The organism is Arenibacter palladensis (assembly GCF_900129275.1).
Lineage (GTDB): Bacteria > Bacteroidota > Bacteroidia > Flavobacteriales > Flavobacteriaceae > Arenibacter > Arenibacter palladensis.
Genome location: NZ_FQUX01000010.1, coordinates 1 through 57,671, shown reverse-complemented (window position 1 = coordinate 57,671; position 57,671 = coordinate 1). Strand labels below are relative to the sequence as shown.

Genomic DNA, 57,671 nt, shown 5'->3' with positions numbered 1-57,671 from the left:
ACTGATATTAGATTAAAAATGGACTAATTGGAAGCTGTTACGGAAATATCTTTCAACTCTATTTTTGACAGTAATTTCAATTTCTTTTTTTCATAAAGAACATCCACGTCGTAGAATGCACTGTCCCCTAAAGAGGCGGCATAATTTTCATAATCAACAAAACGTATACCACCATGGTAACGCTCATTATATGCTGCCCTAAAGCGGATTCCACCCCCATCCACATAAAACTTGTACGCTAGGTAATCCGGCTTAAAGGTCTCTTTATTAAACCAGTACAGGTAAATGTCTTCGTAATCCTTTCCTCCGTCTTTCTGATCAAAAGTTACTTTTACCTTATAATACTCCTTGTCCCTTACCGTAACTTCCCCCAACAACTCCTTATTGACAGCAGGATCGTTCAGACCGTATGGCAAGTATGCAAAGTAATGCACGGAATTCACAGAATTAGCGTATAAATTGGCAATGGAATCCGTTAGAGGCACCAAACTATCGTTAATAAATCTATTAAAACCTTTGCTACCTTTTACATCCAATACCTTTGTGGAGTCGGTTAACCTAATCCTTTTTAATATTCTTTTTCCCTCTTGCCATTCCGAGGCATATTCATAATCCCTGAATTTATAGTATACATCATTGGTTCTATACTGCTCCCCTCCACTTACCAAAATGGACTTATCCACTATTTCTTGAGCGGAAAGGGTGGTTCGCGCTTGTTCCTTGCACGAAAAAAAAAGTAAAACAAGGGTTATAAGGGTTACTACTTTCATTCAATAACTTTTCACATTAATCGCAATGTTGCCACATACATTACAAAAAAACATAATTATATTCAAAAAAATTGGCAGGATCTATACTTCTGCACTAATTGCCAATCGGATAATTGTTTCTATTTTTGTCAAACATATGCAGAAAAAAATAAGTATAAAGAACAAAAGGGCCCGATTCGATTACGAGTTGCTGGATACCTATACGGCAGGTATTGTATTGTCCGGTACCGAAATTAAATCTATTCGGGAAAGCAAGGCTTCCATCTCGGAAAGCTTTTGTGAATTTAATGATCTGGGAGAGTTGTTTGTTATTAATATGCAGGTAGACGAATATTCCCATGGGACACATTATAACCACAAACCGAAAGCAGAGCGAAAACTTTTGCTCAACCGTGGTGAACTGAAAAAACTGGAAAAAGAAGTAAAAAACTCAGGTCTAACCATAATTCCCTTAAATCTTTTTTTGAACGATAGGGGTTTGGCCAAGATGAACATCGCTTTGGCAAGAGGTAAAAAACTATATGACAAGCGAGAGACTATCAAGGATCGTGACAACAAGAAAAACCTGGATAGAATCAAGAAAAGCTTCAACAATTAGGACTTCCTCTAATTTTTATCCTCTAATAAAGGTACAAATCTAAAGGATCCCAATTCCTTTTTCTCAAATTCTTTGGCAGACTTTCTAACAAACAGCGTCATGATTTGCTCGTCCGTACCCACAGGAATAACCAACCTACCACCTACCTTAAGTTGGGCCAGCAAAGGATTTGGCACAAAAGGCGCCCCAGCAGTTACTATAATACTATCAAATGGCGCCTCTTCCGGCAATCCTTTATACCCATCTCCAAATATTACTTTTTTGGGCCTGTAACCCATTTTTTTAAAAAAAAGATTGGTCTTTTTAAAGAGCTCCAACTGTCGCTCAATGGTATATACCCTTGCCTTTAATTTTAGCAATACTGCGGTTTGATAACCACTTCCAGTTCCTATTTCCAAAATCTTATGATTGGGCTGCACTTGTAAAAGTTCGGATTGAAAAGCTACGGTATATGGTTGGGAAATAGTTTGGTCCGCACCAATCGGAAAAGCCTTATCCTGGTACGCATGGTCTTCAAAACTACTATCTAAAAATAGGTGTCTTGGAACTGCCCGGATGGCCTCTAGAACGGAATTGTCCATAATTCCCTTCTCGGAAAGGATGTCCGCCAATTTGTTGCGCATCCCCCTATGTTTTAATGTATCTTTCAATTGTTTGGTTTTGGTGGGTAAAGTTAAAAAACGAAAATCTTAAAATAAAGAAATCATAAAATTTACCCGCTGCAATCTAATCTATTCTTTCCTGCGGGGGTAAATTTAACCTAGATTTCTTTAATTATAAAAACCCTCATTGAATTATCTTCAACAATTATTTGCATCCCATTTTCCAACATTGCATTGTTGACAAAAAAGATGGTCCTTAAAACTTAAGTTTTGTTTTTTAAGACCCTAAACTTGCAAACTATCCTTATTTTTGAGGAAAATAAATACTTATGCTTAATGTTGGCGTCCTAGGAGCAGGACATTTAGGAAAAATTCATCTTAGATTACTGAATGAGTCCCAAAAATACAATCTGGTCGGTTTTTACGATCCCGATGTCATTAACGGCAAAAAAGTGGAAGCCGAATTCGGCTATACTTTTTTCGACAACATAAATAAACTAATAGATGCTGTAGATGTAGTGGACATAGTTACCCCTACCCTTTCCCATTTCGATTGCGCCAAAAAGGCCATGGAAAAAGGAAAACATGTTTTTATTGAAAAGCCTATTACCAATACCCTGCAAGAAGCCGAAGAATTGTTGCTCTTGGAAAAAAAACATCAAGTAAAGGGACAGGTAGGCCATGTGGAAAGATTCAATCCCGCTTTTATGGCCGTCAAGGAAAATATTAATAATCCCATGTTCATTGAGACCCATAGGTTGGCAGAATTTAATCCAAGGGGGACCGATGTACCTGTTGTTTTGGATTTGATGATCCATGATATTGATGCCATCCTTAGTGTGGTACAATCCAAGGTTAAACAAATTAATGCCAGTGGGGTTTCGGTTATTAGCAACTCACCGGATATTGCCAATGCCAGAATAGAATTTGAAAACGGCTGCGTGGCCAACCTAACGGCAAGTAGAATTTCCCTGAAAAATATGCGGAAGTCTCGCTTTTTCCAAAAAGACGCCTATATCGCTGTGGATTTTCTGGAGAAAAAAGTTGAAGTGGTCAAAATGAAAGACGCCCCCGAAAAACCAGGCGATTTTGACATGATACTTCAAAATGCCGAAGGAATAAAGAAACAGATCTATTTTGAAAATCCAGATATAGCTGTCAACAATGCTATACTGGACGAGCTAGAGACCTTTGCTGATGCCATAAACAACAACACCGTCCCCGTGGTAACCCTGGAACAAGGTACACAGGCCTTGAAGGTTGCCTTGGAAGTCATTGCGTCCTTCCAAAGGAAATAGGCGATAGTTTTTATATTTTTTCCTTGTAAACAAAGGCATAAACTATTAGAATAAAATTCCAAGTAAACGCATTCATATGAAAAATATAGCAGTCATAGGAGCAGGAACAATGGGTAATGGTATTGCCCACGTAATTGCTCAAAATGGATACAAGACCAACCTAATCGATATCTCACAGGAAGCCCTGGACAAGGGCCTTATCACCATTGAAAAAAATCTCGACAGAATGGTGGCCAAGGAACTTATCACGGAAAAGGACAAGAAATCCGCTTTGGGAAACATTACACCCTACACCAACCTGGCAGACGGAATCAAAAAGGTCGACTTGGTAATTGAGGCGGCAACGGAAAACACGGCCCTTAAATTAAAAATCTTTGGGGAATTGGATGCATTGTGCCAACCTACCACCATTTTGGCGACCAACACCTCCTCCATTTCCATTACCCAGATTGCAGCGGCCACCAAAAGAGCGGATAAGGTTATTGGAATGCACTTTATGAATCCCGTACCCATTATGCAATTGGTAGAGATAATTAGAGGCTATAACACTTCTGATGAAGTTATGGAAACCATTATGAATCTTTCCACAAGACTCGGAAAAACACCAACGGAAGTCAATGACTACCCTGGTTTTGTTGCCAATCGAATATTGATGCCCATGATCAATGAAGCTATAGAAACTCTGTACAATAGAGTTGCCGGGGTTAACGAGATCGACACGGTTATGAAATTAGGGATGGCCCACCCCATGGGCCCATTACAACTGGCGGATTTTATTGGACTGGATGTTTGTTTGTCTATTTTAAACGTAATGTACGACGGATTTAAGAACCCAAAGTATGCGCCTTGCCCTTTACTGGTAAATATGGTAAACGCCGGAAAATTAGGGGTTAAATCAGGGGAAGGATTTTACGATTATTCCGAATCCCGAAAGGCCGAAAAGGTTTCCAAACAATTTAAATAGTAGTCCATTGCACACGTCTACTTCTATTATAACTTTGATGATGCACAAGAACCTTGTTTTGATTAAAAAAAGAAAATTAAATGTCCATTAAAGATAATTTAAAAGCAATCAAGGAATCGCTTCCTTCGCACGTTCAGCTTGTGGCGGTTTCCAAAACCAAACCTATAGCCGATATAGAGGAAGCCTACGCTGCCGGGCAAAGGGTTTTTGGTGAAAATAAAATCCAGGAAATGACGGCGAAGCAAGAAGTTCTTCCCAAGGATATTGAGTGGCATATGATAGGACATATACAACGCAACAAGGTAAAGTATATGGCAGAATACGTGGCCTTAATCCATGGAGTTGACAGCCTAAAACTATTGAAGGAAATAAACAAACAAGCCAAAAAACACAATAGGGTTATTCCCTGCCTATTGCAAATCCACATTGCAGAGGAAGACACCAAGTTTGGTTTTGACGAAAACGACCTCAGCGAATTGATTGCCTCAGATGATATTAAGCAACTTACCAACGTAAAAATAGTTGGACTAATGGGCATGGCCACGTTTACAGATAACAGCCAGCAAATTAGGAGGGAATTTAAACAACTTAAAAGCTTGTTTGAAAAAACCAAATTAACCTTTCCCGACCTTTCGCAATTATCCATGGGTATGAGCGGCGATTATAAGATTGCTATAGAGGAAGGCAGCACTATGATACGAGTGGGAAGTAGCATTTTTGGTTCCAGAAATTAGCAAGCTACCTTGCTGTTTCTTTGGCCGGAGAATATGTATCTTTGTTTAGTAATCTGAATTAGAAATTTTACATGTACGTCATATTAGATATTGAAACCACAGGAGGAAAATACAATGAAGAGGGGGTTACAGAAATTGCTATCCACAAATTTGACGGGCATAAAGTAGTAGACCAGTTCATAAGCTTGGTAAACCCTGAAAAGGAAATCCAACCCTTTGTGGTTAATCTTACCGGCATCAACAACAACATGCTTCGCACTGCTCCAAAATTCTACGAAGTAGCCAAACGCATCGTGGAAATAACGGAAGATGCAGTAATTGTGGCCCATAATGCCCAATTCGACTATAGGATTTTAAGAACCGAATTTAGGAGGTTGGGGTTTAATTTTGAACGCAAGACCCTCTGTACCGTTGAACTGGCCAAACAATTATTGCCGGATGCCGAATCTTACAGTCTGGGCAAGTTGGTGCGGTCCTTAGGAATTCCAGTAAGTGATCGCCATAGAGCCAACGGCGATGCACTTGCCACCTTACAACTATTTAAACTTCTACTTTCAAAAGACCTGGATAAAAGCATTTTTAAGAGCGTTTTAAGAACCGAGACCCAAGGGGAACTATCACCAAGACAACTGGACATGGTAGATGAATTACCTTCGGAAACAGGGGTCTACTACATGCATAATAAGGATGGTGATATTATTTTGTTGGGAAAAAGTAGCAACATTAAAAAAAGGGTCAATCAGCATTTTACCAACAATAGTACAAAGGCCAGAAGAATTCAGAAAGAAACCAAAAGGGTCTCTTATGAAAAAACAGGTAATGAATTGGCTGCCTTATTAAAAGAGAATGCGGAATTATTGAGGAACAGACCTAAGTACAATACCCACTATAAGAAAAGACTGTTTTCCCATGCAATTTACCAATCCAAGAACCAGAACGGCTATATTGCATTGACCGCAGAGGCAATAAATCCTAAAAAAAGGGCAGTAACAACCTTTAACAGCCTACAGGGCGCAGAGAATTTTTTGCACAGCATAAGGGAAGAATTTCAATTATGCAATAAAATAAATGGACTATCACAGGCAAAACTGCATTGTTCCCATTATGAGGACAATAGCTGCCTTGGCGGATGTATAAATCAAGAGTCTGTAGAAGACTATAATGGAAGGGTAATCCAAGCCATTGACAAGTATAGTTTGTCCAATAAGAGTATTCTTATCATGGATAAAGGAAGGGAAATTGCGGAGCGTTGTGGAATTGAGATCAAAGATGGTGTTTTTAAAGGCTTTGGCTATTTTAATTTAAACCATCAAATAAATAATATTCATATCTTGGAATCCATAATAACCCCTATGGAAGGAAATGAGAACACGACCCACATCATTTCATCCTATCTCAGAAAAAAAAAGGTGTTGAAAATCATAGAACTAAAATAGTAGACTTTGAAAATTAAGAAAGATTGGAAACAAAAGATCCATGAAGTAATCTACGGGACCCATACCCCTGCAGGAAGACTTTTTGATATCATACTACTTGCGGTAATCGTCTATAGTGTCATCATTGTAATGTTGGAGAGCATTCCTTCGTTAGATGAAAAACACCATAAATTTCTCAACTATTCCGAATGGGTGGTGACCATTTTATTTTCTATAGAATACATTTTGAGGATAATTTCCATCAACCGACCTAAAAAATATATATTTAGCTTTTTTGGAATAGTCGATTTTTTATCCACTATTCCAAAATACCTTTCCCTATTCTTTGTAGGTTCCCAATATCTAACTGCGTTTAGAATTTTAAGACTATTAAGGGTATTCCGAATATTAAAACTAGTACGTTTTGTAGGGGAGTCGAACAATCTAGTGAGATCCATCCATGCCAGTAGAACCAAAATATTTGTTTTTGTTTTCTTTATCATCATTATATCGGTTTTATTGGGAACGGTGATGTACATTGTTGAAGGCCCTACCCATGGATTCACCAGTATACCCCATAGTGTTTATTGGACCATTGTTACCCTAACCACGGTAGGTTATGGGGATATCTCCCCGGAAACCCCTTTGGGGCAGTTTATTGCCACCGTGATCATGATTATTGGTTATGGTGTAATAGCGGTGCCCACCGGCATCGTTTCTGCTGAATATGCGGCTGGCTTGACCAACAAAAAAAATATCCCCCCTGGGAGAACCTGTCCTGATTGTGGCACTGAAATTATGCGCATTGATGCCCATTACTGTAGGGAATGTGGACATAGATTAAGTGATGATTAATGAATAAAAAAAATCTTATTTCCATTGTAGGACCCACTGCGATAGGTAAGACAACCTTGGCCATTGCCATAGCCAAACATTATAATACAGAGATTATTTCTGCCGATTCCCGACAGTTTTACAAAGAAATGTCTATTGGGACCGCGGTACCCTCCACGGAAGAATTGGCAAGTGTTCCACATCATTTTATTCAACACAAAAGCATTTTTGAAGAATATACCGTAGGGGATTTTGAAAGGGAAGCCATAGAAAAACTGGCAATACTTTTTGAAGATAACGACATTGTAGTTATGGTAGGCGGAAGTGGCCTATACGTTGACGCTATTAAGGACGGACTGGATAATTTCCCCCCAATAGATCCTGAAATCCGGGAAACACTGAACCAAACCTTGAAAACCGAAGGCATTTTAAGCCTTCAGGAGAGGCTCAAAATTCTGGATATGGATTATTACCGTCAGGTAGACCTTAATAATCCACATAGGCTCATAAGAGCCCTGGAGGTGTGTATTGGCTCAGGTCTCCCCTACACCTCTTTCCTAAAACAAAAAAAACCCGAAAGGAATTTCAATACCATTACCATAGCCATAAATGCCGAAAGGGAGATCATCTACGACCGCATAAACCAAAGAGTGGATATAATGATGGAACAGGGCCTTTTGGAAGAGGTATTGTCCCTAAAGGAACAACAGTCCCTTAATGCATTGCAAACCGTAGGTTACAGAGAATTATTTAATTACTTTAAAGGGGAATTTGACCTGGATACTGCCATTGCCGAGATAAAGAAAAACACCAGAAGGTTTGCAAAAAGGCAATTGACATGGTTGCGGAAAAAAGAGGATATTATTTGGGTCGATTATAACTACGACTTAAACAGGGTTTTGAAGAGAATAGAACAAGAACGCAATAGATAATGACTTCAACCAATAAAAACATTCTATTTGTAATCGGGGTTTCCGGTACAGGCAAATCTACCATAGCGAAGTTGTTGGCAGAAAAACTGAAATTACCTTTTTTTGATGGTGACGATTATCACTCGGAGGCCAACATTAAAAAAATGTCCAATAAAATCCCTTTGACGGACGAGGACCGTTACGATTGGCTGGTAACCCTAAACAAATTGGCCGTGAACAATAAAGAAACGGGAGCTGTGATTGTCTGCTCTGCCTTGAAGGAATCCTACAGAAAAATACTTGAAAATAAAATTGAAGAAAAGGTGGTTTGGATTTCCTTGGAAAGTTCTTTTGAATTGTTATTGGAACGCCTGCAAAAACGAAAAGGACATTTTATGCCTGCCGAATTATTACGGTCCCAACTGGACACTTTTGAACCTCCTACCAAGGCCATAAAAATATCGATAGAACCCAGTCCCCAAGAAATTGTGGACCAAATATTAAGGGAATACGGGAACTAAGCCATAAGTTATCCTTTGAACACGCTTTCACAGCACTAACGAAGTTGCCCCAAGAGTTCTGATTTAAAACCAGAGACCACATCCTTTTGTTCGGGGTTCGTTCCGTCAACACATTTCAATAAACCTACGGCATTTAAATTGAGTAGATTACAAATAAAAAGCACCAAGAAAAATCTTGGTGCCCTAATAATTTTGCAAATATGGTGCTTACTCAGTTTTAACCACCAATCTAAATCCTTCTCCATGGATATTCAATATCTCCACGTTTTCATCCTTTTTAAGATACTTACGCAATTTGGCAATGTAAACATCCATACTTCGGGAAGTAAAATAATTATCATCCCTCCAGATTTTGGTCAAGGCCAACTCCCTTGGCATTAAATCGTTCTCGTGCAATGCCAAAAGCCTGAGCAACTCATTTTCCTTCGGAGAGAGTTTAATGGCTTCCTCATCCTTATATTTCAAGAACCTAAGCTTGGAATTCAATTGAAAACCACCAATTGTAAATTCAAATTGTTTACTGTCCGCTAACGAACTGGAAGACTTTCTTTGAATTATAGCTTTAAGTTTCATCAATAGTACTTCCGAATCGAATGGCTTGTTCAAATAATCATCCGCACCTGCCTTATATCCTTTAAGGACATCTTCTTTCATAGTCTTGGCCGTAAGAAAAACGATAGGCACGTTCTCGTTCTTTTCACGAATTTCCTTGGCAAGTGTAAAGCCATCCTTATAAGGCATCATTACATCCAAGATACAGACGTCAAAATTGTCCTTCTTAAATTTTTCAAAACCTTCCATTCCGTTTTTCGCCAATGTAACGTCAAAATCGTTCATTGCCAAGTAATCTTTAAGTACAATTCCAAAATTTGGATCGTCCTCTACTAGTAATATTTTCTTATCTACTGTTTCCATTATTGTTTTAAATTAAAGGCAGTTTTATATAAAAAGTGCTTCCTTTTCCTTTTTCACTTTCTGCATAAACCTCACCTTGATGATCATCAACTATTTTTTTTACGTAAGCAAGCCCTAAGCCATGCCCCTTAACATTATGTATATCTCCTGTATGTTCCCTATAGAACTTTTCAAAAACCTTTTTCAATACCGCTTTGCTCATTCCTGCTCCCTGATCCTGTATTTTTATAATGATATAATTACCGACCACTTCCGTAAAAACATCAATCTTGGGCGCTTCTGGCGAATATTTCACAGCATTGTCCAATATATTTACTATTACATTGGTAAAATGCATCTCATTGGCCAATACCTCTGAGCGTTCCGCCTTTAAATGTGGCTTGATGTATCCTCCCCTATCTGCTACTATAAGATCTACATGGGTAATGGCATCCTCTATTATGTCGTGCACATCTGCCCTATCCTTACTAATATCCAACTGGTTTTTTTCCAACTTAGATATTCGCAATACGTTTTCTACCTGCGCATGCATTCTTTTATTTTCGTCCCTTATCATTTGCAAATAGCGTAGTACCTTCTCCTTGTCATTAATAATCTTAGGATTCTTTATTGCTTCAACAGCCAAATTAATCGTAGCAATCGGTGTTTTAAACTCATGCGTCATATTATTGATAAAGTCCGATTTAATCTCTGAAATCTGCTTTTGTTTTATCAATTGATAGATGGCACTTGAATAGGCCACCACGATAACCAAGGTAAAGGTCAGGGACAAAATTGCCATTCCAAGAATGGACTGGATAAGGAACCTTTTCTTTTTAGGGAAGGTCAGCAAAAGGGAAAAATTGGTATTTCCTTCACTATCCTTAAACAAAGGGGCCTTATAAAGTGTGGTCTCCGAAAATTTAAACTTTTTGGATTTCACCTTAGTAGGCAGTCCTTTGCTGTAAACTCCATACTCGTAGTCTATATCTATCCCGCGATTATTTAATTCCCTACTAAGCATCAATTCCACCTCCTGCTTGGATACCCGCTTATGTATAGGCCTATTTTTGGCCTGCTCCCTAAATACATCGTCCAAAGCAAACTTATCCAGATCTGTCATAGATCCGATTTTCTCGAGCTTTTGGACAGGGGTCAAGGAATATTGCCTACCGTCCAAACCAAAATCCTCTTTGAAAATTTCAGTTTTCCTGGTACTGGTAATATTTCTAAACGTTGTGGTGTCCAAGCCTATATCAAAGAACGTAGATGCCATCGTGTAATCCTCTTCTAAAATACCATGGCTATAAAGCTTTATTTCATTGGAATTGATATCACGATCAAAAAAGAAAAAATTCTTAAGATGGGTAGCCTTTGGCTTTCCTATACTATCACTAAGCTTGTAAAACTCGTTTAGATAATCCTGTACCTCCCGTTTTTCAATGTTCTCTACAACCCTACTCAAAATTTGGTTGACCGTATTTGAAAATTGTTCTTCCTTGTCCGCTACTGACTTATTTATCCAATAACTCTGAACAAAGATGATTCCTATTAGGGAAAGGCTCATTAAGACTACCAAAAGACCAAATAACCTCTTATTCATTTATCAACAAAATTAGAAATTTAACATTTAGCGAATTGCACGTTTAACCTAACCTTAACAAAAATGTTAAAATTTCGCGCTTAAGCCCTTATTTTAAGTAATTTATGGTGAATTCGGGAAACTTCCCTTTCCGTAGCCTCCAATCCAATATTTTCAATTATGAAGTCTGAAAGCTTCTCTTTTTCCTGGTCCGGCCATTGATTATCTATACGTTGCATTACCGCATCTGCACTAATTCCGTCCCTATCAACCACCCTTTGTATTCTAATATTCCTTGGTGCGGTAACCAATATTATTTTATCATAAAATTCCTGGTTCCCATTTTCAAAAATAATGGCAGCTTCCTGAATTACATAAGGGGCTTTCTGACGTTTGCACCAACTTTTAAAATCATGCCTCACGGCAGGATGGACTATATTGTTCAGTTCCTTCAATAATTTCTTATCGTTGAACACCAATTTGGCTATATAATCCTTATTTAGCTGTCCATTCTTATAACTATCCCTGCCCAATAATGCCTCAATATCATTTTTAATCTTTTCAGAACTGGCCATTAATTTCTTTGCCTCTAGATCAGAATTATACATCGGTACCCCTAATTTTTGGAACATGGATCCCACAGTGGATTTTCCACTACCAATACCCCCTGTCAAACCCACGATCATCATTGCCTCTTTAGTATAAATTCTACTTTATTCTCCCTCAACTGTACCACATTCACACTATCTGGCTTTTTTGTCAATTTCAAATCCAGAACATTTTCATTTTTGTCCCTTAGATTGGAATAGTCTGCGGTAACCACAAAATCCGTCACCGACAATTCCTTGATTGAACTTAATCGCCCCCTGCACAAAACCGAAACTATTTCCGGAAACGTTCTTATCCCTACTCCTTCAGGCACATTGACAACCTCCACAGGTACCTTAAAAACCTTTTCCGAAAATTTAAATATTTTGGCCGATAATGTTACGTTATGATCGGAGTATTTAGTGTTTTTTAGATTGGCCGGAAGATTCAATTTTAATTTCTTTGAAATATCGTTGGTCGTATGTGGCAGCATCAAGGTTTGGGTGGTAATTCCGGTTAAAGTATCTATCTCTATTTTTGGCCCCATTACGGTTATGGAATCGGGCGTCAAGCTATAGTTCTTATCCATTAAATAGTTTTGTTCCAAATCTATGGTCACTTTAGGAATTACCGGGACCTTTTTTTTGTAAAGCCTTTGAAAATTGAAAAACAAGGTATCCTTGTCCATATCCTCAACCCTTATAAATTTTGAAAGCTGATTTTCTATTTGATTTCTATAAGTTGATGGGGAAACAAAAAATTTGGAACCTTTTTTTTCCAATTCGGATAGGTCCACCGCAACAGTTTTATTTTTAAAACCAAACATCAAAAATTGAAACCCACTGGCCCTTAGCCTTACCTTAATGTTACTTTTGGAAACGCTGTTTAGCAATAAGCTGTCCGGGGTACTGCCATAATGAATATCAAAAGTGGCATTATTGGTATATTGTTCCCCCAAATTGCTAATAAACCAAGCTAGACTGGAACATAATAGAAAGACCAGAAACAGTTTAACCTTTCTTTTATTTAGTCCTTTTTTAATTTTTTCTATCAACTTATTACATAGTTTTAAAGAAAAGCTTAGGAAATAACTCCTCCGGTTTCTTATTGCTTAAAGCTATCAGGATCGAATTTTTAAAGAATCCAAAACCGTATCCTACAAATTGGATGACTACTGCTACCAACGATAGCGCAGCTACCTTAATATTTTTATTGGCCATCAAGGAATGCACAAAAAGTAAACCAAAATAGAGGGCATAAATAGATATTGGCCATAAAATCCCTAAAACCAACAAGGCAATTGCCACAATGAATCCGAAACAGAACAAAGTGGGGAACCAATAAGTAATTTTGGCACTGTCCGGATGCCAATGGTTTAAAATGGGCCTTACCATTCCAAATTTATTGACCTGGGTATAGAACTTATTCCAATCTATTCGCCGCTTATGGTATACATAGGCATCTTCGATCAATTTGGTTTCAAATCCCGCTTCCCAAATTCTAAAGGTAAGGTCCGGATCTTCACCTGGATGTATATTGCCATATCCAAGGGTTTTTTCAAACGCTTCTTTGGATATTCCCATATTAAAGCTCCTAGGTTGAAATTTACCTACAGCCCTTTTATTTCCCCGAATACCCCCAGTGGTAAAAACAGAGGTCATGGCATAGTTAATAGCCTTCTGTACACTGGTGAAGGAAGAATGGGCAGCATCCGGCCCCCCATAACAATCCACATATTCATTTGCCAGAGACTTTTCCACCACGGACAAATATTGGCTTGGGATTATACAATCGGAATCCAATACTATAAAGTAATTACCACGTGCACGCTTCATCCCATAATTTCGGGAATCTCCAGGGCCGGAGTTCTTCTTCTTTAAATATGATATGGACAATTTATCCTTGTACTTTTCCACAATATCCTCTGAACTTTCCGACGATCCATCTTCCACGACAACCACCTCAAAAGGTTTATTATAATCCTGCAATGAAAGGCTTTCCAGCAATTCATCGATCTCATTGGGTCTGTTGTAAACCGGCACTATAAAAGAAAAGAATAAATCCATTGAGGTTTAGTATAAAATAAAGACCTGTCACAAACGTGTTGGCTTGACTTTAGCCTTGTTTCAACTGTATTAAGCTAAAATGAATAATATGTAACCATGGTGTTTGGCCAAAAAATAAGGTTGGTTCAAAGGCATTCTATCCTTTTACCCAAGGTATGTTATTCAGAAAATCTATCGATTACTTCCTGACTAACACCTGTATTGGAAAAACCACCATCATGAAACAAATTTTGCATGGTAACCTTCCTGGTCAAATCCGAAAAAAGGGTTACGGTATAGTCTGCACAATCCTGAGCCGTTGCATTTCCCAAGGGCGACATTTTTTCCGCGTAGGAAATAAAACTGTTAAACCCTTTAACACCTTGTCCCGCAGTTGTAGCTGTTGGGGATTGGGATATGGTATTCACCCTTACCTTCTTCTCCTTGCCAAAAAAGTATCCAAAACTACGGGCAACGGATTCCAAATACGCCTTATTGTCGGCCATATCATTATAATCCGGAAAGGTTCGCTGAGCGGCCATGTAGGTCAAAGCCACTATGCTCCCCCATTCGTTCATGGCATCGGCCTTGTACAGGCTCTGCATTACCTTGTGAAAAGATAGTGCGGATACATCCCAGCCTTTGGTGGTAAAATCATATTTCTCATCCGTATAGGCCCTGCCTTTACGAACGTTGACGGACATCCCAATGGCGTGGAGAACAAAATCTATTTTTCCTCCCAGAATCTCCATGGACTGGGTAACCAAATTATCCAAGTCTTCCACGCTTGTGGCATCTGCAGGAATAATCTTGGAACCAGTCTTTTTGGCAAGTTCATCTATCTGGCCCATTCGCATGGCTATGGGCGCATTGGTAAGGACAAAGGTACCGCCTTCCGCATGTATAGTTTCGGCAGTTTTCCAAGCAATGGAATTGGCATCCAATGCCCCAAAAATAATTCCCTTCTTTCCTTTTAGTAAATTAAACGACATAGTCTATTTTCTTTGTGAATTTTAGATCGTCAAAGATATTAAAAATTAGTGGGTAGACCGCAGAAAGAACGGAGTAGAAAAGTTAGCAGCCCTATTGCCATGGCTTCATATTACAAAGGCGATAGGCACAAAGGGGTTAATATTGTAGCACCTTAAAATAGCCAAAAACACCGGTAGGAGAAATTCAAGATTTCACTATCCTTTCCAAAAACGGTTAATCCAGTAGCTGCCTGGCATGAGCCAAAGCTGAATCGGACAAGGTTTTTCCTCCCAACATTTCTGCCAGCTCTACCACCCTTTCTTCCGAAGAAAGCCCTTTCATTTTGGTATTGGTACCCATCAGTTCTTCCTCCTTGTAAACCTTAAAATGATGTACTCCTTTGGCTGCCACCTGTGGAAGGTGGGTGATAGAAAATATCTGCATCGTATTGCTCATATCCTTCATAATATCTCCCATTTTATTGGAAATCTCACCGGATACACCCGTATCTATCTCATCGAACATCATAGTAGGCAGCTGTTCGTACCTGGCCAAAATAGCCTTTATGGTCAACATTATCCTGGACAGTTCACCGCCTGAGGCCACCTTCTTAAGGTCTCCATAAGCCGACCCCTTGTTCGCCGAAAACAAAAAGCTGAGATCGTCCTTTCCAGTAGGTTTAAACTCTTTGGATGTCGCAATTTCAATTTTAAAGGTTGCACTGGCCATGCCTAAGTCGGTCAAAGTTTCCTCCAATTGTTTTTTCAGCTTTGGAATAACCGCTTTTCTTCTCTTACTTATATTGGAAGCTTCGGAATTCAAAGCAATTTCCAGTTGATGCAACTCCTTCTTTTTACGGTCTATATCGGCAACAACATTCTCGGTTGCACTTACCTTCCCATCCAAGGCATTCCTTATTTCCAACAATTCCGGAATTGTCTGTACCTTATGCTTCTTTAAAAGATCATAAAGCAATTGAAGTTTGGCATTTACCTGTTCCAACATTTGTGGATCTGCCTCTACCTTATCATTTAGAATATTGAGTTCGTTGGAAATATCATCCAATTCAATAAATACTGATTTTATGCGCTCGTTTATATCTGAGTATTGGTGTCCAAAACTAGCCAACTTGCTGGATACCTGTTTCAGCTCTGTAAGCAAGTTTACCAGCCCTATCTGCTCATCATTCAACAGCTGCTGACCATGTGACAATTGTTCCAGAATAATCTCCACATTGTTCAGCTGTTCATACTGCTCCTCCAATTCCTCCAATATCCCCTCTTTTAAAGGAGCCGAATTTAATTCATTCAACAAAAAACTATTATACTCGTGTTCCTTGGTGGCACTATTTTGAAAATCGACAAGCTTTTGCAATTCTTTCTGAGTAGATTGATATAACAGCAACTTGGAGGAATAGGTTGAAAGCACTTGCCCATTATCGGACAGGGCATCTATGACCTTTAGTTGAAAATCATTATCCGCTAGTCGCAAGGTTTGATGCTGCGAATGCACATCTATCAATTGATCTCCCAATTGGGACAAAATATCCAAGGTTACCGGGGAGTCATTGATAAAGGCCCGGGACTTACCGCTGGGCAATATCTCCCTTCTTATGATGGTCTTTGCCTCATAATCCAGGTCATTTTCCTCAAAAAATGCTTCCAGGCCATATTTGGAGATTTCAAATTCCGCCTCTACGATGCACTTATCCTCCTTCTCCCTTAAGGAAGAGAGGTCCGCCCTTTTTCCCAATACCAAGGACAACCCACCTAATAAAATGGATTTACCGGCACCTGTTTCACCTGTTATTACCGTAAAACCATTGGTAAACTTAACGTTTAAATGGTCTATTAATGCGTAATTCTTTATGGAAAGATTTGTCAGCAATGTTTATTATCTAAGATTGCCGTAAAGATAATTTATATTGCTTTGGAAAAAAATGTGTGGTAAAAAAATTCTATTTACCAAAAAATCGTTGTAGTACCAAACAACATTATCTAGGGGAAGCCGATCAAAATTTTATGTCGTTCCAAGTAGACGAATAAAGTGGGGCTATTTTGTTCAAGGTTTGTTTAAGCTGTACTATATCCACTTTGGGACCATCGGAGAATACATTTTGAATTTCTTCCGACTTTGCATCAAAAAAAGTTTGAATCAAAAAAGCATTGGGGTGCCTACCCCCCAAGGTCTCCAACAAACGCATGGTCCCTGCAACCACTTGCTTTCCAGTGCTGTTGTTATCCGCTAGGACATCCAACCCCTTTCTATGGTAATTGTACATAGCTATTCTGTACTCTCTGTATGAATTGGACAAAAGGTTGTCTACCAACTCAAACCTACTTCTTTGTCCGGATGTCTGTGTCCATCCAGAATAACCGGCACTTTGGGCCAAAGTCACAACTTGTTGTGCCTTTTTATAAAAATCGGTACCGCCCTCCAAAGAAAAAGTGTCCGCATCCAAGCCAAGAATAATATAGGCATAGTAAGATACGACCCCCACTAAATTGGAAGTAATGTTGTTTTCGTTCAAGATCAAGGGCTGAAACTCTATATAATCAAAACTAAGCTGATTATCCTTATAATTAAAGACAGGACTTTCATAGGAGGTATTAAAAACAGGTCTTGAGGACTGAATCTGAATATTCCCTTTAAACCTACTGGATTCATACTCCGTAATGGTTATGAACATTTGGGCATTCACCCTTTCATTTTCCTTGTATACACGATTGGACCACCTGTTTTTATTTACAAAATCGTTTAAGGAACGCTCTAAGGTCTTGAAAATTTGTTGATTGGTCTGCCCAACCTGATCCGAATTAATAGTAACCACACAATTCAATTCCTGAGCTCCCGAGCTAATAGAAATTATAAAACAAATTAGGGCTATATATAGATTACGCATGGATCCTGTTCTTGATTTCATTCAAAATATCCAAAGCCACCTCTGCCTTGGTTTTTAACTCAAACGTTTTAATATCCAAATTCTTATCTATGAACGATATTTTATTGGTCAATTTTCCAAAGCCTGCACCGCTATCGTTCAAAGAATTTAAGACAATGGCATCCAAATTTTTTCGCTTTAATTTTCCTATGGCGTTATCCACTTCATTTTCGGTTTCCAGTGCAAAACCAACCAGATATTGCTCCTTCTTCATTTCTCCCAACGAGAAAAGGATGTCCTTGTTCTTCACCAAAGTAATGGTAAATTCATCGGAGGTTTTCTTTATTTTCTGATCGGACACTAATTTAGGCCTATAATCGGCTACCGCAGCAGCACAAATAACGATATCCATATCCGGGTACAAGGCCACGGTTGCCTTATACATTTCATCGGCCGAAGTTACTTTAATAAGTTCTATTTGGGAATGTTGCACGGTTAAATGGGACGGACCGGATACCAAGAACACCTTGGCCCCCAGATTAGCCGCATTTCTGGCCAATTCATAACCCATTAGTCCTGATGAGTGATTTCCTATAAACCTAACAGGATCAATGGCCTCATAGGTGGGACCGGCCGTAATCAAAACTTTTTTGCCATTAAGAGGCAGCCCCTTGGCAAGGTGATCATTTAGAAAATCAACAATATCCTCGGGTTCGGCCATGCGGCCCTCCCCTATCAATCCACTGGCCAACTCTCCTGAGGTTGCCGGAATCATAATATTCCCAAAAGATATCAACTTTTTGAAGGTTGCTGCAGTAGAAGGATGTTTATACATATCCAAGTCCATTGCCGGCGCAAAGTACACAGGGCATTTAGCCGATAGGTATGTGGCCATCAATAAATTATCGCAGGTGCCATTTGCCATTTTGGACAAGGTATTGGCAGTGGCCGGAGCAATAAGGACTATATCTGCCCAAAGGCCCAATTCTACATGATTGTTCCAGGAAACGCTCCCGTTTTCTTCATCCACAAATGAGGAGAGCACGGCATTCTTGGACAGGGTAGCCAGGGTTAAGGGGGAAACAAAAGAGCTGGCGCTTTCCGTTAAAACAACTTTAACGTTAGCGCCAGCTTTAATAAGTAAACGAACTAAAAAGGTGGTTTTATAAGCAGCTATACCCCCAGTAATGCCCAAAAGTATATTCTTACCGCCCAACATCCTTTTAAGCGTCTTTCTCTGTATTCCTGTGATAAATTTTATCGTCCAACCACTCTTTTACAGCCAATGCATGCGGCTTTGGTAATTTTTCGTAGAATTTGGAAACCTCGATCTGCTCCTTGTTTTCAAAAACTTCCTCCAAACTATCACTGTAAGTGGCAAACTCTTCCAACTTCTCCAAAAGCTCTTTTTTAATTTCAGAATTAATCTGAACAGCTCTCTTGGCGGTTATGGAAATAGCCTCATAGATATTCCCAGTCTTGGCATCAAAATCATTTTTATTGATCGTCACCGTAGAAACAGGAGCCTTCGAGTTTTTTAAATCGTTCATATTCATATCAAATCGTATTTTTATTTGGAATAAATTTCTAATTCTTTTTCAACTTTTTCCAAAGTCTTATTGGCTTCCTTAAGATACTTGGACTCCGGAAAAGATTTTTTCAATGCCAGATAGGCGGCCTTGGCGTCATTCAATCTATCTTTTTTAAGATAATCGAAACTGTTAAGCGCCAAATTGGTTGATGCATCAAACTTATAAAATAGGGCATCTTCGCGATAAACGGATCCCGGGTTGTCTGAAATAAAATTGTCAAACGCAGTAACCGCAGGTGTTAAAAAGGTATAATCGAATTCCCCGATAGTGTTGAACTGTTTCGCTATCTCATAGGATTTGCGCTCTTTCTTTGTGGTTAATTCCCTTGCCATTATGTTGGCCTCAACCAAAAATTCTGAATCCGGGTAGGTGTTGATGAAATTTTGAAGCTTTATCAAGGCCTTGTCCGTATCGGTTTGATCCAAAGAATATTTGGGAGAAAGCTCATAATAACTCTTAGCTCCATAAAACCCAGCCTCTACAGCCTTATCACTTTTAGGATACGATTTCAGGAACCTTTCGAACTGGTAACCTGCCATATTGTAGTCCTTGGTCTGGAAATAAGAATCCGCAAGAAAGTACATAACACGTTCCCCTTGTGGCTTACCTATATATTTTGGAGCAATCTGTTCCAACAAGCGGTTGGCCCTTTTAAAATCACCGGCATCATAGAATTTTTCCGCCAAATCATATTTGGCCTTAACATCTTCGTTTTTAAGTACCTTTTGATACTCACTACAAGAGCCAAGGATGGCGATCAATAATAAAAAGGAAAATAGACGCTTCATTTTTAAAAACATTTTGCAAAATTAAGGATTCTAAACGGATATAAAAAACATTTTTATCGCGCTAAAATAGCCCGCCTCTTTACCAACCACAACATTTTTGTGCAAGTTTTAACTTTGTTGACAAAAAATCCTGTAACAGATGGTTTTATTTTACTAAACCATTGTCTTAAGCAAGGTGTTCAAAAAACTCTTGATCGTCTTTTTTAGCGTTGCAGTGGCTTCTACCAATGGCAACCTTACAACTGCCGTCCCTAGGCCAACGGCCTCCAGCAAGGCTTTAATACCTGCAGGGTTGCCTTCTTTGAAAATTAAATCCATCCCGTCCTGAATGGCATAGTGCAACGCAAAGGCTTCTTTAACCTGGCCCGCCAATCCAAATCGTATCATTTGGGAAAATTCCGAAGGTAGTCCTTGTCCCAAAACAGATATTACTCCTGAACCACCGGCCAATACCGTGGAAAGTGCGGTAAAATCATCTCCAGAAATTACCATAAAATTAGCAGGTTTATCCTTAATGGTACGCATAATTTGCACCATATCGCCACAAGCCTCCTTAATACCAACAATATTATTAAAGTCGTTCGCCAATCTCAATACCGTTTCGGGCAACATATTGCTCCCCGTCCTACCCGGTACATTATACAAAATAATAGGCTTGGGCGAGGCCAATGAAATAGCTTTAAAATGCTGATATATTCCCTCTTGGGTTGGTCTATTATAATATGGTGAAACCGATAAAATTGCTACAAAATCCGTTAGATCGGTATCCTGTAGTTCTTCAACAACGGCCGCAGTATTGTTACTACCCACGCCCAAAACCAATGGAAGTCTACCGGCATTGGCATCCACAATGGTATCTATAACCAGCTGTTTTTCTTTTTTGGACAGCACTACAGACTCTCCGGTAGTTCCTAAAACCACCAAATAATCCACTCCACCATCCACACAATAATTTACGATTTTTGCCAAAGCTATCGTATCTATAGAAAAATCCTCCTTAAAAGGAGTCACCAGGGCAACACCCGTTCCAACTAACTGTTCCATTATTTAATCTCATTTAAAACCCTTAAATATTTCCGTAACTCCTTCTTAAAAGTTTGGAAATCCTTGATGGGAGTATTCAATATCAAATCATTTAAATTTTTATCCACACTTCCAAAACCCACCTTTAACCTGGCTTTGGTCTTTAACGTCATTAACTGTAATAATAATTTTTCATCCGTATAATAATTAACCAAAAGGTCATATTCCCTGTTTAAAAACTCCAAGGCATAGCTGTTTTCAATATTTGCTTTCCAACCCAAATCCTTGTCGGAAAAAACTGGAGTTGAATAAGGGGAATTTTTATCGTAATATTTCTTGTACCCAATTATTTTCACGGAATTGGGCCTTAAGGAAAATTCATCCACAAACTCATAAAAAGCATTGGCATTTTCAAACTCGTCCAAATCAACAATACAACCCACAGAACTTATGCCCTTCTCCCTATTAATGGTTTCGGGCGGGGTGGTCAAGCCCCGTTGTAAAAACTTTTTACCTGCCCTAAATTTAATTTTTTCCTTAAGCGTTTTTAAAAACATGTATTTTTACATTTTCAAGATTGTAAATGTAAATAATATCACCTCAATATTTATACGAAGGTAAGAAGTATATGGATTTAAAAAACAAACATTTTGTTATAATTGCAACATTACTGCTCGCGCAGAGTTGCAAGGAATCCGTTCCCAAGCTCAGAAATATTGAGGGTCAAAGGATTCAGATCAATTACGCTGCTACACCAAAAGACTCCGTAGAAAACGTCATTGCCCCATATCGCAACAGAATCAATGAGGTATTGGACAGTGTTTTGGCCTACGCCCCAAAAGCGATATCCAAAACAGAGGGTACATTGAATTCTCCCGCCGGCAATTTAATGGCAGACATTGTAATGCAGGAAGTAAATCCTGTTTTTGCCGCCAGAACCGGGAAACAAATAGATTTTGTACTTCTTAACTTTGGCAGTATCCGATCCGTAATTTCACAAGGGGACATTACCGAACGTACGGCCTATGAAGTCATGCCTTTTGAAAACTCGATAGTTATTGCCGAATTGGACGGCAAGGCAATTAGGGCAATGGTATCGTTCTTAACAAAGTCCAGCGTTGCCCACCCTATTTCCGGGATTCAGATAATCGTGGATAAAAATAAAAGTTTGCAAGCGGTAAACATTCAGGGGAAACCATTTGACGAAAACAGGACTTATTATGTTGCCACCTCGGATTATTTGATCACTGGTGGTGATAAAATGGATTTTTTAAAAGAATACCTTACTTTGACGGATTCAGATTATCTAATCAGAAATACACTGATTGATTATTTTAAGAAAATAGACACCCTTAGTGCGGTTACGGATGACCGGTTTTTGCAAATTAATTAATTATGGAACGTAGAAAATTTATATCGGGTACAGCAGCCTCTGCCGCATTTATTGGCATAGGTGGGCTATCCATGAATTCTTGCCAAAATTCCGGGAAAAAGCACATTACTATCTTGCATACCAACGATGTACATAGCCATATAGACCCCTTTCCCAACAACCATTCCGCCTATCCCAACTTGGGCGGCCTGGCAAGAAGGGCAACTTTGGTGGATCAAATTAGAAAAGAAAACCCTAATACCCTGTTATTTGACGCAGGGGATATCTTTCAGGGGACACCCTACTTCAATTTTTATGGGGGAGAATTGGAATTTAAACTAATGAGCATGTTAAAATATGATGCCGCTACCATTGGCAATCACGATTTTGACAATGGCCTTAATGGCCTGTATGCCCAACTGCCCTATGCCTCCTTTGATTTTTTATCTGCCAATTACGACTTTACCAATACCCTAATGGACAGTCATGTACAACCATATAAAATATATATGGTAGATGGAATTAAGATTGGGGTTTTTGGATTGGGAATAGAGCTCGCGGGTCTGGTGTCCAAAAAGCTGTACCAAGAAACAGTTTATCTAGACCCCATAGAAATTGCACAAGATGTGAGCCGGACCTTAAAAGATGAGGAAAAATGTGATTTAATTATTTGTCTGTCCCATTTAGGATATCAATATCAAAACCCTCAAAAACCCGATGACTTAAAGTTAGCGGCAAGAACAGAGAACATTGACCTAATTATTGGCGGGCATACACATACATTTTTGGATAGGCCCACCATAGTTAACAATAGAAAAAACAAACAAATATTAGTAAACCAAGTAGGCTGCTTCGGTATTAATTTAGGTAGAATCGATTTTTATTTCGACGAAGGCAAGCAAAACGGTGCTGATGGAGTATCCATTAAGGTATAACCCCATATTATGATTCAGGAAAAAGATAAATCTATAGTTTCAAAAAAAATTATCAAGGTATTGGGAGATGATTTTGTGGAACATATGGATGATATAGCTGTTGAGGAGCCATTACAAATCAGTATCAGTATTTTAGAACCAGAATCCCCCATTACCAATAAAAATATTTCCATTACTATGAGAACGCCAGGTCATGATCAGGACTTGGCCATTGGATTTCTTTTTACCGAGGGCATTATTCAAGCTTCAGATCAAATTAAAGGGATCATCCTTGGTGAAAACAGTATAAATGTCCAACTAAATAATTCCGAAAATATAGATCTTGGTAAACTGGAACGACATTTCTACACTAGTAGTAGCTGCGGTGTTTGCGGCAAAGCCAGTATAGATGCCATAAAAACTATCTGTCGCTTACCTCCTTCCCTGGCTGATTTTCAGGTCGATAAAAATCTTATTAAATCCTTTCCCGGCATTCTAAAGCAAGAGCAAAATATTTTTAACAATACCGGAGGGATACATGCAGCTGCATTGTTCAATGTTAATGGCGAATTGATTACCATACGCGAGGATGTTGGAAGACATAACGCTTTGGACAAAATAATTGGCCATTTAGTTACCCAGGACCTTTTGCCCTTGGATCAGCATTTATTGTTTCTGAGCGGTCGCGCCAGCTTCGAATTGATACAAAAAGCAGCCATGGCAGGTATTCATTTTATTATGGCAGTGGGAGCTCCCTCCAGTTTGGCCGTGGAAATGGCCTTGGAACATGATATTACCTTAATAGGATTTCTAAACGAAACCAGATATAACATCTACACTGGCCCGAAACGGATTAAAATTTAGGAATCTAAACTTTGAAGCTGATAGTCGAATACCTAACTTTATAGAATTAGGTTTAAAATATTGTTTGAATGAAAATTAGGATACAAGGAAATTCGGTTCGTTATAGACTTACCCGTTCGGAGGTTGAATCTTTGAAGAAAGACGGCCACTACAAGCAACAGACCGCTTTTAATGGCAAGAATTTTGTCTATGCCGTTGCTGCCAAGGAAAACATAACCGGCCTGCAAGCCGAGTTTAAAGAAGACACCATTACGCTATATCTACCTAAGAATGAAAGTTTAACATGGCCAGATATTGATCGGGTAGGCTATGAAAACAAGATGGTTCTAAACGACGGACAGGTGCTTAGTTTATTATTGGAAAAGGATTTTGTTTGCTTGGATGAGCGTGTAGAGGACCAATCGGATAATTACCCCAACCCCAAGGCAACAACCGAAAAATAATGGCAGACGACCCTGAAAAATCATATCCCGAACCTACATCACCGGCAAAATTAACCGGTCTTAAAACTTCAAGTCCCAAAAAGGTGGCTGCTGGTATTCCTGCGGTTATCTCCTCTGCAAAACATGTATTTGGGGAAATGGGACTCGGTCGAGGATTAAAAGCACTTGCCAACCTCAACCAAAAGGGTGGAATTGATTGTCCTGGCTGTGCCTGGCCAGATCCGGATGATGAGCGAAGCGCTATAGCCGAATATTGCGAAAATGGCGCCAAGGCCATTGCCGAAGAAGCCACTACCAAAAAACTGGATGCCGCCTTTTTCGCTAAAAATAGTGTTTCCCAACTTTCCATGCTTTCAGATTATGAAATAGGAAAAAAAGGTAGGTTGGCGCAGCCTATGTACTTGCCGGAAGGCTCAGATCACTATCAAGAAATAAGTTGGGAAGGGGCTTTCTCCAAAATCGCAAAACATCTAAACAGGTTAAAAAGTCCAGACGAGGCTATATTTTACACCTCGGGAAGGACAAGCAATGAGGCTGCCTTCCTATACCAGCTTTTTGTTCGGGAATACGGCACCAACAATATGCCGGACTGTAGCAATATGTGTCATGAAAGTAGTGGCGTTGCCCTTACTGATACCTTGGGCATAGGCAAAGGCTCTGTAAAACTAGAAGATTTTTACGAAACTGAGGTTATCCTGATCCTGGGGCAAAATCCGGGCACCAATCACCCTAGAATGCTCAGTGCCCTCAAAAAAGCCAAAGAAAATGGCGCTACCATAATCTCAATTAATCCGATCATTGAAACCGGATTGTTAAATTTCAACAATCCCCAGGAAATAAAAGGTGCCCTTGGAATAAGGTCGAAATTAACGGATCTATACCTTCAGGTAAAAATAAATGGGGATATGGCACTCCTTCAGGCCTTGGTAAAACTTATGATGATCGAGGAGGATAAACGTCCTGGGGCTGTTTGTGATTTGGATTTTATAAAAGAAAAAACCCAAGGTTTTGAAGATTACCTAACGCACATAAGAACACTAGACCTAAACAATTTAATTGCCGAATGCGGTATTCCCCTGCAAACGTTACAAAGAGTAGCCAATATTCTGTGCAACACCAATAAGATTATTGCATGCTGGGCTATGGGCCTTACCCAACATAAGAATTCGGTAAATACCATCAAAGAGGTCGTAAACCTTTTACTCTTAAAAGGAAGTATCGGAAAACCAGGTGCCGGTACCTGCCCGGTACGTGGTCACAGTAATGTGCAGGGAGACCGAACTATGGGTATTTACGAAAAGCCCTCACAATCATTTTTGGACCGGCTGGAGAAATTATTCCGTTTCAACCCACCGCGCAAACATGGATTTGATACCGTAGAAAGTATTAAAGCCATGCATTCCGGCAAGGCCCGGGTGTTTTTTGCCATGGGCGGTAATTTTCTTTCCGCAACCCCAGATACCCTATTTACGGCAGAGGCACTTCAAAAATGCGACCTAACCGTACAGGTGTCCACCAAGCTTAACCGCAGTCACCTTATTCATGGTAAGGAGGCCATAATTTTACCCTGCTTGGGCAGAACGGACGAAGACCATATTAATAGCGAATTACAGTTTGTAAGTGTTGAAAATTCCATGGGGGTTGTTCACAGCTCCAAGGGAGGTCTTAAGCCCATATCGTCCAAGATGCTAAGCGAACCTGCCATTGTTTGCCAATTGGCCATGGCCACCCTAAAAAATTCCAAAGTAGACTGGCCAAAATATATGCAACATTACGACCATATCAGGAACAGTATCGAGGAATGCATTCCCGGATTTGAAAACTACAACCAAAGGGTAAGACAGCCTTCCGGCTTTTATTTGCCCAACGGGGCAAGGGACAATTCCTATAATACCACAAGTGGGAAGGCCAATTTCAGTATATCCTATAGTGAGGCCATTGTATTGGACGAAGGTGAGCTTTTAATGATGACCATAAGGAGCCATGATCAATTTAACACCACCATTTATGGACTGAATGATCGCTATAGGGGCATATTCAATGAACGGAGGGTTATATTAATGCATCCCAAGGATATTAAAAGTTACCATCTCAAGGATAGGGATTTGGTAGACCTTTACAATTTCCACAACAATACGGAACGGGTAGCACCGAAGTTCATCGTTTTGCCTTACAATATCCCTGAAAAATGCTGTGCCACCTATTTTCCCGAGGCCAATGTCCTAGTACCATTAAACAGCACTGCCGATAAAAGCAATACCCCTACTTCCAAATCGGTGGTCATTAAGCTTAAAAAACATTTATCCTAGATTTTGCTGTTATAATTAAGGAATAAAGGCAACATTGTTTGTTTTTATTAAAAAACTGTTACATTATTTTCAAAAGTCCTAACTTAACAGGCACCAAAAAAGTATTAATTATCTTAAATTAATTTCAATGTATAAAACTGCTTATATTTCAGTTCTTTTATTACTATTTACAATAAACACCTATAGTCAGGCCAACCAGCGGGAATATTACCAACTAAAAACCTACCTCCTGGATACGGAGGAACAGGAAAAAACCACGGACCAATATCTTGGCAAGGCCTTGTTGCCTGCGCTTAAAAAACTCAATATCAAGAACGTGGGAGTTTTTAAACCAAGAACAATCGATTCTTTAAATCCCAGAAGCATAAAAGTATTGATCCCTATGAAAAATCTTGGAGATTTGGAAACAATAGATGCCAAACTTCAAAAGGATAAGGTATATATGGCAGCCGCCAAAGATTTTTTGGACGCCCCATATACAAACCCACCTTATAGCCGGGTTGAATCTGTTATTTTAAAAGCCTTTGTGGATATGCCAAAAATGAAGCCCTCTCCTTTAAGCGGTCCACGTAAAGACCGTATCTATGAATTAAGAAGTTACGAATCAGCAACAGAGGCCAAATACATAAACAAGGTAGAGATGTTCAACAAAGGCGGGGAAGTAAGCCTTTTTGACAATTTAGGATTTAATGCCGTATTCTATGGCGAGGTATTGTCCGGTGCAACAATGCCGAACCTTATGTACATGACCACATTTGAAAATCAGGCCAGTAGGGATGCACATTGGAAATCCTTTTCCGACTCGCCAGTTTGGAACAAACTAAAATCGGATCCCAATTACCAAAACAATGTTTCCAAAAACGTTACACGTTTCTTCTACCCAACTGAATATTCCGATTATTGATCGTAAACCCGGGGCTTTTTCCATTATGGCAAATACCCCTTGGAACAACGAACATTAATTGCAAAAAAGCGGTCATGGCATATACCCATGACCGCTTTCTTTCGTTATAACTACTTGGCATTATCCCAAAACAAACAACATTGCAGTTATTGCGTTAAAAAATACTCCACCAATTGCCGTTGTTCGTCTTCCAAGTTCGTACTTGGAAATTTCTTTCCGGCCATTCTATACCAATATCCGGCATTAAACTTATCACCTTCCTTTCGGTGCAGATAGGCATGAATCCAACTGCCATTGGTATTATGTAGGTCCTGTGCTATATCGTGTGAAGATTCCCAATCCCCTTTGGCATCAAACCACATGGCTCGTAAGGCTTCAGGCCAAGATGATGGTGCGGATTGTTGGGACAGGGTAGCATTAAACTCTTCAAAACTTTTTGGAACGGACATCACTCTTAATTTATTTGGACAATTAGGCTACGGTATTGGAAAGGGTCCCTATAGAATCGACCGTAATGTTAACAACATCCCCATGGTTCAAGGTAAAAGAATCAGGAGGAACCACACCTGTCCCCGTCATTAAAAGACTTCCAAAAGGAAAGGACATTTCACGATACAAATAATGAACAAGATCGGTAAGTTTTCTTTTCATTTGACCCACCTCGGTCTCCCCCTCAAATACCGTATTTCCTTTACGCACAATTTGTATTTTTATTTTGGTATCCATGGAAATAGGCTCTTTGCTCAGCCAAATACAAGGGCCAACAGCCGCTGCCCCATCATAACTCTTGGCCTGGGGAAGATATAAGGGATTTTCTCCTTCAATATCCCTAGAACTCATGTCATTACCAATGGTATAGCCTATTATTTTGGCATTTGGGGTTATCACCAAGGTCAGTTCAGGTTCCGGAACATTCCATTTGGAATCCTTTCTGATCCTGACATCCTGCTTATGACCCACTGCCCTACTGGCCGTACTTTTAAAAAATAATTCCGGCCTTTCCGCATTGTAGACGCGGTCGTAAAAATCACCTCCACCCGCATCTTTGGATTCTTCAATACGAGCCTCCCTACTCTTATAATAGGTTACTCCGGACGCCCAAATTTCTTGGCGTCCCACGGGTGGCATTAAACTTCTGCCTAAAATGGCATCACTATTTTCAATAGGATCAAGCTTGGAAATCAAACTTAGTGTATTATCGTATATGGCATCATCGGTAATAAACGAATCCCATTCCTTATCGATTAGATAAAATTTCTGGTCATTTTCAATCAAAATTCCTTGGTTGGTCTTATAAACTTTCATTCTTTAAAGATTAGATTATTAAACTTATTATAGTTAGAACGATCATTGCAGAAAAGCCTAAAATGGCTGTCCCCAAACTATGTGTTCTATATCCTTGATTTACCTTCATATCACTCATTTGGGTTACGACCCAAAAGAAACTATCGTTGGCATGGGATACCAGGGATGCACCAGCGCCAATGGCAATGACCGCCAATGCTTTTGAAACCTCGGTATCAAAACCCATTGCAAGCATCAAAGGTGCAATTATCGAAGCTGTTGTAATTATGGCTACTGTAGAGGAGCCCTGCGCTGTCTTGATGCCGGCAGCAATCAGGAATGGAAGCCATATTCCCAAATTTCCGTTAGACACATTATTCTCCAGCAAAGAACTAATGTCCGAAGTCTGTAGTACTTTTCCAAAAGCCCCACCGGCCCCGGTAATTAATATAATTATGGCTGCCGAAGTAAGTGCCTCCCCTATCCATCCCGAGGTGCTCAACATTTCCTTATCCAACTTCTTGGGCAGGGTAAAGGACAGTACCATTCCGATCAAAAGGGCCACCACTGGGTTACCCACAAATCCTATGGCATACTTAAAAGTTCCGTCCCCAAACGGCATAGTGGGATATTCGGCAAAAGACCTCAACACAATAAGAATAATGGGAACGACTATAGGTATAAAGGATTTAAAAACCGATGGAGCGTTTTTTAACTGGGTATTGATCTGCTCCTCCGTTAGCTTTGGTGATGGATCTATAAATATTTTGGAACCTATTTTTTTGGCGAACAAAATACACACCAATAAGGCCGGTACACTGGTCATTAGGCCAAATAGGATAACCTGTCCCAAATCTGCACCTAAGATTCCGGCTGCAGCGATGGGTCCAGGAGTTGGTGGCACCATAGTGTGGGAAGCCATTAAGCCTAGTGACAGGGCCACTGCTGTTCCCGCCAAGGACAATTTTGCCTTTTTGGTAAGTGCCCTATTTAATGGCGAGACGATAATAAAACCGCTATCCGCAAATACTGGTATGGATACAAAATAACCAATAAAACCCATCGCCATATGAACACGTTTGGGACCAATGATTTTTAAGACAAGGTTGGCCAAGGTATAGGCCCCGCCCGATTTTTCCATAAAAGTCCCTATTATTAAACCCGCTATAATGATAATGCCAATGCCACCGATAGTGCCACCAAAACCATCATTAATGGTCTTTATTAGCTCATCCAAGGGGAGTCCCGAAAAAATACCGAATAATAAACTAGCGGCAAGCAACGCCAAAAAAGGGTGAAGTTTAAAACGGGTCGAGGCCACAATTATGAATGCAATACAAAACAAAAGAAGTATTATGGTATACATAATTACGATTTAGTACAAATATCTTTTACCCTCATATACCCTTATTTTTTTCTACTTCTAGCACTTTTCATTTATTTTCCCGTGGCCATATTCATTATAGCATATTCAAGAAATCGGCCTCCGAAATAATGGGAACCCCAAGACTTTCGGCCTTGGTTCTTTTGCTGGGCCCCATCTTGTCCCCTGCCACAAGATAAGAAGTTTTTGAAGAAATACTAGAGCCTACCTTTCCACCGTTGTCCTCTATCAATTTTTTGAGTTCATCCCTACTCAGATTCTCAAAAACCCCGGATACCACAAAGGTCTGCCCTTTTAGGATATCGGTCTGATTCTCCAGTTTGTCGGCAGAGACCTCAAATTGTACCCCGTATTGCCTTAACCTGGAAATAATTTCAAGGTTAATATCGTTTCCAAAAAACGATACCACGCTTTCTGCAATACGTTGGCCAATTTCATCAACCGTCATTAATTCCTCTACGGTCGCTATCATAAGGCCATCTATATTTTTATAGGCCCTTGCCAGTTTCTTGGCCACGGTTTCCCCTACAAACCTGATACCCAAGGCAAAGAGCACCCTTTCAAATGGTATTTTAACCGAGTCGGCAACCCCTTTTACCAGATTTTCGGCCGACTTTTCTGCCATACGTTCCAAGGGTATAAGTTGCTCTTTGGTAAGTAAATAAAGGTCTGCGTAATTCTCAATAAGTCCTTCCTTAAAGAGAAGTTCAACGGTTTCACCTCCAAGCCCCTCTATATCCATTGCCTTACGGGAAATATAATGTTGTATACGTCCCGTAATCTGGGGAGGACATCCATACTCATTGGGGCAATAATGTTTGGCATCTCCCTCGCTACGCTCCAATGGGGTATGGCACTCCGGGCAATGATTTATATATTGGGTAGGCTGGGAATGGATAGGTCTTTTAGTAAAATCCACACCCACTATTTTCGGGATTATTTCCCCTCCTTTTTCCACAAAGACGGTGTCCCCCTCCCTTATATCCAGTTTCTCTATTTGATCTGCATTATGTAAGGATGCCCTTTTCACTGTAGTACCGGCCAAAAGTACTGGCTCTAAATTGGCAACCGGGGTTATGGCCCCTGTACGCCCAACCTGATAAGTAATTTCGTTTAACACGGTGGAGACCTGTTCCGCCTTGAATTTGTAGGCCATGGCCCAACGAGGGGATTTGGAAGTATATCCCAGTTCCTCTTGGTGCTGTATACTATTCACTTTAATCACCACCCCATCCGTCTCATAAGGTAATTCGTGCCTATGTTTGTCCCAATACTCTATAAACTCAAGAACCTCATCCGTAGTTTTACATAATTTGGCCGCTTTTGGAACTTTAAATCCCCAATCCCTAGCTTTTTCCAACATTTGCCATTGGGATTCCAATTTTAAATTTACGCCCACAATACTGTACAGTAAGCAATCCAAGGGTCTTTCAGCAACTAGGGCACTGTCTTGTAATTTTAAGCTGCCAGAAGCTGTATTTCTTGGGTTCATATATGGCTCTTCCCCATTCTCTATCCTTTCTTGGTTCATTTTGGCAAAGCCTTCAAAAGGCAAAACGATCTCCCCACGGATATCAAATTTGGGAGGGTAATCCCCTTTTAATTGTAAGGGCACCGATCTAATGGTCTTTATATTACTGGTGACATCATCGCCCTGAAAGCCATCACCTCGGGTCACCCCCTTAACCAACTGGCCATTTTCATAGGTTAAACTAATGGATGCTCCATCGTATTTGAGCTCACAGGTAAATTCAACAGGGGCATCGCCCAATATTTTTTGTATTCGTTTTTCCCAATCTTCCAGATCTTCTTTGGAGTATGAATTGTCCAAGGAATACATACGATGTTCGTGCACCACCGTTTCAAAATTTTTGGTAATTGCACCCCCCACCCTTAATGTCGGGGAACTGGCATCGTAAAATTCGGGATGTTTTGCCTCAAGAGCCTGCAGCTCCTTCAGTTTCATATCAAACTCAAAGTCGGAAATAGTGGCATTGTCCAATACGTAATAATTATAATTATGCTCCCGAAGCTCCGTTCTCAGGCTTTCTATTTTTTCTTTAATTTCCATTTATAGTTGATCCTTTTTAATCCAAATTGGCAATGGCAAGGGTTCGTAATTTTTCATTTTATGTAAAAGTCCGTCTATAGAGTTATCTACCAACAATATATCGTAATATTCCTGCTTCAAAAATCCTTTATTTACCATGGTACGTAACATAGCGAGCAATTCATCATAAAACCCGTTGACATTTAACAGTCCTATTGGCTTTTGATGGAGCCCAAGTTGTGCCCAGGTAATCATCTCAAACAACTCCTCCATGGTACCAAACCCACCTGGAAGTGTAATAATTCCGTCGGAGAGGTCATGCATCTTTAACTTTCGTTGATGCATATTTTCAGTAATTATAAGTTTGGTAAGTCCGCTATGGAATACCTCCTTTAATTTTAAAAAATCGGGGATGACACCTATGACCTTACCATTGTAGTCCAAGGCTCCCTGTGCTACCCTGCCCATAATACCTATTTTAGCGGCCCCATAGACCAAGGTAATACCTTCCGTTGCAAAGGTCGCCCCCAATCGATAGGCGCAATCCACTATTTCCTGATCATTGCCCTCACTACTTCCACAAAATACGACTATGCTCTCCATGTTTATTAATCCTTCCTCTTGGGTAAATATTAGTATCTATATCCTTCTTTTTCCTTGTGCCTTTAGGGTCCATGACCACGACTAATATCCTAACTTAATCCATTGGGATTGAGTACTGCTTTTAACATTCTATCATTTCCATACATATCCTTTCTGAGTTCAATTTCGGAAAAATTTCCGGCTTCGAGCAGTTGTTTCATTTCTTCGCCAAGATATTGATTTATCTCAAAAAACAGCATCCCACCTGTCTTTAGGTGGTTTAAGGCAAAAAGTGTTATTTTTTTGTAGAAAATTAAAGGGTCCCCATCGGAAACAAAAAGAGCCAAACCAGGTTCGTGCTCCAAGACATTATTTTTCATTTCCTTTTTTTCCAATTCCCTTACGTAGGGAGGATTGGATACTATTACATCAAATTTATCCTTAAAGCCCTCCATGGACAAAATATCCGCTTCCAAAAAGACAATGTCAACCTCATTGTCCACAGCGTTCTGCTGTGCAATCTGCAATGCTTTTTTTGAAATATCCAGGGCATACACCTTGGCATTGGGCAAGTTTTTGGCCAGGGATATGGCAATACAACCGCTTCCTGTGCCAATATCAAGTATTTTTAACCCTTCCTGCCTAGTCCCTTGTTGAACCTCATTTAGAATCCAATAAACCAGTTCCTCAGTTTCGGACCTAGGTATCAATACGTTTTCATCTACCCCAAACTCGAGATCGCAAAAATGGGCCTTCCCTAGAATATATTGAATAGGACGTTCTTGTTTTAATTGGCTCAAGGCATAAAACAATGGTTCCTCATTATCCTTGGACACTACAAGATTAGGTTGCATGGCAAGAACAAATCTCTCCAAGCCCAAATAATGATTTATTACCAAATAAAAAAAACTATCCACCTCTTCCTGTGGAAACAGGGGATCCAGCTCTAAATGGTATATATTTTTAATCTCTTTTAATAACATTCTAAAATTTTGGCAAACCTTGTAATCACCATGTACCTAAAAACGCTCAAAAATGGTTGATATCGCATCTATAGACTTTTAAGCATCCACACCGGACATGAATAATGACCGGTATTACCCATGGGCTCTTGGATATAATGAAACCCGGTCTTTAAATATAATTTTTGGGCATCCTTCATATAGGGCATGGTCTCCAAATAACAGTGTTCATAACCATATTCGATAGCCCTATCCAAACAAAGATTTATCATTTTAACTCCCAATCCCCTGCCCCTAGCCTCTTCCAAGAAATACATTTTCTGCAATTCGCATACGTTACCATTGTAATTTTCCAATTGGGCGATTCCTGCACAGCCAATAATCCTACCATTTTCTTCCGCCACAAAATAAGCGGCCCGGGGCAGGTCATAGTTTTCAAACATTTGATCCAAGGCCTTATCGGCATAGGCAGTGCCCACTTTAGGAACCCCAAGATCCTCCAAAACTTTTCTTATTACCCTGGCAACCTTATCATTGTCTTGAGGCTGAATTTCCCTTATGGTAGTGACTAACATATGATTACCAATAATCTACTTATATTGTTCTATTTTTACGAAGTGAAGATACACGAAAAATATATTTCAAGATGTATACAGCTCGCCAAAAATGGCCTTGGGACCGCCTTTCCCAATCCCATGGTGGGCAGTGTTATTGTGCATGGAGACAAAATTATAGGAGAAGGTTACACCAGTCCCTATGGTGGTTCCCATGCCGAGGTAAATGCTATAAATTCCGTAAAGGACAAGTCGCTTTTAAGTAAAGCTACCCTGTACGTTAGCCTGGAACCATGTTCCCATTATGGTAAAACGCCTCCATGTGCGGACCTGATTGTTAAACATCAGATTCCAAATGTTGTTATAGGGCTTTTGGACCCGCATGAAAAAGTTGCCGGTAAGGGCATTGAAAAATTAAAAGTTGCTGGCTGCAATGTCACCGTGGGTATCCTGGAAAAAGAATGCTTGGAACACCATAAGCGGTTCATAACCTCCCATACCAAAAAAAGGCCCTATATTATTTTGAAATGGGCCGAAACGGCCGATGGCTTCATAGCCCCTAGCTATCAAAAAAGAAATAGCAATCCCCAACCATATTGGATAAGCAATCCGTACTCCCAACAACTGGTCCACCAATGGCGCAGTCAGGAACAGGCCATTTTGGTAGGGACCAATACAGTATTGGCAGATAATCCCAAATTAAACGTTCGTCATTGGAAAGGAAAAAATCCAATTAGAATTGTTTTGGACAGGGAGTTGAAAATAGGCAATAAACACCATGTTTTGGATGGTAGCGTAAAAACCATTGTTATTACCGCCAATCGACCTAAAAATCCACCTCAGGGAATTTTTTATGAGATTATTGATTTTGAAAAAAATTTGGCTGCCCAAATTTGCGCCATTTTACATAAGCATGAAATTATAAGTGTCATCATAGAAGGAGGGGCCAAAACACTACAAAGCTTTATAGGTTCCGAATTATGGGACGAAGCTAGAATATTTAAGGGTAAAAATAAATTTGGTGAAGGCTTGGAATCCCCTAGAATCCATGGTTTTCTTCAAAGTGAAACACAAATAGAATCGGACATACTAACACTCCTAAAGCATGATTAAAAACATTATTTTCGATTTTGGGGACATATTCATCAATCTGGACAAACAGGTAGTTTTTAAAGCTCTGCAGGATAACGGCATCCAAGAATTTTTGCCCAAATACCATAGAATTAACGAAGACTTCGAAGTTGGCAAAATTAGTCCCCAGGAATTTGTGGAAAGATTGCAACCAGATTTTCCCCACCTTAGCCCCCAGGCCATCACCGATGTTTGGAATTCCATGTTGCTCGATTTTCCAGAATATCGACTAAACTTTATAGAAAACTTGTTCAAGGAAAATAGGTATAGGCTTTTCCTTTTGAGCAATACCAATGCCTTGCACATTCCACATGTTATCAAGATTATGGGCACAGAAAGTTTTGAACGATTTAAAAGTTCGTTTGAACAGTTTTATTTATCCCATGAAATCCAATTAAGAAAACCCAACCACGAAATATTTCAATTTGTTCTGGAACAAAATAAATTAAACCCCCAGGATACCCTTTTTATAGATGACACTAAAGAAAATACGGATGCAGCCAATGAATTGGGAATAAAAACCTGGAATCTAATTGTAGGCAAGGAAGATGTGGTTAATTTAAACGACAGACTTTAGCATGTTGGACCTTGCGCTAAGTATACTATTTTCCAGCCTAATTTTTGTGGTTTTTAAGTTGTATGACACCTATAGGATTCAAACCCTTTACGCCATCATCATCAACTACGTGGTAGCTTCTTCGGTTGGAATGTATTTTTATGAAAGAAAAATTGATCTGTTGGAAATTCCGGAAAAACCATGGTTTCTAGGAACTTTGGTTTTGGGAATATTGTTCATCCTTGTCTTTAATCTTATGGCAGCTACCTCACAAAAAAGTGGGGTTTCGGTGGCCTCGGTAGCCACAAAAATGTCCTTGGTAATTCCGGTTATTTTTGGTTTGCTGGTTTATAATGAAAAACTGGGGGCTTTGAAATCCATAGGAATTCTATTGGCCCTAGCTGCCGTCTATTTTGCCTCTATTAAAGAAAAGGATGTCCCCCTCAAAAAGAATAGCATTATACTGCCTGCTCTGGTTTTTATTGGTTCCGGAATCATAGACACAAGTATTAAATATCTGGAGGAGACCTTGGTACCCAAGGTGGAGTTTCCTTTATTTTCTGCGGTGGTTTTTGGTTCGGCCGCAACTACAGGATTACTGTTTATTGCAATCAAATCCTTTAAAAAATGGTCGTTACCAAATATTTCCACTGCCCTTGGCGGAATTACGTTGGGCATTCTAAATTATTTTTCAATATTCTACCTATTGCGCGCATTGCAGCACGAGAACCTTAACAGTTCTTCTGTCTTCACCATTAACAATGTAGCCATAGTTATGTTTTCTACGCTTTTGGGCGTTGTCCTGTTCAAGGAGCGCATCAGCGCCAAAAATTGGATGGGCATTTCACTGGCCATAATCAGCATTTTACTAGTGGCTTTATTTTAATTGATTAAGTATGGAGTTGGACGTTTACAAAACCTTGAAAGCACCTTCGGATGAAATTTTGTTCAAAGAACGCAAAAGCAAGTTTTTTGGGTACGCCTACCCGATACAGCATGAGGATGAGGTAAAAACCATTATTGAAGCGCTTAAAAAACAACACCACACTGCCAACCATGTTTGCTATGCCTGGCAATTGGGAATAGAGGATATTAACTACAGGGCCAATGACGATGGTGAACCCAATAATTCGGCAGGAATGCCTATATACGGTCAAATACAGTCTTTTGGAGTAACCAATGTCCTAGTGGCCGTAGCCCGAATCTTTGGCGGCACAAAACTAGGGGTCGGCGGCTTGATATCCGCTTATAGGACAGCCGCACAAATGGCACTTGATTCGGCCGAGATAATTGAAAAAACTTTACAGCAACGATATTTGCTTCATTTTGATTATTCCGAGATGGACAAGGTAATGCGAATCCTAAAGCAACATCAAATGGAAATTATCTCCCAAAAAATGGAAATGGACTGTACCCTTGAAATATCGGTTAGAAAAAATGACGCCATACTGACCGAAAATATTTTTGCTGCAATGTATCCAGTAAAAATAAAAAAACTAGATGTCTAGTTTATCGAGAATATAATCTGGACATTTTATAGGCTTATTGGATTTCATATCCATAAATGCCAGAACTGTGTTGGCCTCTATTAACAATTCTTTGGCCTCATTGCGTATCTCATAGTCAAATTCTATTCTCACCATCGGCCGCTTACGGATATAAGTTGTAACCGTTAAAAGATCGTCGTATACTGCCGATTTCTTAAATAAAATATTTAAAGAAATTACAGGCAACATTATTCCGTTTTCTTCCATCTTTTTGTAGGAAATGCCCATAGACCTTAACCATTCAACCCGCCCCATCTCCAGATATTGCGCGTAATTCCCATGATAAACAACGCCCATTTGATCTGTTTCGCCATACCTGACCCTAAAAGAAAATTCATTAAAATCCATGTTATTCCGTGTAAAACCTTTATATTTAAAAGTGTGAAAATATTGTGGTACAACATGAGAAAAAAAAAGGGAAAATTCAACCTCTTTGGATTTTTTTTTTAGAATATTTGTTCACATATTTGCCCACTTGATAGTCCCATTTAACCTGGCAGAATATCATCCGAAATTTACACTAACCAAAAAAAGAAAACATTAAAAATGAGTGTTACTGCAACGTCCGTATGGAACCATTGTTTGGGCTTTATAAAAGACAATATCCAACCGCAGGCATTCAAAACTTGGTTCGAGCCAATTAAACCTGTTAAGCTTTCCGATAATGCCTTGAGCATTCAGGTTCCCAGTAAATTTTTTTATGAATGGCTGGAAGAACACTATGTTAAATTGTTAAAAGTAGCCCTTACCAAAGAATTGGGTGAGACCGCTAAATTGGTGTACATCATTAAAATGGAAAACACCTATGGCAATCGTGAACCTTTTACAGAAAAAATACCCAGCGCCAACAGATCCAATGTTGAGCCCCAGGAATTGGACGTGGCCATAAAATCAAAAAATCCGGAATTAAAAAATCCATTTGTAATTCCAGGCATTAGAAATATTAAAATTGAATCCCAATTAAACCCGAGTTATAATTTCGACAATTTCTTGGAAGGCGATTCCAACAGACTGGCAAGATCGGCCGGTATGGCAGTTGCCAACAAACCTGGAGGAACCTCATTTAATCCATTATTGGTTTTTGGTGGAGTAGGTTTGGGAAAAACACATTTGGCCCATGCCATAGGCGTGGAAATAAAGGACAAATATCCAGAAAGGACGGTATTATACATCTCTGCTGAAAAATTTACCCAACAATATATTGAATCGGTTAAGAAAAACACTAGAAACGATTTTATTCATTTCTATCAGTTGATCGATGTGCTTATTATTGATGACGTGCAATTTTTATCGGGAAAATCGGGTACACAGGATGTGTTCTTCCATATTTTCAATCATTTGCACCAAAACGGCAAACAGGTAATCCTGACCTCGGACAAGGCCCCTGTTGATATGCAGGATATAGAACAGCGTTTGCTTTCACGATTTAAGTGGGGTTTATCAGCCGAGCTCCAAACACCCGACTACGAGACCAGGATATCTATTTTAAAAAACAAATTGTATCGTGATGGGGTGGAAATGCCCGACGATATTATAGACTATGTTGCCAAGCACATAAAAACCAATATCAGGGAATTGGAAGGAGCAATCATTTCATTGATAGCCCAATCTTCCTTCAACAAAAAAGAAGTGACTCTGGAATTGGCCCAATTGGTTGTAGAGAAATTCGTAAAAAATACCAAAAGGGAGGTATCCATAGATTATATTCAAAAGGTAGTTTCCGACTATTTTGAAATGGATGTGGCCACGCTTCAATCAAAAACAAGAAAAAGACATATTGTACAGGCCAGACAATTGGCAATGTTCTTTGCAAAAAAGTTCACCAAAGCCTCCCTGGCAAGTATTGGCTCCCAGATAGGAAAAAGAGACCACGCTACAGTGCTTCATGCCTGTAAGACCGTGGACAACCTTGCAGAGACCGACAAGCAGTTCCGTAAATACATAGATGACCTAACCAAGAAGTTCTCTTAACACCTCTTTCACCATGAGAACCAAAGTCCTTATGGTCTGTTTAGGGAATATATGTAGGTCACCTTTGGCCGAGGGTATTCTTAAGAGCAAATTGGACAATAATACATTCCATGTGGATTCTGCAGGTACCGCCAGTTATCATATTGGAAAAAAACCCGATAGCAGATCTATATCCATAGCCAAAAAATATGGCATCGATATTAGCCAGCAGCGATGCAGGCAATTCTCTGCCAAAGATTTTGAGGAATTCGATCTCATTTATGCTATGGACAAAAGTAATTACAGAAACATAATTGCCTTGGCCAAAAACGAAAACGAGATTGCCAAAGTCAATTTATTACTTCATAGATCAAATTTGACCAATAAAGAAGTTCCTGACCCCTATTATGGTGGTGAAGATGGATTTGAAGAAATTTTTCATTTAATTGATTCCGCATGCGATTTGATTGCGCAGGACATAATTCACAATTAATCTAACCCCTATGGACCAAACAATGGGCAATATTGGAAAATTATATTTAATCCCAACAACCTTGGGCGATAACGAGCCCTTGGAGGTGCTCCCAATATCCATCAAAAGGACCATTGAACAAATTGATCATTACATAGTTGAAAATGAAAAGACGGCTCGACATTTTATAAAAAAGATAAGTTCCAAAAAATCGCAGCCAAGTTTACACATCAATGTACTCAACAAATTTACGGAACCAGAAATGCTTCCCACTTTTTTGGACCCTTGTTTTGAAGGTTTTAATATAGGCATTATATCGGAAGCGGGTTGCCCTGGAATTGCAGATCCCGGAGCTGATATTGTGGCTATTGCCCATCAAAAAGGAATACAGGTAGTGCCACTGGTGGGCCCCTCCTCTATTCTACTGGCATTAATGGCCAGTGGTCTAAACGGTCAGAGTTTTGCCTTTAACGGCTATTTGCCCATTGAAGCCGGGGAAAGAAAAAAAAGTATCAAGAGGTTTGAAAAACTATCCAGGGATTTTGATCAATCACAGATTTTTATTGAAACCCCCTATAGAAATAATAAACTATTGGACGAATTAATAAAAACACTTTCTCCGCATACCTTGGTTTGCGTAGCTTGCGACATAACCTTACCCTCAGAATTTATCGCTACCAAGAAAGCAATGGATTGGCAAAGAACATCTGTTGATCTACATAAAAGACCCACTATTTTTACAATTCACGCATAAAAAAACCCTAACAAGATGTTAGGGCCCTTCCATTTTCATAATTACGAATTCTTTATATTCTAGGATTCTTTTTAGGGGTTACATGGGAAATATCATATCCAGAGAATTTTTTGATGTAGTAAGAAACAGATGACCCAAAGTCATCGTCCACATTTAATTCCCCATAAGACCTTAGATACTTTTTTACGTTCCCCGCTCCTGCCAAATGTGCAGCCGCCAGTATTCCCGATTCTGTAATCTCCTGACCATTAATGACCACACCAACAAATCGTTTTATATCCCTTCTAAGAATCCATTTATTTCTGGAAAGATTGGTATGAAATACCCTTTCCTGCAACACTGGATCGTTAAGAAATAATGTAGCATTGTAAACACCAAGTAACTCTAGGGTTCCTATACCAAATTGATACTTTCCTAGATAACCTAAGGCATTGGTCGTAAAATAATTTCCTTGAGATTCCTTAAAGGCTAAAGCCTCTTTAAACCCGTTGTAGGATGTTCCTAAAAAGGGTGGCGCAGCCATAGTTGATTTTAAAACAGTTCTGTGTTTGGGAAACAAAACTTCGGTAGGTCCATTTACTCTAAAAGCCTCGGGAATAACCATTTTAGCTGGCTTAAACCCATAACTTATAAGAATAAAAATCATGATAACGGGGAACAAATAACTTGTCCACTTTCTCATATATTTGTTTTCTTAAGACTTACAACCAAAAAAGGGTTTGCTTAAATTTCACTTTACAAAGATATGCCCGATTTTTAAAAACAGACCTATTTTAACGCAACTTTGTACAAAATGTTGTGATTATTGGATAAATGACACAGAATTAAGGCTCATTGGTTCAGCGGTTTATCTTTTGACTGTTTATCCATCGGACGTACTGCTCTTTATTGCGATTATGCTGCGCCAAAGTCTTTGCAAACTTGTGATAACCAAAATCTTCCACATTGGCTACAAAGTAATAATAATCGTGCTTTTCGGGATTTAAAACAGCATCTATGGCCGAAATATCGGGCATAGCAATTGGTCCTGGAGGCAAACCTGCATACTTATAGGTGTTATAGGGCGAATCCAATTCCAAATCCTTATACAACACTCTTTTTATTATGGTATCAAAATTACCCGTATGTAACTTAATGGCATAAATCACTGTTGGGTCGGCCTGGAGCAACATCCCTTTGGACAATCGGTTTAGGTATACCCCTGCCACCCTGGGACGTTCATCCACTTTTGCCGTCTCCTTATGCACAATGGATGCCAAGGTAATCACTTGCGAAGAATTTAAGCCCAGGGATTTCGATTTGGCAATGCGTTCATCGTTCCAAAACCTCTTGTATTCCTTTAACATTCTTTCCCTAAAACCCTCTGCCGAAGTATTCCAGAAAAACTCATAACTGTTGGGAATATACATTGAAAGTGCCGTTTTATCATTAAATCCGTTGGCTTTCAGAAATTCAGACTCTTTAAAGACACTCAATAAAGCCGTACTATCCGCCTCGATCTGAAGGGAAATTCTACCCGCTAGATCCGCAAGGTTCTCCTGGTTGTTAAAAGCAACTTTTACTGGAATATTGCCACTTCTTAGCGAATTGACAATATCGTTATTGCCCATCCCCTTTTTTATAGCATATTTTCCTGCTTTTATATTGGCGCTATAGCCCTTTTTATCCGCCGCGGATTCAAAAGTATTCAGATCCTTTAAAAGAGGTTCCATAATTACCTTAACTTCTTCGAAATCCGAATTTGACGGTATAAACACATAGGCCACTTCATTGTTAAATTGCGTATTGGGTACAAAGAAGGCCCTGTAGACCATATAAGCGAATGCACCACCCACCAACATACCAGCAATAACGATAACCAATAAAATTTTCTTTATATACATTAGCTATTTATCTTTTGAAATAAGATTTCATTTTTAAAAGCTCCGTTGGAGTAAATCCAATCCTTTTTTATTCCAACTTTTACAAACCCCAATTTTGAGAACAAATGTATGCTAGGAGCGTTTTCCTCCAAAACATTTACATAAACTTGTCTCATTCCCAATACCGAAAAGGCATAATTGGTGAGTATCTCTACGGCTTCAGCGCCAACCCCTTTATTTCTATTTATCTTCTGGCTTACAATAATGCCCATACCCACTCTCAAATTCTTTGGGTCAAAATCGAATAAATCTATTAAACCCAATACCACACCTTTTAGATTGCAAATACACAATCTCAACTGCTTTACCTCATAAATATCTTTATGGGCATTTTCCAGGTATAGTTGTAACACGTGTTTGGAATAGGGTGAAGTGGTGCCACTTATTTCCCAAATCTCGGGATTATTCTCCAAATCATATAGAAAATCCAAATCCTTGGGCTCCAAAGCCCTCAAGTAAATTTGCTCCCCTTTAAGACTCAACATTTATCTCCCCTTTAAAAACGAGTTTAGCAGGACCTGTCAGCCATATTTGATCGTAGCCATTTGCATTGCTCTTGAACTTCACTTGAAGATTACCACCAGGGGTAACAATCTTAACTGAATCCTTGTTGGTCTTGCCCGAATGGTACATGGCCAAGGCAACGGCAGTGACTCCTGTGCCACAGGAAAAGGTTTCATCTTCCACTCCCCGCTCATAAGTTCTTACGTTAAAGGTATCTTCCGCAGCCTGATCCACAAAGTTGATATTGCTTCCCTGTTCACCGTACAAACCATAGCGAAGCTTGGCACCTTCCTTGCGGACATCAAAATCCTGAAGTCCGTCAACCAACTGAACATGGTGCGGGGAACCTGTATTGAGAAACAAGGAATTGGACTTTTCCTTTATTTCCTTAACGTCTTGCATCTCCAAACTAACAATACCATTGGCTATGGTTGCGTTATGTAGTCCGTCTACCGCCATAAATGATGTGTTTTGATCCACAACCCCCAAATAATGGGCAAAAGCCACGATACATCTGCCCCCATTGCCGCACATGGTACCCTGCCTGCCGTCCGAATTATAATAGACCATTTTAAAATCCGTGTCCTTGTCATTTTCCAATAAAATGAGTCCATCGGCACCAATGCCAAATCTTCTATCGCATAAAAAAGAGACCAACCCAACGTTTTCCTTCGGAAAGAACTCTTTCCGATTATCTATCATGACAAAGTCATTTCCAGTTCCTTGGTATTTAAAAAAATTCAGTAGCATATTGTAATTTATAAAGCAAAGATATAATTTTATTAAGGTTTTATTATCAGTTAAAAACTCGTTAAAGCCAAATAATTGCTATAGAATTGTGTTAATTTTACTTGAGCAAATTAAAAAAATGTTTTTATGAAGAAATTTGGAAGTTTATTATTGGTCTCTGTTTTTGCAGGTGCTATTACATTAGGTGCTTACAAACTTTTTTTAGAGAAACCAAATTATGCAGTAATACAGGAAGACAATGGGGCTCAGTTGATTTCAACTAGCTACACCCCAACTTCTGCCAAGGGTGCGGGCATAAACGAAGTAGATTTTACTATGGCGGCAAAGAACACCGTAAATGCAGTGGTACACGTTAAAAATGTAGCCACCAGCAAAGGTCCGTCCAGTATAATGGAATTTTTCTACGGATACGGCGGAAGTCAAACACCTCAGGTAGGTACTGGTTCGGGAGTAATAATCTCTCAGGATGGTTATATTGTTACCAATAACCACGTAATTGCCAATGCCGATCAACTGCAGGTTACTCTAAATAATAATAAAACCTACGATGCCGAATTAATTGGTACCGACCCTAATTCTGATATTGCCCTGATAAAAATAGATGTTGACAGGCAATTGCCTTATCTAGCTTTTGGGGACTCGGACAACACCAAGGTAGGTGAATGGGTATTGGCAGTAGGGAACCCTTTTAATTTAACGTCTACGGTTACGGCCGGGATCGTTAGTGCCAAGGCCAGGGCATTGGCCAGTTTGGATCAGTCATTTATTCAGACCGATGCCGCCGTAAACCCTGGGAACAGTGGTGGGGCGTTGGTAAACACCAATGGCGACCTTATTGGTATCAACACGGCCATTACTTCACAAACAGGTTCGTATGTAGGATACTCCTTTGCAGTGCCCAGTAACATTGCGAAAAAAGTAGTGGAGGACATAATGGAATACGGAAACGTACAAAAGGGAATTTTAGGAATCAATACCGTACCCATGAACAGTCCATATGCCGTTGAAAACGGCATCAATGAAATTGATGGTGTCTATATAGCTGGCGTTGAGGAGGATTCAGGTGCCTATGACGCAGATTTAAAAGAAGGAGACATTATTAAGAACATAGACAATGTTGAAATTCACAAATTTTCAGATCTAATAGGCTATATAGCTTCCAAAAGGCCGGGCGACGAGCTTTTGGTTACAGTTCTGCGAGGTGATGAGAGGATGGAATTTCCGGTCATGCTTAAGGAACGGCAAACAATCATTATTCCTGTTTTGGGCTTTGAAGTAAAAAACCTGACCGAGGATGAGAAGAAGGCCTTTAAGACCAAAAAAGGGGTTAAAATTATAGGAGTGCCCGAAACCTATAGAAATTATGGATTTGAAGGCAAAGTTTTGCTATCCTTTGGAGATGAAGAAATCAACAATATACAGGATGCCAAAACCAAGTTCGGTCGAATATCCAGATACGATAGGGCAAGTATTACCATGCTGAATAAAAAAGGTGAGAAAGAACGACTGATAATACAATAAAAAGCACAGTATAAAAAAAGAGCGCTCTGAAGGGAGCGCTTTTTTTATACCATAATTTTTTACGAAAACGTTTGAAATCTATAATTTTACCCAAAATCCAACAAATCAAGATCAACCTATGAGCGCTATTAAACTTTATGAAAAGGAATTGGCCTTTCAAGCAGACAGAAGAAAGGCTACGACCGAGTTCATTAAAATTGCAAGTGATTTATGGTACGACAAATCCATAGAAATTGTCCTTTTTAAAAATCAGGTTATAGACAAAAACGTTAGCGACATAATAAACCTACATGAGTATGCCTGCGAATTTGTTCAAAAACCGATATCGATATTCGATTCTGTCGAAATATTGCGAACTATCAATGATATACAGCTACCACCTTCAAAATTGGACATAGGTAAACTTACCTATGAATATCATTCCGATGACAATAATTATAGCAATGTAAAAGCTTTTGTCCTGGACAAGCTAAAAAGTGCCAATTCCAGAAACGAGATAACACCCAAAGATGTGGTATTATATGGTTTTGGGCGAATTGGCAGATTATTGGCCAGGGAATTAATGGCAAAAACCGGCAAAGGAAATCAGTTGAGGCTAAGGGCAATAGTTACCCGAGGAACCGTAACGCAGGAAATTTTGGAAAAGAGAGCCAATTTATTGCGAACAGATTCCGTGCACGGTCAATTTATGGGAACAGTGGATATAGACTTTAAGAACAAAGCCATGTACATCAATGGCACCACAGTTCATATAATCGAGGCCGATAATCCAGAGGACATTGATTATACCCAATACGGCATTGCCAACGCGCTGATAATAGATAACACAGGGGCCTTCAGGGACAAAGAAGCCTTGAGTAGGCACCTAAGGTCCGTAGGCAGCAGCCAGGTGCTACTGACAGCGCCAGGCAAAGAGATCCCCAATATAGTTCACGGCGTTAACCATATGGAATTTGATCCGGACACCATAAATATATTTTCTGCCGCCTCTTGCACCACAAACGCCATAACCCCTATCCTGAAAGTGGTGGATGATTCTTTGGGAATAAAAAAAGGGCATATAGAAACCATTCACGCCTATACCAATGATCAAAATTTGGTTGATAATATGCATGGGAAATACAGACGTGGCAGGGCCGCAGCCCTAAATATGGTAATAACGGAAACAGGGGCCGGAAAAGCAGTGGCCAAGGCCCTTCCGCAACTAAAGGGCAAGCTTACATCGAATGCCATTAGGGTACCGGTGCCTAATGGTTCTTTAGCGATATTGAATTTGGAGATCAACAACAAAACTTCAAAGGCGGCATTGAACACCATTATTAAGAAATATGCCCTAGAAGGCGATTTGGTGGAACAAATAAAGTATTCTTTGAGCAACGAATTGGTATCAACAGACATAGTCGGGACTTCTGCCCCTGCCATTTATGACAGTACTGCAACCATAGTATCGGAGGATGGTAGGAATCTAGTACTATATATTTGGTACGATAATGAATTTGGCTATTCCCACCAAGTAATTCGCCTTGCCAAGTACATTGCCAAGGTTCGCAGGTACACCTATTATTAAAATTTTATCAATATATAATAATATACAAAATTGTGGGTTATTCTATTTAGTTAAGACACTTGGTATCCTTTTTTTAATAATTGGGATTATTAAAGTATTTTAGCCCTCTCTAAATCATTATTAACAATAAGAATTACATAAATGAAAATTTCGAAATTACTCTTTATCGTAATGGCTCTATTGTCATTTAACCTACACTTTGCACAGGAATCCGAGGAGGAAGATAAACTTTCCCTGGACCAAGGCCCCATTAGTTCCCAGTTCGAATATATCTCCCAAAAATCAGGCAATTACAGGGCCGACGGGGTAAGATACGAAGTGGTAAAGGAATTTAACTTGGGAAAACTGAGACAAAATGTGTTGGATTCCATTAATGCATTCAACAAAAAGGTGAATGAGCTCAATGGCACCATTGCAGGACATGTTTCAACGATTGAATCGCTGAACAAAAAACTGGAAGAGACTACCAATAACCTTTCCGAGGTAACTGAAGAGAAGGATAGCATGTCTTTCCTAGGTATACTGGTGGCCAAAAGCACCTACAATTTTATTCTTTGGACCATCATAGCGGTACTTTTACTGTTTTTATTATTTTTCATCTATAAATTCAGAAATAGCAATATTCTTACCCAGGAAGCCAAATCGACGCTTGCGGAAGTGGAAACCGAATATGAGGATCATAGAAGAAGGGCATTGGAAAGGGAACAAAAAATTAGTAGACAGCTTCAGGACGAGATCAATAAGCATAAAAAATCCAAATGATCTTAAGATAAACGTTTGGATTTTTCCGGATGAAATTTAAAAAGCTCCTTTTTTAGGGGCTTTTTCCTTTAGTCCCGTAGGTAATGGCAATCAATCCAAACAAAATAGCACCAAGGATTGTGTCTATTTTTACTACTTTTGAGCCCGCCCTTTAAAAGGCATTAACCGTTACCGATTTTCCCATGCGAATAGATATAATTACCGTAGTTCCTGAAATACTTAAAAGCCCCTTTGAAGCTTCCATTTTAAAACGAGCTATAGATAAAGGGGTTGTTGAAGTGCATTTGCACAATTTAAGGGATTATACGGACAAAAGTTACAATCAGGTAGATGATTATCAGTTTGGGGGCGGTGCAGGAATGGTCCTGATGATAGAGCCCATTGACAAATGTATTTCAACCTTAAAAAGTCAACGGGAGTATGATGAAGTCATCTATATGACCCCGGACGGAAAAACATTGAATCAGAAAATGGCCAATAGCTTGTCCTTATTGAATAATGTAATTATACTTTGTGGCCACTACAAGGGTGTGGACCAACGCGTCAGGGACCTATTTATCACCAAGGAGATATCTATAGGCGATTATGTCCTCTCCGGGGGCGAGTTGGGAGCTGCAGTGCTATGTGATACGGTTATTAGATTAATACCGGGAGTATTGAACAATGAAACCTCTGCGCTTACCGACACCTTTCAGGATAATTTACTAGCTCCGCCAGTATATACCAGGCCAGCCGAATACAAAGGCCATAAAGTGCCCGATATTCTTTTGAGCGGGAATTTTCCGGAAATAGAAACATGGAGGGAAGACGAAGCGTACAAAAGAACGGAGCAGCTTCGCCCTGACCTACTTAATGACTAAGCTTGGAACCTATTTATCTTTGGCCTGCCTAGGCACGAAATTGAAGAACCGGAAATGTTTGATTACCATGGGTTCTACTTAATGGATCAAAATGAATTAAGAAGGTTTTTTTTGAAGAATTTTAATGATAAAAAACGCCTAATCACTTGTAAGTTATAAATATTAGATTAATTTTGCACTCCATTAAATCAACCTCTGACGATAATCGTGAAAGTTGGTTTAAGTAAATAATAATTTAAAACGATGGAAGAGTTATTAAAATTTGTAGAAAACGAATTTATTCCTAAAAAAGATTTTCCAAACTTTTCAGCTGGGGACACTATTACTGTGTACTATGAAATTAAGGAAGGTGAAAAAACAAGAACACAGTTTTTTAAAGGTGTTGTTATTCAAAGAAGGGGAACTGGAGCTACCGAAACATTTACTATCCGTAAAATGTCAGGTACTGTAGGTGTTGAGCGTATTTTCCCAATAAATATGCCTGCATTGCAAAAGATAGAAGTCAATAAAAAAGGTAAGGTTAGAAGATCACGTATTTTCTACTTCAGAGGTCTTACCGGTAAAAAAGCTAGAATTAAAGAGGTACGCTCTTAATAAGCTTTTGAAATTTATAAAAAAGCATCCCTACCATCGTAGGGATGCTTTTTCATTTATAAACATTTGTTCAAAACAATAGTTCATAATATGTTGATAATAAAATTGTTACAAAATTTGTTTATTAAATAAAATTTCCCTAATTTTAAAATGTGGCTGGTAATTCGTTAGGCGGATTAATGAATGTCACATAGAGTTTACGTTCTTTATCTCATTGTTCTTTGTCCTTCTATAGTGTTTTACATTATAGATTGCATTCTAGCTATTAATTTGCTTATGTAAATTGGTAGACTTGTGAGTATTGTGATATTATCAATGTAACATCTAGGTTGTACATTAATAATACCAAATATTTAAACATTGAGGAGAAACATCTTTATCACTTGGTTGTATTATTAAGTATAAAATGTTTCAAACGTTGAAATAGCGACGCAAATGCAATCAATGGTTGCCGTTTTGTAAAAAACAAAACAACAAGTTTGTAAACTATTTCTAGAAAGCCATATCAAGGTAGTTATACAATGATATGGCTTTTATTTTTGTATAATATCAACTTCAACATATAGAATTTTACCCCCCTTACTTTCCAAGTGCATATTTAGTCAATATTATAGCGCTTCCCTGTTTATTTGGCATTTTTAAAATTGTATATTTGCTCCGCTTAAACTTAAAAACAAAATTATAATGCCAAAAATTTTATATACCAAAACAGACGAGGCCCCTGCATTAGCAACACAATCATTTCTACCTATTATTAAGGCATTTACAAAAACAGCCGGAATAGATGTCCAACTTAAGGATATTTCCCTGGCGGGTAGAATTATTGCTGTATTTCCAGATTATTTAAATAAGGAACAGCAGATTTCAGACGATTTGGTAGAATTGGGAAATTTGGCCAAAATGCCCGAAACCAACATTATAAAACTTCCGAATATTAGTGCATCCGCCCCTCAATTAAACGAAGCCATAGCGGAATTACAAAGTAAGGGATATAACATTCCAAACTATCCGGATAACCCAAAAAATGATGTTGAGAAGGATGTTAAGTCCAGGTATGACAAAATTAAGGGAAGTGCCGTGAATCCAGTTTTGCGTGAAGGAAACTCGGACCGTAGAGCTCCCAGGGCTGTTAAAAATTATGCCAAAAAGCATCCCCATTCCATGGGTGCATGGAGCTCAGATTCCAAGACACATGTAGCTACCATGACTCAAGGCGATTTTAAATCGAACGAAAAATCAGTCACCATAAAGTCACCTACCTCAGTAAAAATAGAACTTACTCAAACTGATGGCACCAAGTCTTTGCTAAAGGAAAGTATTAAACTTCAGGAAGGAGAAATCATAGATGCCACTGTACTAAGTAAAAATGCACTGATAAAATTCCTTCAAGAGCAGGTAAAAGACGCCAAAGAGAAAGGTGTTTTGTTTTCCGTGCACCTAAAAGCTACGATGATGAAGGTATCAGACCCTGTTATTTTTGGTCACGTAGTAAAAGTATTTTTTGCCGATGTATTTAAAAAGCACAGCGATACTTTTAAAAAGATTGATATCAATGCCAATGATGGTCTAGAGATTTTACTGAAAAAAATAAAGGGTCTTCCCGATTCTGAAAGAAAACAAATAGAATCCGATATCGAGAACACCATCAATCAAGGTCCTGCCCTAGCCATGGTAAATTCCGATAAGGGGATTACCAACTTACATGTGCCAAGTGATATCATTATTGATGCCTCCATGCCGGCCATGATTCGTAATTCCGGTAAAATGTGGGATGCCAAAGGAAAAGCCCAGGATACCAAGGCCGTTATCCCAGATAGTAGCTATGCCGGAATTTATACCGAGACTATCAACTTCTGTAAAAAACATGGTGCCTTTGACCCAACAACTATGGGGACAGTACCCAATATAGGATTAATGGCCCAAAAAGCAGAAGAATACGGATCCCATGACAAAACTTTTGAAATAAAGGCCAATGGTAAGGTTTCCGTAGTGGACATCAATACCGGTGATGTTCTAATTGAGCACAATGTAGAGGAAGGTGATATTTGGAGAATGTGCCAAGCCAAGGATGCGCCTATCCAAGATTGGGTTAAACTGGCCGTATCCAGAGCTAGGGCTACCGATATCCCTGCCATATTTTGGCTGGATGAGAACAGGGCCCATGATATGGAATTGATCAAAAAAGTAAACACTTACCTAGCGGACCATGATACTACGGGATTGGACATAAGGATAATGTCTCCAGAAAAAGCTACTGTATTTACATTGCAAAGACTTAAAGAAGGTAAGGATACCATATCCGTATCCGGTAATGTATTGAGAGATTATCTAACGGATCTTTTCCCTATTTTGGAAGTAGGTACCAGTGCAAAAATGTTATCCATTGTACCACTTATGAACGGTGGTGGACTTTTTGAAACAGGTGCTGGTGGTTCGGCCCCCAAACACGTAGAACAATTTTTATCGGAAGGCCACCTTAGATGGGACTCTTTGGGAGAATTTTTGGCCCTTGGAGTATCTTTGGAATTCTTTGGTGAAAAAAATAACAACAGTCAAGCTGCAGTCCTTGCAGATGCTTTGGACAAGGCTACCGAACAATTTTTGGAAAACGACAATTCCCCTTCAAGAAAAGTTGGTGAACTGGACAATAGAGGAAGTCATTTTTACCTATCACTTTATTGGGCCAAAGCGTTGGCCGAACAGAATAAGGACCAGGAACTAAAAACCGTTTTCACACCTATTGCCGAAAAGCTTTCCAAAAGTAAGGATGAAATATTGAAACAGTTGAACAATGCCCAAGGTTCCCCTGTGAATATTGGAGGTTATTATTTGCCAGATGCAGATCTTATAAGCAAAGCCATGAGGCCAAGTACTACCTTCAATTCTATTTTGGAATCCATATAAACGAATTTCTTCCATATTTAAAATGACCTTTTCAACTTATGAAAAGGTCATTTTGCTTTAAGAGATTGCAAACTTTTTTTTCCTCAAGGAAAATATCGATACATTTAGGTAAAAAATGCTTTAAATGGGAAAAATTACAAGTTTGCCGTTTTATTTACTGATACTATTTTCCACAAATCTATTTTCTCAGGAACGGTTTACCCTGAGCGGTACAATAACAGAAATAGCAAGTAACGAGACGCTTATCGGTGTCACTGTTGCTGTTCCAGCTTTAAGCACAGGTGTTATTACCAATGAATACGGTTTCTATTCCATTACGCTACCACACGGAAGCTACGAGCTCCATATAAGCTCTTTGGGGTACCAAGATATTATCCAAACTATTGATCTGTCCTACGATCAAAAAATAAACTTTCAATTGCTTGAAGATGCAGAACAATTGGAGGAAGTAGTGGTTACGGAGGACATTGAAAAATTAAATATCCGAAAACCTCAGATGAGCGTTAATTCCCTTTCTGTAGAAACCATAAAAAAAATACCGGTAATTCTAGGGGAGGCAGATATTATTAAATCCATACTCCTTTTACCTGGAGTAAGCAACGCCGGCGAAGGGGCATCAGGATTTAATGTGCGGGGAGGCGCTGTAGACCAAAACCTTATTCTGCTGGACGAGGCCACCATTTTTAACTCCTCCCACCTATTTGGTTTCTTCTCTGTTTTTAACCCAGATGCCATAAAGGATGTAAAATTATTCAAAGGCGGTATTCCTTCCCGTTACGGAGGCAGGGTTTCCTCTGTTCTGGAAATATTTCAAAAAGAAGGAAATAGCAAAGAATTAAAAGTGAATGGCGGAATTGGTGCCGTGGCCAGCAGACTTTTGGCAGAAGGTCCAATAATCAGGGACAAAGCAGCTTTCCTAATTGGTGGCAGAGCATCCTATGCACATTTGTTCCTACCGCTTTTCGACATAGACAACACTGCCTATTTCTATGACCTAAATACCAAGTTGAATTTTAAATTAAATGAAAGCAATAACATTTTTTTCTCGGGTTATTTTGGAAGGGATGTCTTTTCCATAAGTGAAAGTTTCGTGAATACCTATGGTAATACGGTTCTTAATTTCCGATGGAACCATTTGTTTTCGGACAAATTATTCTCCAATTTATCTTTGATATATTCCGACTACTATTATGGTCTAAAACTGGATTTTGTAGGATTTAAATGGAATTCCGGAATTCAAAACTTTAATCTGAAATACGATTTTAAGCACTATTTGAGTAATAATTTTCAAGTAAACTATGGCATCAACAACATTTATTATCGGTTTAACCCGGGCAAGATAGAACCCAGTGATTCGGAATCGGGAATAATCGAAAATCAGTTAATCCAAAAATACGCCAACGAATTTGCGGTTTATGTGGATGTTGAACAGAACATTACGGAAAAATTGAGTTTACAATATGGGTTACGCCTTAGTAATTTCATACGCTTGGGACAGGATGAATTAAATGTATATGAAAATGATAATCCAGTAAGCTTTGATCCCGTTCTACAGATATTCAAGGAGGCCGACCCAATAGATGTAATCTATCCCGAACGCAGAGAACAACTTGCAACCTTTACAAATTTGGAACCCCGTATAGCCCTAGCCTATTCCCTAGACGCCAATAATTCGATAAAAGCCAGCTACACAAGGTTGGCTCAATATCTCCACTTAATTTCAAATACGAGTTCCCCTACTCCTCTAGATGTTTGGACCCCAAGTGGCCCCTTTATAAAACCACAACTATTGGATCAATATGCAGTAGGATATTTCAAAAATCTAAAGGACGGAGATTATTCCTTGGAAACCGAAGTTTTTTATAAGGATATCCAAAACAGAATTGACTATATAGACGGGGCCAATTTGATTGCCAATGATGCTATTGAGCAGGTAATCCTGAATGGAGAAGCAAGGGCTTATGGATTTGAGCTGCTTTTCAGAAAAAACCGGGATAGATTTCAAGGATGGTTGGCCTATACCCTATCCAAATCGGAACAGAGGACCCCAGGAAGAAATGCCTCGGAAACGGGTATCAATTCAGGAAGTTGGTACAACACTCCCTATGACAAAACCCATGATGTATCACTTTATGTGAATTATGAACTGAATAAAAAGTGGAGCTTTAACAGCAATTTTGTATTCCAGACAGGTCAACCTACCAATTATCCCATTGGCCAATTCGAATTCCAAAATTTAGCAGTGCCATATTATGGACTTAGAAACAAAGAGCGACTGCCTGCCTATCACAGAATTGATTTTTCCGCTACACTTACCCCCCGAAAAAATAAAGGTAGAAAACTAAAAGCGGAATGGGTCTTTAGCATATACAACCTATACAACAGAAGAAATGCCGCCTCTATAGGTTTTAGTAGAAATGGGGACACAGGCGTGAACGAAGCAGTCCGGACCTCAATTTTTGGTTTGGTACCCGCCGCCACCTATAACATCAAATTTTAAGGAAATGAAGAATATTATAATTTTAATCTCGTGTCTTATAACCTTTGGTTGTCAGGACGTAATTGAGGTAGACCTTCCTACTGAAGAACCAAGATTGGTTATCGATGCCTTGATCCGATTGGAGGATATGGACAACCCATCCGTATTGGTCCAAATAAGGGCAAGTTTAACAAGTTCATTCTTTGAAGAGGTAATGCCCGCCCAACTACAGGAAATCACCCTCACAAATACGGAATCGGGGGCTATTTTAACCTTGGAAGAATCCATTCCCGATACCGGTGTTTATGAAAATGAATGGGATTTGCAGGAATTGACCCAAGGAGAATTGGAACTCAAAGTTGAATATGGTGGCCAATCCTATTTGGCCAAAACCAAATTTGTTCCTACGGTTCCCTTGGATTCCTTGGAACAGGGAACCACTACTTTATTTGGAGATGATGAAACAGAAGTAATTATTACCTTCACGGATGACGCGGAAAGGGATGATTACTATTTATTCGATTTTGATTTTGGGGAGTATTTGGTTAGTGAAGATGAATTTTATCAGGGAAAGCGATTTCAGTTTTCATTTTTTTACGACAGTAATTTGGAAGATGACAGATTGGTCACAATTAGTATTTTAGGTATAGATCAGGATTTTTTTAATTATATGAACCAATTGATTCAACAAAGTGGAGCAGATAACGGTCCCTTTAGTACCCCCGCCACTACGGTTAGGGGAAATATTATTAATGTTACTGGTACTGCAGAAAAAGATAATTTTGCCTTAGGCTATTTTGCCATATGCCAGACTTTTTCGGATACCCTTTTGATAAAAAAATAATCTATACTATTAAGACCATCCCCAAGATTAAGCCTATGAGAACAAATAAAGCGCTATTATTAAAAGGATTAAAATACATAGCTTATACCATTGCCCTTATGTTTACCGCCCCGGTAGTAATATATCAGGCCTTTAAAAATCAAGCCCACCCACTTTATTGGCCAGTCTTGATTGTAGGTCTTATTCTAGCCATTGCAGCTATTACTATGGGCTTTTATAGTATTAAGTTGATTATGGATGCATTGTTCAACAAGAACAACAAGCAAGACTGAATTTTACCTTTGGTTATCACCTAAACCAGCCCTCCTTGTTGAAGTTGGACTCCAATATTTTGAATCTGCCCGATAAACGCTTACACCTCACATAAAAATTAATTCAATTTAATCTTTCTGTTATCAAATTATCTTCCAAGTAAAATTGAACTGGTCTTGATTGGAAAAATGGTTATTTTCGTATTTAAAATTTAATTAAATGACCTTATTTGTAGATATGGACGAGGTGTTTGCCGATGCATTTAATGCGCATATAACACTGTACAATGCTGAATTTAATGAAAACCTCACGGAAATGGACTGTATGGGACGAGAGGTTTGGCAAAGTGTTCCTGTGGAACGCCAATCCAGCGTAAGGAACCATGCCAGAACAGACGGCTTCTTTCGCGCTCTTGAACCCATAAAGGATAGTCAAAAAGTATTGAAGGAACTATCCAAAAAATATGACCTATATGTAGCCTCCGCGGCCATGGAATATCCCAATTCGTTAAGGGAAAAAAGCGATTGGTTGGATGAGCATTTTCCTTTTATCCATTGGAGAAATAGAATCCTCTGTGGTAGCAAGCATATTTTAAATGGAGATATTTTAATTGATGATCGCAGTTACAACCTGGAGCATTTCCAGGGTAGGAAAATATTGTTTACTTCCCCTCATAACATTCATACCACGGGATATGAGCGTGCCGACAATTGGTTGGAAGTAGGGGATTTACTGCTTTAAATGTTCAAAGTGCCCGAGATAAAGGCAATGTAGCAATTGTTCAATGTACCGATTGCCTAATGTATCGATTAGACGATTTGGAAATTGAATGATTTGAAAATGAGTCGACTTGGAAATGTAGCAACCGTTCAATAAATGAATACACCTAGTAACCATCAAAAAGCACATGTAATGATTAAGAAAACAATAATATAATAAGGCGTAAATACTTATTTTGCAGGTTATTATAAATACGGTTAAACTAGGGGTCCGAAAAAAATAAGCGCCTTAAAAAGCGTTTATGAAAGCCATTATTTTGAGAAGTAATAAGTCTGTTCAGCGAATACCATGGTTAGGCACTGGCTTTTATTCCATCATTTTGTCGAAAGCTTTATCAAATTCTGCTTTCCTCTCCTTAGAAACGTTTTCATACATTATTATCCGTCCAGCTATTGATTCTTTTCGTGAGTGTTTTTCTTCATCAAAGAGTTGGGAAAAATTCAATTCAGCGTTTTCTCCACACAGAACAGAAATAATACTTTTATCTGCGTAACTGTAGTATTCCATAAATCCATCTCCGTAGTACTGTCGATCACTCTTTATCCATCCCATTGGTAGAAACAACATTTTTCTTTCTTCAATACAGTCTTCAAGTTCGACATCGTCCAACTTGAACTCTTTTTTTTCAAGTCGCCCACAACTTACTAGAATGAAAAGTCCAACAATTGCGATATATAATCTATTCATGTGTTTAATCCGCTTGTGTCTAACAATTAATCTTAAGCCCGGACCCGTCCTTTGACGCACCCGTGAATCTTATACAAAAAAAAGTCCCCCCATCGTAAGATGAGGGGACTTCAAAAAAAGGCGGCGGCCTACTCTCCCACTTGGTGTAGCAGTACCATCGGCGCAGACGGGCTTAACTTCCCTGTTCGGAATGGTAAGGGG

General features: G+C 39.2%; 60 protein-coding genes and 1 rRNA gene (1 of these 61 running past the window's edge). 32 read left to right on the top strand and 29 right to left on the bottom strand.

Annotated elements, in window-relative coordinates:
• Positions 1-27: the 3' portion of a SixA phosphatase family protein gene (locus BUA60_RS20005; protein WP_072864896.1), read on the top strand. The gene continues 504 nt to the left of window position 1, outside the view; the window shows 27 of its 531 coding nt (coding positions 505-531); its start codon lies off the left edge, out of view; it ends in the stop codon at positions 25-27.
• Here BUA60_RS20005 and BUA60_RS20000 read toward each other — a convergent pair.
• A complete protein-coding gene (locus tag BUA60_RS20000) occupies positions 24-770 on the bottom strand; it encodes a DUF6503 family protein (protein WP_072864894.1) in 747 nt (248 codons plus the stop codon). The genes BUA60_RS20005 and BUA60_RS20000 overlap by 4 nt on opposite strands.
• Before the next feature lie 136 nt (positions 771-906).
• Here BUA60_RS20000 and smpB point away from each other — a divergent pair, with 136 nt between their 5' ends.
• Positions 907-1,368, top strand: coding sequence for an SsrA-binding protein SmpB (gene smpB / locus BUA60_RS19995; protein WP_072865065.1), 462 nt, complete (start codon positions 907-909; stop codon positions 1,366-1,368).
• Positions 1,369-1,376: 8 nt separating this feature from the next.
• Here smpB and BUA60_RS19990 read toward each other — a convergent pair whose 3' ends face one another.
• The gene (locus BUA60_RS19990; RefSeq protein WP_072864892.1) at positions 1,377-2,018 is read right to left on the bottom strand and encodes a protein-L-isoaspartate(D-aspartate) O-methyltransferase; all 642 of its coding nucleotides are present in this window, start codon (positions 2,016-2,018) and stop codon (positions 1,377-1,379) included.
• Positions 2,019-2,299: 281 nt separating this feature from the next.
• On the opposite strand from BUA60_RS19990, the gene BUA60_RS19985 reads away from it, so the two are divergent.
• The 7 genes from BUA60_RS19985 to BUA60_RS19955 all read left to right on the top strand — a co-directional run bounded on the left by BUA60_RS19985 (position 2,300) and on the right by BUA60_RS19955 (position 8,647).
• Positions 2,300-3,268: a Gfo/Idh/MocA family protein gene (locus BUA60_RS19985; protein ID WP_072864890.1), complete on the top strand. Its 969-nt coding sequence runs from the start codon at positions 2,300-2,302 to the stop codon at positions 3,266-3,268.
• A 76-nt stretch (positions 3,269-3,344) separates the two neighbouring features.
• On the top strand, positions 3,345-4,232 hold the full coding sequence (locus BUA60_RS19980; protein WP_072864888.1) for a 3-hydroxyacyl-CoA dehydrogenase family protein: 888 nt from the start codon (positions 3,345-3,347) through the stop codon (positions 4,230-4,232).
• Positions 4,233-4,312: 80 nt separating this feature from the next.
• The gene (locus BUA60_RS19975) at positions 4,313-4,966 is read left to right on the top strand and encodes a YggS family pyridoxal phosphate-dependent enzyme (protein ID WP_072864886.1); all 654 of its coding nucleotides are present in this window, start codon (positions 4,313-4,315) and stop codon (positions 4,964-4,966) included.
• 71 nt (positions 4,967-5,037) lie between these two features.
• On the top strand, positions 5,038-6,402 hold the full coding sequence (locus BUA60_RS19970) for an exonuclease domain-containing protein (protein WP_072864884.1): 1,365 nt from the start codon (positions 5,038-5,040) through the stop codon (positions 6,400-6,402).
• A gap of 6 nt (positions 6,403-6,408) precedes the next feature.
• On the top strand, positions 6,409-7,236 hold the full coding sequence (locus tag BUA60_RS19965; protein ID WP_072864882.1) for an ion transporter: 828 nt from the start codon (positions 6,409-6,411) through the stop codon (positions 7,234-7,236).
• A complete protein-coding gene (gene miaA, locus BUA60_RS19960) occupies positions 7,236-8,147 on the top strand; it encodes a tRNA (adenosine(37)-N6)-dimethylallyltransferase MiaA (protein WP_072864880.1) in 912 nt (303 codons plus the stop codon). Before BUA60_RS19965 ends, miaA begins: the two co-directional genes overlap by 1 nt.
• On the top strand, positions 8,147-8,647 hold the full coding sequence (locus BUA60_RS19955) for a gluconokinase (protein ID WP_072864878.1): 501 nt from the start codon (positions 8,147-8,149) through the stop codon (positions 8,645-8,647). The genes miaA and BUA60_RS19955 overlap by 1 nt, the downstream gene beginning before the upstream one ends.
• A gap of 207 nt (positions 8,648-8,854) precedes the next feature.
• On the opposite strand, the gene BUA60_RS19950 is transcribed toward BUA60_RS19955, so the two are convergent.
• From BUA60_RS19950 to BUA60_RS19890, 13 genes are all read right to left on the bottom strand, one after another.
• Complete coding sequence (locus BUA60_RS19950; RefSeq protein WP_072864877.1) at positions 8,855-9,562, bottom strand: response regulator transcription factor; 708 nt, start codon at positions 9,560-9,562, stop codon at positions 8,855-8,857.
• 7 nt (positions 9,563-9,569) lie between these two features.
• Complete coding sequence (locus BUA60_RS19945; protein WP_072864875.1) at positions 9,570-11,144, bottom strand: sensor histidine kinase; 1,575 nt, start codon at positions 11,142-11,144, stop codon at positions 9,570-9,572.
• 80 nt (positions 11,145-11,224) lie between these two features.
• On the bottom strand, positions 11,225-11,812 hold the full coding sequence (coaE, locus tag BUA60_RS19940; protein WP_072864873.1) for a dephospho-CoA kinase: 588 nt from the start codon (positions 11,810-11,812) through the stop codon (positions 11,225-11,227).
• Positions 11,809-12,765 carry a YbbR-like domain-containing protein gene (locus BUA60_RS19935; RefSeq protein WP_072864871.1) on the bottom strand — a complete coding sequence of 319 codons (957 nt, stop codon included), beginning with the start codon at positions 12,763-12,765 and terminating at the stop codon, positions 11,809-11,811. The genes coaE and BUA60_RS19935 overlap by 4 nt, the downstream gene beginning before the upstream one ends.
• A gap of 4 nt (positions 12,766-12,769) precedes the next feature.
• The gene (locus tag BUA60_RS19930; RefSeq protein WP_072864869.1) at positions 12,770-13,777 is read right to left on the bottom strand and encodes a glycosyltransferase family 2 protein; all 1,008 of its coding nucleotides are present in this window, start codon (positions 13,775-13,777) and stop codon (positions 12,770-12,772) included.
• Positions 13,778-13,935: 158 nt separating this feature from the next.
• A complete protein-coding gene (locus BUA60_RS19925; RefSeq protein ID WP_072864867.1) occupies positions 13,936-14,748 on the bottom strand; it encodes an enoyl-ACP reductase FabI in 813 nt (270 codons plus the stop codon).
• A 214-nt stretch (positions 14,749-14,962) separates the two neighbouring features.
• A complete protein-coding gene (recN, locus tag BUA60_RS19920; RefSeq protein WP_072864865.1) occupies positions 14,963-16,615 on the bottom strand; it encodes a DNA repair protein RecN in 1,653 nt (550 codons plus the stop codon).
• 124 nt (positions 16,616-16,739) lie between these two features.
• Positions 16,740-17,630 carry a type IX secretion system protein PorD gene (gene porD, locus BUA60_RS19915; RefSeq protein ID WP_072864863.1) on the bottom strand — a complete coding sequence of 297 codons (891 nt, stop codon included), beginning with the start codon at positions 17,628-17,630 and terminating at the stop codon, positions 16,740-16,742.
• Positions 17,623-18,828 (bottom strand): bifunctional phosphopantothenoylcysteine decarboxylase/phosphopantothenate--cysteine ligase CoaBC, encoded by a 1,206-nt coding sequence (gene coaBC / locus BUA60_RS19910; protein ID WP_072864861.1) that lies wholly within the window; start codon positions 18,826-18,828, stop codon positions 17,623-17,625. The genes porD and coaBC overlap by 8 nt, the downstream gene beginning before the upstream one ends.
• A gap of 4 nt (positions 18,829-18,832) precedes the next feature.
• On the bottom strand, positions 18,833-19,165 hold the full coding sequence (locus BUA60_RS19905; protein ID WP_072864859.1) for a DNA-directed RNA polymerase subunit omega: 333 nt from the start codon (positions 19,163-19,165) through the stop codon (positions 18,833-18,835).
• A gap of 14 nt (positions 19,166-19,179) precedes the next feature.
• Positions 19,180-20,001 carry an outer membrane protein assembly factor BamD gene (locus BUA60_RS19900; protein ID WP_072864858.1) on the bottom strand — a complete coding sequence of 274 codons (822 nt, stop codon included), beginning with the start codon at positions 19,999-20,001 and terminating at the stop codon, positions 19,180-19,182.
• Between the two features lie 141 nt (positions 20,002-20,142).
• On the bottom strand, positions 20,143-21,033 hold the full coding sequence (gene dapA, locus BUA60_RS19895) for a 4-hydroxy-tetrahydrodipicolinate synthase (RefSeq protein ID WP_072864856.1): 891 nt from the start codon (positions 21,031-21,033) through the stop codon (positions 20,143-20,145).
• Positions 21,033-21,569 carry a DUF6913 domain-containing protein gene (locus BUA60_RS19890; protein WP_072864854.1) on the bottom strand — a complete coding sequence of 179 codons (537 nt, stop codon included), beginning with the start codon at positions 21,567-21,569 and terminating at the stop codon, positions 21,033-21,035. The genes dapA and BUA60_RS19890 overlap by 1 nt, the downstream gene beginning before the upstream one ends.
• A 71-nt stretch (positions 21,570-21,640) precedes the next feature.
• Between BUA60_RS19890 and BUA60_RS19885 the strand changes: the two genes are divergently transcribed.
• The 6 genes from BUA60_RS19885 to BUA60_RS19860 all read left to right on the top strand — a co-directional run bounded on the left by BUA60_RS19885 (position 21,641) and on the right by BUA60_RS19860 (position 27,818).
• Complete coding sequence (locus tag BUA60_RS19885) at positions 21,641-22,405, top strand: 5'-nucleotidase C-terminal domain-containing protein (protein ID WP_072864852.1); 765 nt, start codon at positions 21,641-21,643, stop codon at positions 22,403-22,405.
• A gap of 2 nt (positions 22,406-22,407) precedes the next feature.
• Positions 22,408-23,319 carry a bifunctional metallophosphatase/5'-nucleotidase gene (locus tag BUA60_RS19880; protein WP_072864850.1) on the top strand — a complete coding sequence of 304 codons (912 nt, stop codon included), beginning with the start codon at positions 22,408-22,410 and terminating at the stop codon, positions 23,317-23,319.
• A gap of 9 nt (positions 23,320-23,328) precedes the next feature.
• Positions 23,329-24,162, top strand: coding sequence for a formate dehydrogenase accessory sulfurtransferase FdhD (gene fdhD, locus BUA60_RS19875; protein ID WP_072864848.1), 834 nt, complete (start codon positions 23,329-23,331; stop codon positions 24,160-24,162).
• 68 nt (positions 24,163-24,230) lie between these two features.
• Positions 24,231-24,605, top strand: a complete 375-nt coding sequence (locus BUA60_RS19870; RefSeq protein WP_072864846.1) for a DUF7009 family protein — start codon at positions 24,231-24,233, stop codon at positions 24,603-24,605.
• Entirely contained in the window at positions 24,605-26,914 is a 2,310-nt protein-coding gene (locus tag BUA60_RS19865) for an FdhF/YdeP family oxidoreductase (RefSeq protein WP_072864844.1), read from the top strand. Before BUA60_RS19870 ends, BUA60_RS19865 begins: the two co-directional genes overlap by 1 nt.
• A 127-nt stretch (positions 26,915-27,041) precedes the next feature.
• A complete protein-coding gene (locus BUA60_RS19860; RefSeq protein WP_072864841.1) occupies positions 27,042-27,818 on the top strand; it encodes an NIPSNAP family protein in 777 nt (258 codons plus the stop codon).
• A 146-nt stretch (positions 27,819-27,964) separates the two neighbouring features.
• Here the strand turns inward: BUA60_RS19860 and BUA60_RS19855 are convergent, their stop codons facing one another.
• The 7 genes from BUA60_RS19855 to BUA60_RS19825 all read right to left on the bottom strand — a co-directional run bounded on the left by BUA60_RS19855 (position 27,965) and on the right by BUA60_RS19825 (position 34,655).
• On the bottom strand, positions 27,965-28,267 hold the full coding sequence (locus BUA60_RS19855) for a hypothetical protein (RefSeq protein WP_072864839.1): 303 nt from the start codon (positions 28,265-28,267) through the stop codon (positions 27,965-27,967).
• 22 nt (positions 28,268-28,289) lie between these two features.
• Complete coding sequence (locus BUA60_RS19850) at positions 28,290-29,123, bottom strand: fumarylacetoacetate hydrolase family protein (RefSeq protein ID WP_072864837.1); 834 nt, start codon at positions 29,121-29,123, stop codon at positions 28,290-28,292.
• Between the two features lie 10 nt (positions 29,124-29,133).
• Positions 29,134-30,468 (bottom strand): GntP family permease, encoded by a 1,335-nt coding sequence (locus BUA60_RS19845; RefSeq protein WP_072864835.1) that lies wholly within the window; start codon positions 30,466-30,468, stop codon positions 29,134-29,136.
• A gap of 94 nt (positions 30,469-30,562) precedes the next feature.
• Positions 30,563-32,557: an NAD-dependent DNA ligase LigA gene (ligA, locus tag BUA60_RS19840; protein WP_072864833.1), complete on the bottom strand. Its 1,995-nt coding sequence runs from the start codon at positions 32,555-32,557 to the stop codon at positions 30,563-30,565.
• Complete coding sequence (locus BUA60_RS19835; protein WP_072864831.1) at positions 32,558-33,139, bottom strand: LOG family protein; 582 nt, start codon at positions 33,137-33,139, stop codon at positions 32,558-32,560.
• Positions 33,140-33,228: 89 nt separating this feature from the next.
• Positions 33,229-34,101, bottom strand: a complete 873-nt coding sequence (prmC, locus tag BUA60_RS19830; RefSeq protein ID WP_072864829.1) for a peptide chain release factor N(5)-glutamine methyltransferase — start codon at positions 34,099-34,101, stop codon at positions 33,229-33,231.
• A gap of 68 nt (positions 34,102-34,169) precedes the next feature.
• On the bottom strand, positions 34,170-34,655 hold the full coding sequence (locus BUA60_RS19825) for a GNAT family N-acetyltransferase (protein WP_072864827.1): 486 nt from the start codon (positions 34,653-34,655) through the stop codon (positions 34,170-34,172).
• A gap of 42 nt (positions 34,656-34,697) precedes the next feature.
• Between BUA60_RS19825 and ribD the strand changes: the two genes are divergently transcribed.
• From ribD to BUA60_RS19805, 4 genes are read left to right on the top strand one after another with little or no spacing between them, the layout of a single operon-like run.
• Entirely contained in the window at positions 34,698-35,747 is a 1,050-nt protein-coding gene (ribD, locus tag BUA60_RS19820; RefSeq protein ID WP_072865063.1) for a bifunctional diaminohydroxyphosphoribosylaminopyrimidine deaminase/5-amino-6-(5-phosphoribosylamino)uracil reductase RibD, read from the top strand.
• Positions 35,740-36,342, top strand: a complete 603-nt coding sequence (locus BUA60_RS19815; RefSeq protein ID WP_072864825.1) for an HAD family hydrolase — start codon at positions 35,740-35,742, stop codon at positions 36,340-36,342. The genes ribD and BUA60_RS19815 overlap by 8 nt, the downstream gene beginning before the upstream one ends.
• A 1-nt stretch (position 36,343) precedes the next feature.
• Entirely contained in the window at positions 36,344-37,207 is an 864-nt protein-coding gene (locus BUA60_RS19810; protein WP_072864823.1) for a DMT family transporter, read from the top strand.
• A 10-nt stretch (positions 37,208-37,217) separates the two neighbouring features.
• A complete protein-coding gene (locus BUA60_RS19805; protein ID WP_072864821.1) occupies positions 37,218-37,829 on the top strand; it encodes an IMPACT family protein in 612 nt (203 codons plus the stop codon).
• Here BUA60_RS19805 and BUA60_RS19800 read toward each other — a convergent pair.
• A complete protein-coding gene (locus tag BUA60_RS19800) occupies positions 37,818-38,216 on the bottom strand; it encodes an acyl-CoA thioesterase (RefSeq protein WP_072864819.1) in 399 nt (132 codons plus the stop codon). The two genes, BUA60_RS19805 and BUA60_RS19800, sit on opposite strands and share 12 nt — an antisense overlap.
• 198 nt (positions 38,217-38,414) lie before the next feature.
• Here BUA60_RS19800 and dnaA point away from each other — a divergent pair, with 198 nt between their 5' ends.
• The 3 genes from dnaA to BUA60_RS19785 are packed head-to-tail and all read left to right on the top strand — an operon-like array spanning position 38,415 to position 41,044.
• Positions 38,415-39,839 (top strand): chromosomal replication initiator protein DnaA, encoded by a 1,425-nt coding sequence (gene dnaA / locus BUA60_RS19795; RefSeq protein WP_072864817.1) that lies wholly within the window; start codon positions 38,415-38,417, stop codon positions 39,837-39,839.
• Between the two features lie 13 nt (positions 39,840-39,852).
• Entirely contained in the window at positions 39,853-40,311 is a 459-nt protein-coding gene (locus BUA60_RS19790) for a low molecular weight protein-tyrosine-phosphatase (protein ID WP_072864815.1), read from the top strand.
• Positions 40,312-40,321: 10 nt separating this feature from the next.
• A complete protein-coding gene (locus tag BUA60_RS19785) occupies positions 40,322-41,044 on the top strand; it encodes an SAM-dependent methyltransferase (protein ID WP_072864813.1) in 723 nt (240 codons plus the stop codon).
• Between the two features lie 52 nt (positions 41,045-41,096).
• On the opposite strand, the gene BUA60_RS19780 is transcribed toward BUA60_RS19785, so the two are convergent.
• The 4 genes from BUA60_RS19780 to dapF all read right to left on the bottom strand — a co-directional run bounded on the left by BUA60_RS19780 (position 41,097) and on the right by dapF (position 44,220).
• On the bottom strand, positions 41,097-41,726 hold the full coding sequence (locus BUA60_RS19780) for a hypothetical protein (RefSeq protein ID WP_072864811.1): 630 nt from the start codon (positions 41,724-41,726) through the stop codon (positions 41,097-41,099).
• Positions 41,727-41,883: 157 nt separating this feature from the next.
• Positions 41,884-42,927: an endolytic transglycosylase MltG gene (mltG, locus tag BUA60_RS19775; RefSeq protein WP_072864809.1), complete on the bottom strand. Its 1,044-nt coding sequence runs from the start codon at positions 42,925-42,927 to the stop codon at positions 41,884-41,886.
• Positions 42,927-43,451, bottom strand: coding sequence for a GNAT family N-acetyltransferase (locus BUA60_RS19770; RefSeq protein WP_072864807.1), 525 nt, complete (start codon positions 43,449-43,451; stop codon positions 42,927-42,929). Before BUA60_RS19770 ends, mltG begins: the two co-directional genes overlap by 1 nt.
• Positions 43,438-44,220, bottom strand: a complete 783-nt coding sequence (gene dapF / locus BUA60_RS19765) for a diaminopimelate epimerase (RefSeq protein ID WP_072864805.1) — start codon at positions 44,218-44,220, stop codon at positions 43,438-43,440. Before dapF ends, BUA60_RS19770 begins: the two co-directional genes overlap by 14 nt.
• 126 nt (positions 44,221-44,346) lie before the next feature.
• Here dapF and BUA60_RS19760 point away from each other — a divergent pair, with 126 nt between their 5' ends.
• From BUA60_RS19760 to BUA60_RS19715, 10 genes are all read left to right on the top strand, one after another.
• The gene (locus BUA60_RS19760; protein ID WP_072864803.1) at positions 44,347-45,741 is read left to right on the top strand and encodes a S1C family serine protease; all 1,395 of its coding nucleotides are present in this window, start codon (positions 44,347-44,349) and stop codon (positions 45,739-45,741) included.
• Between the two features lie 118 nt (positions 45,742-45,859).
• Complete coding sequence (locus tag BUA60_RS19755; protein WP_072864802.1) at positions 45,860-47,308, top strand: glyceraldehyde-3-phosphate dehydrogenase; 1,449 nt, start codon at positions 45,860-45,862, stop codon at positions 47,306-47,308.
• A 141-nt stretch (positions 47,309-47,449) separates the two neighbouring features.
• Positions 47,450-48,070: a tRNA (guanine-N1)-methyltransferase gene (locus BUA60_RS19750; protein WP_072864800.1), complete on the top strand. Its 621-nt coding sequence runs from the start codon at positions 47,450-47,452 to the stop codon at positions 48,068-48,070.
• A gap of 182 nt (positions 48,071-48,252) precedes the next feature.
• A complete protein-coding gene (trmD, locus tag BUA60_RS19745) occupies positions 48,253-48,930 on the top strand; it encodes a tRNA (guanosine(37)-N1)-methyltransferase TrmD (RefSeq protein WP_072864798.1) in 678 nt (225 codons plus the stop codon).
• Between the two features lie 243 nt (positions 48,931-49,173).
• On the top strand, positions 49,174-49,524 hold the full coding sequence (gene rplS, locus BUA60_RS19740; RefSeq protein ID WP_031444555.1) for a 50S ribosomal protein L19: 351 nt from the start codon (positions 49,174-49,176) through the stop codon (positions 49,522-49,524).
• 684 nt (positions 49,525-50,208) lie between these two features.
• A complete protein-coding gene (locus BUA60_RS19735) occupies positions 50,209-52,428 on the top strand; it encodes an NADP-dependent isocitrate dehydrogenase (protein ID WP_072864796.1) in 2,220 nt (739 codons plus the stop codon).
• Between the two features lie 124 nt (positions 52,429-52,552).
• Entirely contained in the window at positions 52,553-54,928 is a 2,376-nt protein-coding gene (locus tag BUA60_RS19730) for a TonB-dependent receptor (RefSeq protein WP_072864794.1), read from the top strand.
• A gap of 4 nt (positions 54,929-54,932) precedes the next feature.
• Positions 54,933-55,751: a DUF4249 family protein gene (locus BUA60_RS19725; RefSeq protein WP_072864792.1), complete on the top strand. Its 819-nt coding sequence runs from the start codon at positions 54,933-54,935 to the stop codon at positions 55,749-55,751.
• 35 nt (positions 55,752-55,786) lie between these two features.
• Entirely contained in the window at positions 55,787-56,023 is a 237-nt protein-coding gene (locus BUA60_RS19720; RefSeq protein WP_072865061.1) for a DUF6095 family protein, read from the top strand.
• A 199-nt stretch (positions 56,024-56,222) separates the two neighbouring features.
• The gene (locus BUA60_RS19715; RefSeq protein ID WP_072864790.1) at positions 56,223-56,744 is read left to right on the top strand and encodes a 5' nucleotidase, NT5C type; all 522 of its coding nucleotides are present in this window, start codon (positions 56,223-56,225) and stop codon (positions 56,742-56,744) included.
• 345 nt (positions 56,745-57,089) lie between these two features.
• On the opposite strand, the gene BUA60_RS19710 is transcribed toward BUA60_RS19715, so the two are convergent.
• Complete coding sequence (locus BUA60_RS19710) at positions 57,090-57,470, bottom strand: hypothetical protein (protein WP_072864788.1); 381 nt, start codon at positions 57,468-57,470, stop codon at positions 57,090-57,092.
• Between the two features lie 115 nt (positions 57,471-57,585).
• Positions 57,586-57,671 (bottom strand): 5S ribosomal RNA (gene rrf, locus BUA60_RS23515); the annotation flags it as partial.

Excerpts from the sequence above, each read along its gene's own strand:
- BUA60_RS20000 (WP_072864894.1), bottom strand. The coding sequence starts at position 770 with ATGAAAGTAGTAACCCTTATAACCCTTGTTTTACTTTTTTTTTCGTGC.
- BUA60_RS19975 (WP_072864886.1), top strand. The coding sequence starts at position 4,313 with ATGTCCATTAAAGATAATTTAAAAGCAATCAAGGAATCGCTTCCTTCG.
- BUA60_RS19720 (WP_072865061.1), top strand. The coding sequence starts at position 55,787 with ATGAGAACAAATAAAGCGCTATTATTAAAAGGATTAAAATACATAGCT.
- BUA60_RS19815 (WP_072864825.1), top strand. The coding sequence starts at position 35,740 with ATGATTAAAAACATTATTTTCGATTTTGGGGACATATTCATCAATCTG.
- BUA60_RS19845 (WP_072864835.1), bottom strand. The coding sequence starts at position 30,468 with ATGTATACCATAATACTTCTTTTGTTTTGTATTGCATTCATAATTGTG.
- BUA60_RS19760 (WP_072864803.1), top strand. The coding sequence starts at position 44,347 with ATGAAGAAATTTGGAAGTTTATTATTGGTCTCTGTTTTTGCAGGTGCT.
- BUA60_RS19860 (WP_072864841.1), top strand. The coding sequence starts at position 27,042 with ATGTATAAAACTGCTTATATTTCAGTTCTTTTATTACTATTTACAATA.
- BUA60_RS19710 (WP_072864788.1), bottom strand. The coding sequence starts at position 57,470 with ATGAATAGATTATATATCGCAATTGTTGGACTTTTCATTCTAGTAAGT.
- BUA60_RS19770 (WP_072864807.1), bottom strand. The coding sequence starts at position 43,451 with ATGTTGAGTCTTAAAGGGGAGCAAATTTACTTGAGGGCTTTGGAGCCC.
- BUA60_RS19810 (WP_072864823.1), top strand. The coding sequence starts at position 36,344 with ATGTTGGACCTTGCGCTAAGTATACTATTTTCCAGCCTAATTTTTGTG.
- BUA60_RS19865 (WP_072864844.1), top strand. The coding sequence starts at position 24,605 with ATGGCAGACGACCCTGAAAAATCATATCCCGAACCTACATCACCGGCA.
- trmD (WP_072864798.1), top strand. The coding sequence starts at position 48,253 with ATGCGAATAGATATAATTACCGTAGTTCCTGAAATACTTAAAAGCCCC.
- BUA60_RS19950 (WP_072864877.1), bottom strand. The coding sequence starts at position 9,562 with ATGGAAACAGTAGATAAGAAAATATTACTAGTAGAGGACGATCCAAAT.
- BUA60_RS19925 (WP_072864867.1), bottom strand. The coding sequence starts at position 14,748 with ATGTCGTTTAATTTACTAAAAGGAAAGAAGGGAATTATTTTTGGGGCA.
- BUA60_RS19970 (WP_072864884.1), top strand. The coding sequence starts at position 5,038 with ATGTACGTCATATTAGATATTGAAACCACAGGAGGAAAATACAATGAA.
- BUA60_RS19780 (WP_072864811.1), bottom strand. The coding sequence starts at position 41,726 with ATGAGAAAGTGGACAAGTTATTTGTTCCCCGTTATCATGATTTTTATT.
- dapA (WP_072864856.1), bottom strand. The coding sequence starts at position 21,033 with ATGGAACAGTTAGTTGGAACGGGTGTTGCCCTGGTGACTCCTTTTAAG.
- BUA60_RS19715 (WP_072864790.1), top strand. The coding sequence starts at position 56,223 with ATGACCTTATTTGTAGATATGGACGAGGTGTTTGCCGATGCATTTAAT.
- BUA60_RS19885 (WP_072864852.1), top strand. The coding sequence starts at position 21,641 with ATGGATTTAAAAAACAAACATTTTGTTATAATTGCAACATTACTGCTC.
- BUA60_RS19790 (WP_072864815.1), top strand. The coding sequence starts at position 39,853 with ATGAGAACCAAAGTCCTTATGGTCTGTTTAGGGAATATATGTAGGTCA.
- BUA60_RS19870 (WP_072864846.1), top strand. The coding sequence starts at position 24,231 with ATGAAAATTAGGATACAAGGAAATTCGGTTCGTTATAGACTTACCCGT.
- BUA60_RS19945 (WP_072864875.1), bottom strand. The coding sequence starts at position 11,144 with ATGAATAAGAGGTTATTTGGTCTTTTGGTAGTCTTAATGAGCCTTTCC.
- BUA60_RS19800 (WP_072864819.1), bottom strand. The coding sequence starts at position 38,216 with ATGGATTTTAATGAATTTTCTTTTAGGGTCAGGTATGGCGAAACAGAT.
- BUA60_RS19900 (WP_072864858.1), bottom strand. The coding sequence starts at position 20,001 with ATGTTTTTAAAAATGAAGCGTCTATTTTCCTTTTTATTATTGATCGCC.
- BUA60_RS19855 (WP_072864839.1), bottom strand. The coding sequence starts at position 28,267 with ATGTCCGTTCCAAAAAGTTTTGAAGAGTTTAATGCTACCCTGTCCCAA.
- miaA (WP_072864880.1), top strand. The coding sequence starts at position 7,236 with ATGAATAAAAAAAATCTTATTTCCATTGTAGGACCCACTGCGATAGGT.
- smpB (WP_072865065.1), top strand. The coding sequence starts at position 907 with ATGCAGAAAAAAATAAGTATAAAGAACAAAAGGGCCCGATTCGATTAC.
- dnaA (WP_072864817.1), top strand. The coding sequence starts at position 38,415 with ATGAGTGTTACTGCAACGTCCGTATGGAACCATTGTTTGGGCTTTATA.
- prmC (WP_072864829.1), bottom strand. The coding sequence starts at position 34,101 with ATGTTATTAAAAGAGATTAAAAATATATACCATTTAGAGCTGGATCCC.
- BUA60_RS19805 (WP_072864821.1), top strand. The coding sequence starts at position 37,218 with ATGGAGTTGGACGTTTACAAAACCTTGAAAGCACCTTCGGATGAAATT.
- coaBC (WP_072864861.1), bottom strand. The coding sequence starts at position 18,828 with ATGTTGGGCGGTAAGAATATACTTTTGGGCATTACTGGGGGTATAGCT.
- mltG (WP_072864809.1), bottom strand. The coding sequence starts at position 42,927 with ATGTATATAAAGAAAATTTTATTGGTTATCGTTATTGCTGGTATGTTG.
- porD (WP_072864863.1), bottom strand. The coding sequence starts at position 17,630 with ATGCGTAATCTATATATAGCCCTAATTTGTTTTATAATTTCTATTAGC.
- BUA60_RS19905 (WP_072864859.1), bottom strand. The coding sequence starts at position 19,165 with ATGAATATGAACGATTTAAAAAACTCGAAGGCTCCTGTTTCTACGGTG.
- BUA60_RS19890 (WP_072864854.1), bottom strand. The coding sequence starts at position 21,569 with ATGTTTTTAAAAACGCTTAAGGAAAAAATTAAATTTAGGGCAGGTAAA.
- BUA60_RS19750 (WP_072864800.1), top strand. The coding sequence starts at position 47,450 with ATGAAAATTTCGAAATTACTCTTTATCGTAATGGCTCTATTGTCATTT.
- fdhD (WP_072864848.1), top strand. The coding sequence starts at position 23,329 with ATGATTCAGGAAAAAGATAAATCTATAGTTTCAAAAAAAATTATCAAG.
- BUA60_RS19735 (WP_072864796.1), top strand. The coding sequence starts at position 50,209 with ATGCCAAAAATTTTATATACCAAAACAGACGAGGCCCCTGCATTAGCA.
- BUA60_RS19725 (WP_072864792.1), top strand. The coding sequence starts at position 54,933 with ATGAAGAATATTATAATTTTAATCTCGTGTCTTATAACCTTTGGTTGT.
- BUA60_RS19955 (WP_072864878.1), top strand. The coding sequence starts at position 8,147 with ATGACTTCAACCAATAAAAACATTCTATTTGTAATCGGGGTTTCCGGT.
- dapF (WP_072864805.1), bottom strand. The coding sequence starts at position 44,220 with ATGCTACTGAATTTTTTTAAATACCAAGGAACTGGAAATGACTTTGTC.
- BUA60_RS19785 (WP_072864813.1), top strand. The coding sequence starts at position 40,322 with ATGGACCAAACAATGGGCAATATTGGAAAATTATATTTAATCCCAACA.
- BUA60_RS19985 (WP_072864890.1), top strand. The coding sequence starts at position 2,300 with ATGCTTAATGTTGGCGTCCTAGGAGCAGGACATTTAGGAAAAATTCAT.
- BUA60_RS19850 (WP_072864837.1), bottom strand. The coding sequence starts at position 29,123 with ATGAAAGTTTATAAGACCAACCAAGGAATTTTGATTGAAAATGACCAG.
- BUA60_RS19755 (WP_072864802.1), top strand. The coding sequence starts at position 45,860 with ATGAGCGCTATTAAACTTTATGAAAAGGAATTGGCCTTTCAAGCAGAC.
- rplS (WP_031444555.1), top strand. The coding sequence starts at position 49,174 with ATGGAAGAGTTATTAAAATTTGTAGAAAACGAATTTATTCCTAAAAAA.
- BUA60_RS19835 (WP_072864831.1), bottom strand. The coding sequence starts at position 33,139 with ATGGAGAGCATAGTCGTATTTTGTGGAAGTAGTGAGGGCAATGATCAG.
- BUA60_RS19825 (WP_072864827.1), bottom strand. The coding sequence starts at position 34,655 with ATGTTAGTCACTACCATAAGGGAAATTCAGCCTCAAGACAATGATAAG.
- BUA60_RS19880 (WP_072864850.1), top strand. The coding sequence starts at position 22,408 with ATGGAACGTAGAAAATTTATATCGGGTACAGCAGCCTCTGCCGCATTT.
- BUA60_RS19980 (WP_072864888.1), top strand. The coding sequence starts at position 3,345 with ATGAAAAATATAGCAGTCATAGGAGCAGGAACAATGGGTAATGGTATT.
- BUA60_RS19730 (WP_072864794.1), top strand. The coding sequence starts at position 52,553 with ATGGGAAAAATTACAAGTTTGCCGTTTTATTTACTGATACTATTTTCC.
- coaE (WP_072864873.1), bottom strand. The coding sequence starts at position 11,812 with ATGATGATCGTGGGTTTGACAGGGGGTATTGGTAGTGGAAAATCCACT.
- ligA (WP_072864833.1), bottom strand. The coding sequence starts at position 32,557 with ATGGAAATTAAAGAAAAAATAGAAAGCCTGAGAACGGAGCTTCGGGAG.
- BUA60_RS19930 (WP_072864869.1), bottom strand. The coding sequence starts at position 13,777 with ATGGATTTATTCTTTTCTTTTATAGTGCCGGTTTACAACAGACCCAAT.